The sequence below is a fragment of the Promicromonospora sp. NPDC050249 genome, assembly GCF_040656015.1.
GTDB lineage: Bacteria > Actinomycetota > Actinomycetes > Actinomycetales > Cellulomonadaceae > Promicromonospora.
In genome coordinates, this window is the sequence record NZ_JBFAKY010000020.1 from 1 (window position 1) to 55,023 (window position 55,023).

At 71.4% G+C, this 55,023-nt stretch carries 55 protein-coding genes (1 of these 55 only partly in view); 33 read left to right on the forward strand and 22 right to left on the reverse strand.

The genetic code is table 11. The annotated features are described in order from the left end of the window. Window positions 1-214: 214 nt before the first annotated feature. From AB0I32_RS16950 to AB0I32_RS16960, 3 genes are read right to left on the reverse strand one after another with little or no spacing between them, the layout of a single operon-like run. Window positions 215-1,150, reverse strand: coding sequence for an SURF1 family protein (locus AB0I32_RS16950; RefSeq protein ID WP_357508003.1), 936 nt, complete (start codon window positions 1,148-1,150; stop codon window positions 215-217). Continuing rightward, window positions 1,147-1,398 (reverse strand): hypothetical protein, encoded by a 252-nt coding sequence (locus AB0I32_RS16955; protein ID WP_357508005.1) that lies wholly within the window; start codon window positions 1,396-1,398, stop codon window positions 1,147-1,149. The genes AB0I32_RS16950 and AB0I32_RS16955 overlap by 4 nt, the downstream gene beginning before the upstream one ends. 11 nt (window positions 1,399-1,409) lie before the next feature. Continuing rightward, complete coding sequence (locus AB0I32_RS16960) at window positions 1,410-1,775, reverse strand: DUF3099 domain-containing protein (RefSeq protein ID WP_357508007.1); 366 nt, start codon at window positions 1,773-1,775, stop codon at window positions 1,410-1,412. Between the two features lie 249 nt (window positions 1,776-2,024). Between AB0I32_RS16960 and fabG the strand changes: the two genes are divergently transcribed. From fabG to AB0I32_RS16975, 3 genes are all read left to right on the forward strand, one after another. Next, window positions 2,025-2,771, forward strand: coding sequence for a 3-oxoacyl-ACP reductase FabG (fabG, locus tag AB0I32_RS16965; RefSeq protein ID WP_357508009.1), 747 nt, complete (start codon window positions 2,025-2,027; stop codon window positions 2,769-2,771). A gap of 160 nt (window positions 2,772-2,931) precedes the next feature. Further along, window positions 2,932-3,702, forward strand: coding sequence for an enoyl-ACP reductase FabI (gene fabI, locus AB0I32_RS16970; protein ID WP_357508011.1), 771 nt, complete (start codon window positions 2,932-2,934; stop codon window positions 3,700-3,702). Window positions 3,703-3,719: 17 nt separating this feature from the next. Beyond that, window positions 3,720-4,259: a histidine phosphatase family protein gene (locus AB0I32_RS16975; RefSeq protein ID WP_357508013.1), complete on the forward strand. Its 540-nt coding sequence runs from the start codon at window positions 3,720-3,722 to the stop codon at window positions 4,257-4,259. Between the two features lie 70 nt (window positions 4,260-4,329). Here the strand turns inward: AB0I32_RS16975 and serB are convergent, their stop codons facing one another. The 5 genes from serB to glgC all read right to left on the reverse strand — a co-directional run bounded on the left by serB (window position 4,330) and on the right by glgC (window position 10,484). After that, window positions 4,330-4,950 carry a phosphoserine phosphatase SerB gene (gene serB, locus AB0I32_RS16980; protein ID WP_357508015.1) on the reverse strand — a complete coding sequence of 207 codons (621 nt, stop codon included), beginning with the start codon at window positions 4,948-4,950 and terminating at the stop codon, window positions 4,330-4,332. Window positions 4,951-5,135: 185 nt separating this feature from the next. Then, on the reverse strand, window positions 5,136-7,154 hold the full coding sequence (locus AB0I32_RS16985; RefSeq protein ID WP_357508017.1) for a hypothetical protein: 2,019 nt from the start codon (window positions 7,152-7,154) through the stop codon (window positions 5,136-5,138). Further along, window positions 7,151-8,335 (reverse strand): 5'-methylthioadenosine/S-adenosylhomocysteine nucleosidase, encoded by a 1,185-nt coding sequence (locus AB0I32_RS16990; protein ID WP_357508019.1) that lies wholly within the window; start codon window positions 8,333-8,335, stop codon window positions 7,151-7,153. Before AB0I32_RS16990 ends, AB0I32_RS16985 begins: the two co-directional genes overlap by 4 nt. Continuing rightward, window positions 8,332-9,069: an NUDIX domain-containing protein gene (locus AB0I32_RS16995; protein ID WP_357508021.1), complete on the reverse strand. Its 738-nt coding sequence runs from the start codon at window positions 9,067-9,069 to the stop codon at window positions 8,332-8,334. The genes AB0I32_RS16990 and AB0I32_RS16995 overlap by 4 nt, the downstream gene beginning before the upstream one ends. Before the next feature lie 173 nt (window positions 9,070-9,242). Further along, window positions 9,243-10,484 (reverse strand): glucose-1-phosphate adenylyltransferase, encoded by a 1,242-nt coding sequence (glgC, locus tag AB0I32_RS17000; protein WP_357508023.1) that lies wholly within the window; start codon window positions 10,482-10,484, stop codon window positions 9,243-9,245. A 75-nt stretch (window positions 10,485-10,559) separates the two neighbouring features. Between glgC and glgA the strand changes: the two genes are divergently transcribed. The 5 genes from glgA (at window position 10,560) to AB0I32_RS17025 (ending at window position 15,354) form a co-directional block, all read left to right on the forward strand. After that, window positions 10,560-11,882: a glycogen synthase gene (gene glgA, locus AB0I32_RS17005; RefSeq protein WP_357508025.1), complete on the forward strand. Its 1,323-nt coding sequence runs from the start codon at window positions 10,560-10,562 to the stop codon at window positions 11,880-11,882. A 72-nt stretch (window positions 11,883-11,954) separates the two neighbouring features. Further along, a complete protein-coding gene (locus tag AB0I32_RS17010; protein ID WP_357508027.1) occupies window positions 11,955-12,770 on the forward strand; it encodes an ATP-binding cassette domain-containing protein in 816 nt (271 codons plus the stop codon). Beyond that, window positions 12,760-13,506, forward strand: coding sequence for a hypothetical protein (locus AB0I32_RS17015; protein ID WP_357508029.1), 747 nt, complete (start codon window positions 12,760-12,762; stop codon window positions 13,504-13,506). Before AB0I32_RS17010 ends, AB0I32_RS17015 begins: the two co-directional genes overlap by 11 nt. A 10-nt stretch (window positions 13,507-13,516) precedes the next feature. Next, window positions 13,517-14,701: a histidine kinase gene (locus tag AB0I32_RS17020; RefSeq protein WP_357508031.1), complete on the forward strand. Its 1,185-nt coding sequence runs from the start codon at window positions 13,517-13,519 to the stop codon at window positions 14,699-14,701. Beyond that, window positions 14,698-15,354, forward strand: a complete 657-nt coding sequence (locus AB0I32_RS17025; protein WP_357508033.1) for a response regulator transcription factor — start codon at window positions 14,698-14,700, stop codon at window positions 15,352-15,354. The genes AB0I32_RS17020 and AB0I32_RS17025 overlap by 4 nt, the downstream gene beginning before the upstream one ends. 11 nt (window positions 15,355-15,365) lie before the next feature. On the opposite strand, the gene AB0I32_RS17030 is transcribed toward AB0I32_RS17025, so the two are convergent. Then, window positions 15,366-16,127 (reverse strand): hypothetical protein, encoded by a 762-nt coding sequence (locus tag AB0I32_RS17030; protein ID WP_357508035.1) that lies wholly within the window; start codon window positions 16,125-16,127, stop codon window positions 15,366-15,368. Window positions 16,128-16,170: 43 nt separating this feature from the next. Here AB0I32_RS17030 and AB0I32_RS17035 point away from each other — a divergent pair, with 43 nt between their 5' ends. The 9 genes from AB0I32_RS17035 to AB0I32_RS17075 all read left to right on the forward strand — a co-directional run bounded on the left by AB0I32_RS17035 (window position 16,171) and on the right by AB0I32_RS17075 (window position 26,065). After that, window positions 16,171-16,956: an ABC transporter ATP-binding protein gene (locus AB0I32_RS17035; RefSeq protein WP_357508037.1), complete on the forward strand. Its 786-nt coding sequence runs from the start codon at window positions 16,171-16,173 to the stop codon at window positions 16,954-16,956. Between the two features lie 258 nt (window positions 16,957-17,214). Further along, window positions 17,215-17,643 carry an NfeD family protein gene (locus AB0I32_RS17040; protein ID WP_357508039.1) on the forward strand — a complete coding sequence of 143 codons (429 nt, stop codon included), beginning with the start codon at window positions 17,215-17,217 and terminating at the stop codon, window positions 17,641-17,643. Window positions 17,644-17,773: 130 nt separating this feature from the next. After that, window positions 17,774-18,937: an SPFH domain-containing protein gene (locus AB0I32_RS17045; protein WP_357508041.1), complete on the forward strand. Its 1,164-nt coding sequence runs from the start codon at window positions 17,774-17,776 to the stop codon at window positions 18,935-18,937. Window positions 18,938-19,084: 147 nt separating this feature from the next. Next, a complete protein-coding gene (locus AB0I32_RS17050; RefSeq protein ID WP_357508043.1) occupies window positions 19,085-19,849 on the forward strand; it encodes a TetR/AcrR family transcriptional regulator in 765 nt (254 codons plus the stop codon). Continuing rightward, on the forward strand, window positions 19,849-21,651 hold the full coding sequence (locus AB0I32_RS17055; RefSeq protein ID WP_357508045.1) for an ABC transporter ATP-binding protein: 1,803 nt from the start codon (window positions 19,849-19,851) through the stop codon (window positions 21,649-21,651). Before AB0I32_RS17050 ends, AB0I32_RS17055 begins: the two co-directional genes overlap by 1 nt. 125 nt (window positions 21,652-21,776) lie before the next feature. Continuing rightward, on the forward strand, window positions 21,777-23,687 hold the full coding sequence (locus AB0I32_RS17060; protein WP_357508211.1) for an ABC transporter ATP-binding protein: 1,911 nt from the start codon (window positions 21,777-21,779) through the stop codon (window positions 23,685-23,687). A 251-nt stretch (window positions 23,688-23,938) separates the two neighbouring features. Then, window positions 23,939-24,532 (forward strand): hypothetical protein, encoded by a 594-nt coding sequence (locus AB0I32_RS17065; RefSeq protein ID WP_357508047.1) that lies wholly within the window; start codon window positions 23,939-23,941, stop codon window positions 24,530-24,532. Further along, entirely contained in the window at window positions 24,532-24,762 is a 231-nt protein-coding gene (locus AB0I32_RS17070; RefSeq protein WP_357508049.1) for a helix-turn-helix domain-containing protein, read from the forward strand. Before AB0I32_RS17065 ends, AB0I32_RS17070 begins: the two co-directional genes overlap by 1 nt. Before the next feature lie 22 nt (window positions 24,763-24,784). Then, on the forward strand, window positions 24,785-26,065 hold the full coding sequence (locus tag AB0I32_RS17075) for an endo-1,4-beta-xylanase (protein ID WP_357508051.1): 1,281 nt from the start codon (window positions 24,785-24,787) through the stop codon (window positions 26,063-26,065). A gap of 58 nt (window positions 26,066-26,123) precedes the next feature. Here the strand turns inward: AB0I32_RS17075 and AB0I32_RS17080 are convergent, their stop codons facing one another. Beyond that, on the reverse strand, window positions 26,124-26,894 hold the full coding sequence (locus AB0I32_RS17080; RefSeq protein WP_357508053.1) for an SDR family NAD(P)-dependent oxidoreductase: 771 nt from the start codon (window positions 26,892-26,894) through the stop codon (window positions 26,124-26,126). 101 nt (window positions 26,895-26,995) lie between these two features. Here AB0I32_RS17080 and AB0I32_RS17085 point away from each other — a divergent pair, with 101 nt between their 5' ends. Continuing rightward, complete coding sequence (locus AB0I32_RS17085; protein WP_357508055.1) at window positions 26,996-27,829, forward strand: helix-turn-helix transcriptional regulator; 834 nt, start codon at window positions 26,996-26,998, stop codon at window positions 27,827-27,829. Between the two features lie 15 nt (window positions 27,830-27,844). Continuing rightward, entirely contained in the window at window positions 27,845-28,246 is a 402-nt protein-coding gene (locus AB0I32_RS17090) for a YchJ family protein (RefSeq protein ID WP_357508057.1), read from the forward strand. Between the two features lie 51 nt (window positions 28,247-28,297). Here AB0I32_RS17090 and AB0I32_RS17095 read toward each other — a convergent pair whose 3' ends face one another. Then, window positions 28,298-28,909, reverse strand: a complete 612-nt coding sequence (locus tag AB0I32_RS17095; protein WP_357508059.1) for a response regulator transcription factor — start codon at window positions 28,907-28,909, stop codon at window positions 28,298-28,300. Beyond that, window positions 28,906-30,117 (reverse strand): histidine kinase, encoded by a 1,212-nt coding sequence (locus AB0I32_RS17100; RefSeq protein ID WP_357508061.1) that lies wholly within the window; start codon window positions 30,115-30,117, stop codon window positions 28,906-28,908. Before AB0I32_RS17100 ends, AB0I32_RS17095 begins: the two co-directional genes overlap by 4 nt. Window positions 30,118-30,304: 187 nt before the next feature. On the opposite strand from AB0I32_RS17100, the gene AB0I32_RS17105 reads away from it, so the two are divergent. Further along, window positions 30,305-31,177 carry a hypothetical protein gene (locus tag AB0I32_RS17105; protein WP_357508063.1) on the forward strand — a complete coding sequence of 291 codons (873 nt, stop codon included), beginning with the start codon at window positions 30,305-30,307 and terminating at the stop codon, window positions 31,175-31,177. Between the two features lie 102 nt (window positions 31,178-31,279). On the opposite strand, the gene AB0I32_RS17110 is transcribed toward AB0I32_RS17105, so the two are convergent. Next, window positions 31,280-32,782, reverse strand: a complete 1,503-nt coding sequence (locus AB0I32_RS17110; protein WP_357508064.1) for an RICIN domain-containing protein — start codon at window positions 32,780-32,782, stop codon at window positions 31,280-31,282. Between the two features lie 219 nt (window positions 32,783-33,001). Here AB0I32_RS17110 and AB0I32_RS17115 point away from each other — a divergent pair, with 219 nt between their 5' ends. After that, complete coding sequence (locus AB0I32_RS17115; RefSeq protein WP_357508066.1) at window positions 33,002-35,905, forward strand: hypothetical protein; 2,904 nt, start codon at window positions 33,002-33,004, stop codon at window positions 35,903-35,905. Here AB0I32_RS17115 and AB0I32_RS17120 read toward each other — a convergent pair. Together AB0I32_RS17120 and AB0I32_RS17125 are read right to left on the reverse strand one after the other, a co-directional pair. Further along, a complete protein-coding gene (locus tag AB0I32_RS17120) occupies window positions 35,880-36,509 on the reverse strand; it encodes a sigma-70 family RNA polymerase sigma factor (protein ID WP_357508068.1) in 630 nt (209 codons plus the stop codon). The two genes, AB0I32_RS17115 and AB0I32_RS17120, sit on opposite strands and share 26 nt — an antisense overlap. Window positions 36,510-36,817: 308 nt before the next feature. Then, window positions 36,818-37,696 (reverse strand): helix-turn-helix transcriptional regulator, encoded by an 879-nt coding sequence (locus tag AB0I32_RS17125; RefSeq protein ID WP_357508070.1) that lies wholly within the window; start codon window positions 37,694-37,696, stop codon window positions 36,818-36,820. A gap of 102 nt (window positions 37,697-37,798) precedes the next feature. Here AB0I32_RS17125 and AB0I32_RS17130 point away from each other — a divergent pair, with 102 nt between their 5' ends. The 3 genes from AB0I32_RS17130 (at window position 37,799) to AB0I32_RS17140 (ending at window position 41,284) form a co-directional block, all read left to right on the forward strand. Next, entirely contained in the window at window positions 37,799-39,250 is a 1,452-nt protein-coding gene (locus AB0I32_RS17130) for an MFS transporter (protein WP_357508072.1), read from the forward strand. Between the two features lie 43 nt (window positions 39,251-39,293). Then, window positions 39,294-40,376 (forward strand): DNA polymerase IV, encoded by a 1,083-nt coding sequence (locus AB0I32_RS17135; protein ID WP_357508074.1) that lies wholly within the window; start codon window positions 39,294-39,296, stop codon window positions 40,374-40,376. Window positions 40,377-40,441: 65 nt separating this feature from the next. Beyond that, the gene (locus AB0I32_RS17140; RefSeq protein WP_357508076.1) at window positions 40,442-41,284 is read left to right on the forward strand and encodes an RNA methyltransferase; all 843 of its coding nucleotides are present in this window, start codon (window positions 40,442-40,444) and stop codon (window positions 41,282-41,284) included. A 3-nt stretch (window positions 41,285-41,287) separates the two neighbouring features. Here the strand turns inward: AB0I32_RS17140 and AB0I32_RS17145 are convergent, their stop codons facing one another. From AB0I32_RS17145 to AB0I32_RS17155, 3 genes are all read right to left on the reverse strand, one after another. Then, on the reverse strand, window positions 41,288-42,331 hold the full coding sequence (locus tag AB0I32_RS17145; protein ID WP_357508078.1) for an alpha/beta hydrolase: 1,044 nt from the start codon (window positions 42,329-42,331) through the stop codon (window positions 41,288-41,290). 69 nt (window positions 42,332-42,400) lie between these two features. Then, window positions 42,401-43,186 carry an SDR family oxidoreductase gene (locus tag AB0I32_RS17150; protein ID WP_357508080.1) on the reverse strand — a complete coding sequence of 262 codons (786 nt, stop codon included), beginning with the start codon at window positions 43,184-43,186 and terminating at the stop codon, window positions 42,401-42,403. A 36-nt stretch (window positions 43,187-43,222) separates the two neighbouring features. Next, window positions 43,223-43,585 carry a nuclear transport factor 2 family protein gene (locus AB0I32_RS17155; RefSeq protein ID WP_357508082.1) on the reverse strand — a complete coding sequence of 121 codons (363 nt, stop codon included), beginning with the start codon at window positions 43,583-43,585 and terminating at the stop codon, window positions 43,223-43,225. Between the two features lie 78 nt (window positions 43,586-43,663). Here AB0I32_RS17155 and AB0I32_RS17160 point away from each other — a divergent pair, with 78 nt between their 5' ends. Together AB0I32_RS17160 and AB0I32_RS17165 are read left to right on the forward strand one after the other, a co-directional pair. Then, window positions 43,664-44,458: a MerR family transcriptional regulator gene (locus AB0I32_RS17160; protein ID WP_357508084.1), complete on the forward strand. Its 795-nt coding sequence runs from the start codon at window positions 43,664-43,666 to the stop codon at window positions 44,456-44,458. A gap of 141 nt (window positions 44,459-44,599) precedes the next feature. Then, entirely contained in the window at window positions 44,600-44,863 is a 264-nt protein-coding gene (locus AB0I32_RS17165; RefSeq protein ID WP_357508086.1) for a hypothetical protein, read from the forward strand. A gap of 47 nt (window positions 44,864-44,910) precedes the next feature. Here AB0I32_RS17165 and AB0I32_RS17170 read toward each other — a convergent pair whose 3' ends face one another. Next, window positions 44,911-45,732 (reverse strand): MHYT domain-containing protein, encoded by an 822-nt coding sequence (locus AB0I32_RS17170; RefSeq protein ID WP_357508088.1) that lies wholly within the window; start codon window positions 45,730-45,732, stop codon window positions 44,911-44,913. Between the two features lie 307 nt (window positions 45,733-46,039). Between AB0I32_RS17170 and AB0I32_RS17175 the strand changes: the two genes are divergently transcribed. The 5 genes from AB0I32_RS17175 (at window position 46,040) to AB0I32_RS17195 (ending at window position 51,616) form a co-directional block, all read left to right on the forward strand. Further along, window positions 46,040-47,017 carry a siderophore-interacting protein gene (locus tag AB0I32_RS17175; protein ID WP_357508090.1) on the forward strand — a complete coding sequence of 326 codons (978 nt, stop codon included), beginning with the start codon at window positions 46,040-46,042 and terminating at the stop codon, window positions 47,015-47,017. Between the two features lie 101 nt (window positions 47,018-47,118). Then, a complete protein-coding gene (locus AB0I32_RS17180; RefSeq protein ID WP_357508092.1) occupies window positions 47,119-49,128 on the forward strand; it encodes a vWA domain-containing protein in 2,010 nt (669 codons plus the stop codon). An 85-nt stretch (window positions 49,129-49,213) separates the two neighbouring features. After that, window positions 49,214-50,677: an extracellular solute-binding protein gene (locus tag AB0I32_RS17185; protein WP_357508094.1), complete on the forward strand. Its 1,464-nt coding sequence runs from the start codon at window positions 49,214-49,216 to the stop codon at window positions 50,675-50,677. A 112-nt stretch (window positions 50,678-50,789) separates the two neighbouring features. Then, window positions 50,790-51,134: a metalloregulator ArsR/SmtB family transcription factor gene (locus AB0I32_RS17190; protein ID WP_357508096.1), complete on the forward strand. Its 345-nt coding sequence runs from the start codon at window positions 50,790-50,792 to the stop codon at window positions 51,132-51,134. Next, window positions 51,131-51,616, forward strand: coding sequence for an SRPBCC domain-containing protein (locus AB0I32_RS17195; RefSeq protein WP_357508098.1), 486 nt, complete (start codon window positions 51,131-51,133; stop codon window positions 51,614-51,616). Before AB0I32_RS17190 ends, AB0I32_RS17195 begins: the two co-directional genes overlap by 4 nt. Window positions 51,617-51,651: 35 nt before the next feature. Here the strand turns inward: AB0I32_RS17195 and AB0I32_RS17200 are convergent, their stop codons facing one another. After that, window positions 51,652-52,230 carry a YbaK/EbsC family protein gene (locus AB0I32_RS17200; protein ID WP_357508100.1) on the reverse strand — a complete coding sequence of 193 codons (579 nt, stop codon included), beginning with the start codon at window positions 52,228-52,230 and terminating at the stop codon, window positions 51,652-51,654. A gap of 10 nt (window positions 52,231-52,240) precedes the next feature. After that, complete coding sequence (locus AB0I32_RS17205) at window positions 52,241-52,777, reverse strand: YbhB/YbcL family Raf kinase inhibitor-like protein (RefSeq protein WP_357508102.1); 537 nt, start codon at window positions 52,775-52,777, stop codon at window positions 52,241-52,243. A 96-nt stretch (window positions 52,778-52,873) separates the two neighbouring features. Between AB0I32_RS17205 and AB0I32_RS17210 the strand changes: the two genes are divergently transcribed. Both AB0I32_RS17210 and AB0I32_RS17215 read left to right on the forward strand, forming a co-directional pair. Beyond that, window positions 52,874-53,650 carry a GNAT family N-acetyltransferase gene (locus AB0I32_RS17210; protein ID WP_357508104.1) on the forward strand — a complete coding sequence of 259 codons (777 nt, stop codon included), beginning with the start codon at window positions 52,874-52,876 and terminating at the stop codon, window positions 53,648-53,650. Further along, window positions 53,647-54,360 (forward strand): hypothetical protein, encoded by a 714-nt coding sequence (locus tag AB0I32_RS17215; RefSeq protein ID WP_357508106.1) that lies wholly within the window; start codon window positions 53,647-53,649, stop codon window positions 54,358-54,360. Before AB0I32_RS17210 ends, AB0I32_RS17215 begins: the two co-directional genes overlap by 4 nt. 201 nt (window positions 54,361-54,561) lie before the next feature. Here the strand turns inward: AB0I32_RS17215 and AB0I32_RS17220 are convergent, their stop codons facing one another. Further along, on the reverse strand, window positions 54,562-55,023 hold the 3' portion of the coding sequence (locus AB0I32_RS17220) for a QsdR family transcriptional regulator (protein ID WP_357508108.1). It continues 162 nt past the right edge of the window; the window shows 462 of its 624 coding nt (coding positions 163-624); its start codon lies beyond the right edge, outside the window; the stop codon is at window positions 54,562-54,564.

A 55,023-nucleotide genomic window follows, 5' to 3' on the forward strand; every position in this document is an offset into this window, starting at 1 on the left:
ATTCCCTCCCACCCCGCTCTTCCTATCTTTCCCTGCTGCCCTTCCCCCTCGCGTTTTTTCCCCCGGGGTCGACACAACCCCCGCGGGGTGTGTTGCTCTGCGTGGACAATGTCTACGCAGAGCAACACACCCCGCAGACGTGTAGTCACCCCAGCAGGTCTCGACAGGCTCGACCGACGGGGATCGTGTCTCGACAAGCCCGCGGTCGCGCGCTTCAGCGCAGCTGGGCCTCGATCAGCGCGTCTTCCTCGTCCTCAGCGGTCTGACGCCGCTCGCGGGCCGGCCTGCGCGCCCGCACACCCTCGCCGTCCGCCGCCTCGCCGGAGGCCAGCAGCAGGTCACCCGCCGACACGGACTCGCCGCGCAGGGCCCCCCGCTCGCGGCGCCACAGCAGCACGTACCCGCTGATCGCGCCGATCGCGAAGATGCACCACTGGAACGCGTACGACAGGTGCGACCCCGGGTCGGTGTCCGGTTTGGGCAGGGACGCCAGCCCGGTCCGCGGCGCCGGCTCCTCGGCCCGCAGCGCGCCGTACGCGCCGACGGTGCGCCCATCGGCCCAGGCTGCGCCGTCCGGCCCTGCGGCGAGCACCTGCTCGGTCGAGATCGCCTGCACCTGCCCGGGCGGCGCGTCCCGGTCCGAGGCGGGTTCGTCGGCCCGCAGCGACGCCACGACGGTCACGGTGCCCGACGGCGGCGCGGGTACGGCGTCCGGCCGCGACCCGTCGGCGCCGAGCGGCACGAACCCGCGGTCGATCACCATGACGACGTCCTGCCCGCCGACCCGCGCCTCGAACGGGACCAGCACGTGGTACCCGCCCTGTCCGCCCACCGGCCGGTTGCGCAGCAGCACCGTCGCGTCGGTGACGTACTCGCCGGTGAGCTCCACCCGCTGCCAGACCTCGTCCTCCGGCACGACGGCGCCCGGCCCGGCCAGGATCTCGTCCACGGGCACCACCGGCGCCGACCAGTTGGCGTTCACGAGGTCGATCTCGGCGTTGCGCGACTCGGCGCGGTCCCACTGCCAGCGGCCCGCGACCAGGCACAGTGCAGCGAGGACCACGGCGGCCACCGCCAGGATCACCCACTGGCGCGTCGTGCGCGGGCCGCGGGACTCCTCGCCCGCGGTGCTCGCGGCGCCGTCGCTCACGACACCCGGTCCAGCTCCGCCACCGCCACCGTCTGCTTCCAGAACGACCGCGACGCGAGGAACTGCTCGAGGTGCTCACGGTGCTCGTCGCACGCGAGCCAGACCTTGCGGCGTTCGGGCGTGTGCAGCTTGGGGTTGTTCCACAGGAGGCCCCACGCCGCCTGCTCGCGGCAGCCCTTGGCGCTGCAGATGAGCTCGCCCTCTGGCACGGGGTCGGGTGCGGGGCCGGAGAGGCCGAGGAGGTCCATCAGCAGTTCTCTCAGTCGTCGACGTGGTCGATGACGCGCCCGGCGCCGGGCGCGCTCGGGGTGGGAGCACCAGGGGCCCGCGGCGCGTCGGGGGCGACGTCGGACAGCTCGGTGAGCGCGGGCGCCGCAGCGGGCGTCACGGGCGAGGTGTCGTGCGTCACCTGGTCCCGCCCGGCGTTCGCGATGAGCACCGCTGAGTACGGCAGCACCACGGCGGCGGCGACGAGCGCCCAGCGCACCCAGCCGTCCACGAGCACCGCGCCGATGATGCACACCACGCGGATGGACATCTGGATCAGATAGCTGCGCGTGCGGCGCGCCTGGTCCACTGCCAGCGGCTCGGGGGCCGAGGTGATGGACGGAACCGGCTCGCTCATCTCGCCAGTCTACGTCCGGGACGTGCCCGTCAGACACGCCGTCCGACCTCCGCACGCGCGGCGTTGGTCACAGGTTGTTGTAGGTAACCGACAAGGACCGGTGGATCCCTGTGGCCGCGCCGCGCGCGGCGCCCGCCCGACGCGCGGGGTAGCGTCGCAACGGACCCGGATCGAGCCAGGTACCGGCCGCCGCCCCAGCCTCGCGCGGCCTCATGCGAACGTGCATCATCACAGCATCGAGGAGTTCAGGTGACCACCACGCCCGACACACAGAGCATCGCCGCAGGTCCTACCGGCCGGGTAGTCGTCGTGACGGGCGCCGCGCGCGGCATCGGCCGCGCGATCGCCGAGCGCTTCGTGGCCGACGGCGACCGCGTCGCCACCATCTACCGCGGCGGCGACCTGCCCAAGGGTGTCGAGGCCTATGTGGCCGACGTCACCGACTCCGCCGCCGTCGACGCCGCGTTCACCGCCATCGAGAAGGACATGGGGCCCGTCGAGGTGCTCGTGGCCAACGCCGGCGTCACCAAGGACCAGCTCCTGATGCGCATGAGCGACGACGAGTTCGAGTCCGTGATCGACGTGAACCTCACCGGGACCTTCCGCTGCGTGCGCCGCGCGTCGAAGGGCATGATCCGGGCCCGTAAGGGCCGCATCGTGCTGATCGGCTCGATCGTGGGCATGTCCGGCGGCCCCGGCCAGGTCAACTACTCGTCGTCCAAGGCCGCCCTGGTGGGCATGGCGCGGTCGATCACGCGCGAGCTCGGCGCGCGCGGCATCACGGCGAACGTCGTCGCGCCGGGCTACGTCGAGACGGACATGACCGCCGCGCTGTCCGAGGACGTGCGCAGCAGCTACCTCAAGACGATCCCGGCCGGCCGCTTCGCCTCGGCGGACGAGATCGCGTCCGTGGTGTCGTTCATCGCGTCCGACGCCGCGGGCTACGTCTCCGGCGCGGTCATCCCGGTCGACGGTGGTCTCGGGATGGGGCACTGAGCCGTACTCTGGCGCCGCGGCCTGCGGTTTTGCCCGAATATATCCAACACTTTTGCCATGAGGCACGGCGCGGAGTTTCGTTCCACGCCGCAACTCGCACTACGCTCGCACCCAGCGCAGGGGTCGCCTCGGCACGCCTGCGCCTGATCGGAAGGACAACATGGGTCTCCTCGAAGGTAAGAAGCTGCTCGTCACGGGCGTGCTGACGGACTCGTCGATCGCATTCCACGCAGCCCGGCTCGCTCAGGACGAGGGCGCCGAGGTGATTCTCTCGTCCTTCGGGCGGCAGATGAAGCTCACGCAGGCCTTCTCGAAGCGGCTGCCGGTCGAGGCACCGGTGGTCGAGCTGGACGCGACCAGCCAGGAGAACCTCGACGCACTGGCCGACGCCGTGCGCGCGGAGGGCTTCGACAGGCTCGACGGCGTGGTGCACTCGATCGGGTTCGCCCCGCAGTCCGTCATGGGCGGCAACTTCCTCACGGGCACCTGGGAGGACGTCGCCACCGCGCTGCACGTCTCCACGTTCTCGTACAAGTCGATCGCCGTGGCCGCGAGGGAGCTGATGACGGACGGCGGCGCCGTCGTCGGGCTGACGTTCGACGCGCAGTTCGCCTGGCCGGTCTACGACTGGATGGGCGTGGCCAAGGCCGGCCTGGAGTCCGCGAACCGCTACCTGGCGCGCGACCTTGGCCCCGAAGGAATCCGCTGCAACCTCGTCTCGGCAGGGCCGATCCGCACCACCGCCGCCAAGTCCATCCCGGGCTTCGCGACGATGGAGGACGCCTGGCCGACCCGAGCCCCGCTCGGCTGGGACCAGACCACCGCGGAGCCGGCGGCACGTGCCGTGTGCGCGCTGCTGTCGGACTGGTTCCCGGCGACGACCGGCGAGATCGTGCACGTCGACGGCGGCGTGCACGCCATGGGTCAATAGATGGGCAGGAGGCACTGATGGGCAGAGCGTCGGGCACGGAGCCCACTACGTCGCCGGTGCGGCGACTGGTGTTGCTCCGGCACGCGAAGGCGGAGCCGCCGTCGGAACTTCCCGACGAGCAGCGGCCGCTCGCGTTGCGTGGCCGGGACCAGGCGGCGAAGGTCGGTGCGGCGTTGGTCGCGTCCGGCCTCGTGCCCGACGCCGTCCTCGTCTCCGGGGCGGTACGCACCCGGCAGACGTGGGACCTCGCGCGCAAGCACCTGGGGGAGCCGCCGGTGGCATACACCGACGAGCTCCTGGGGGCGATGCCGCGCGGTGTCCTCGCGCTCGTGCGCGAGCTCGACCCGACCAGCCGGACGGTGCTCGTGATCGGTCACGAGCCCGCGATGGCGGGTACCGCCGAGCTGCTGGCCGGCCCGGGCTCGGAGGACGGCGCGCTCGCGCAGGTCCGTGTCGGCGTCCCGACGGCGACGTATGCCGTGCTGGAGGCCGACGCCGCGTGGGCGGACTGGGATCGCAAGCTGGCCCGCCTGACCGAGGTGACCCGCCCCGCCTGAGTGCCTCGCTGAGTGCGTGATGTCTGCCCTTCTCGTGTGTCAGAAGGGCAGACCTCACGCACTCAACGTGCTAGAGGAGGTCGAGGACGGCGTCCAGGCGGTTCTCGATCGAGTGGGGGGCCTGTTCCCGCACGACCGGCTTGGCGTTGAAGGCCACGCCGACGCCCGCGATCTCGATCATGCCGAGGTCGTTCGCGCCGTCGCCCACCGCCACGGTGTGCTCCAGCGGGATCCCCAGGTCGGCGGCCCACTCACGCAGGGTCGCGGCCTTCGCCTCGCGGTCGATGACGGGGCCGACGGTCCGGCCGGTCAGCACGCCGTCCGCTACCTCGAGGCGGTTGGCGCGGAGCAGCGTGATCCCGAGCTCCTGCGCGACCGGCTCGACGATCTCGGCGAAACCGCCAGACACCAGCCCGAACGCCCAGCCGCGCGCCTGGCACTCGGCCACCAGCTCGCGCGCGCCCGGCGTCAGCTCGACGGCGGCGCGCACCTTGTCCAGCGCCGCGACGGGCACGCCGGCCAGGGTCGCGACACGCTCCCGCAGGGACGCCGCGAAGTCCAGCTCGCCGCGCATCGCCCGCTCGGTCACGGCCGCGACCTCGTCGCGGGTGCCGGCATGCTCGGCGATGAGCTCGATGACCTCCTGGCGGAAGAAGGTCGAGTCCACGTCGGTCACGATGAGTCGCTTCACGGGGACCAGTGTGCCGGAGCACCTCACCGCTCCGCCGAGCGGTCCACGTGCTGCGGTCACACACGCCGAACGTAGGCCTGGTCGCTGTCCGGACGCCGAACGTAGGAGTGGACGCACTATGAGCGCTCAGAGTGCGACTACTCCTACGTTCGATGGCCGCCCGCGCAGGTCTCAGACCCGACGTGTCAGTAGTTACCCCGGGCGATCCAATTCTTGCCGTCTGCCGCGATCCCTTCGAGGATGCGAAGGGTCGGTGCGAACCCGGTGGTATCGAGGCTTATGTCCAACGAGTTCTCCGGTTCGCCCTCGGGATCGCGGTCAGGCCGTTCGGGGTTCCGTAGGTCGTGCTCGGCGAGCTCCCGATCTGGTCCCTTGGTGACGAGGATGTCTCTGGTCGGTCCGTTGGTGAGAGTCAACCGCAGGTTCTGCCTGCCGTCAGTGCTTTTGACGACGTTGACCGAGGAGACCGCATCGAAGCGGAAGGTGTTGCGTTCCTCGCCGGTGAACCCACCTGTTTCGAAGTTCAGCACCTTGCTGACCTCGCGGACGCCGTCTTCGGTGATCAGGAACAGCCGCAATGCGTATCTGTCGTACCGCCAAGGACCGTTGAGTTCCTGAGCTCTGCTCGCGCTAGTGGTAGGAACCCGGAGTACGGCGTATGAGATCACGTCGCGCCACGAAATGCGGAAGTGCTCAAGAGCATCGGCGATCAGGATCGTGGTATCGCTGCGCAGCCAGGTCTCCATCTCGTCCTCGCTCGGCCGGGTGTCGACAAGCCGTTGCTTCCAGCGGAGGAATTCGTTCTCTCGCCCCTCCTTGCGCCGTCGTGCGTCGTCGATGTCGTCGAGGTAGTGGCGCCTTCCACTGGCGACCCAGTGCCACTTTTTCGCGGTGTACACCCCGCTGGCCACGGCGAGGAACGTGACGATCGCTGCTCCGACTGGTTGGGCCTGGATCGCGTTCTGGACGACTGTGCCGAATGTGAGCAACAGGATCGTCAGCCCTAGCACGCAACGTAGCTTGGTCTTGTCGGTGACGTGATAGCGCACCCTGTGGTCGTCGAGGGTGCCCGCGCGCCACTGCTTCTCCACGTCGACGGCGTGGTAGCGGATCAGCCAGACGACGCTTGCGAACGAGACGTCGCGCTCTCGGTAGATCTCGACGATCTCGTCTCGCAGGTAAGCGCGGAGGCCGGCTGTCTCGGCTAGCCACCAGTCCTTGTGGCTGCCGTGCGGCCTGTACTTGCTGAAGTAGTACTCGAACGACTTGGTGACACTCGCGGCGAATCCCTGTTCCTGGGCGCTGGCACCGGCTGGACTGCCTTGCCGCCGACGTTCTTCCCTGCTGAGCCGCCTGACGCGATAGCGCCATTCGAAAGCATTGCGGCCAGTGACACAGGCCGCGGCCACCGCGAGGGCGTACGCCACTATCGCCACGGGAGCAGCGCTACTCAGAGTCAGCCACCCGAGGTATCCGACGGTGAGGACGCAAAGGAGGGTTCCTGTAGCGATCCGGGCACGTTCACCAGGAGCGATGTGCGGACGCTCGGCAGGGCGGACTCTGGGCCCGGCAGGGTCGGGTTCGAAGTAGGCCCAGACCCGGTGACGCCGGTTCGCGGAATAGCGGTCGAGACGGGCTTGCTCCCTGATCTTCGCCCAGACCTTGTCCTTCGTCGCCGCCGAGAGCAACTTGTCGAGGTGCCGAATCACCATTTCTCGGGTCTCCACGGGCAGCGCCAAGATCTGCTTCTCTGCCAGTTTTGTGCCCTCTGTCGATGGGCGGAGCCGGTGAACTATAAGTTCACGGATCGCACCGAGCGCCTGGCCGTACTGCTCGTCGTCCTCGTAGGTGACGAAACGTTCGGCCGCGGCGAGGAGACGGATGCGTTCGTCCTTCGTGAGGTCCCGGTCCGACCGCGCACTGAACATCGACAACGCCCAGTGAAAGCGCACGTCCGCGGTGTCCAGCCCATCGGCTATGGCCTCGCTGAACAGTTCCTCGGCCTTACGGGGAACTCCATCCTCCAGGTACCTTATGCCCGTCTTGTACTTCTTCTCCGGCGGATCGTTCGCACTGATCTGGTAGACGTTCGCGTTGTGGACGACGCTCGCCTGAATGCCGACGGTAGCCCCGTGCCCGGCGGTGTTGTCTGTCGTGATCGTCGGCGGTTCAGGAGGCGGGGGCGGTGCGGCGTGGGCGTTCATGCGAGACCGTTCACGGCCGTGATGACGACGGCGGTCTTCGCCGCAAGATCCGTCACGTCGCCCACGAGGCCCTTGAGGCGCTTGAGTGCAAGTACGGACTTCTTCCTGGTCGCCAGGTCGGGGTCGCGGAGCGCGGTCTCAGCAGCCGCGATCTCGGTCTGCGCGGCCGTGTAAGTGTCGTCGTCGAGGGCGCCGTCGGCGCGGTGGCGATCGAGCAGAACACGAAGCTCAGCCAGTGCCTTGGGTGGGTCTACTTCCTGAGCGTGCTGCGGTGTCGTCGACATCCAGACGGAACTGCCGGCGACGTTCGCCGCCTGGATCCCCACGTTGCCTGAGGCTGTGTTGTTCACGGTGGTGCTGGTCGGGGCAGGCGGGAGTGTGGCGCGAGAATCGTTCGGGGTCATGGACGTCTCCTCTGCTTCGTTGGCCAGTTCGACTGCGAGCTCGATCGCGAATGCCGCGGCGTGCGCCGCCGCCCGGGGTTGCCAGGTGCCATCGTTTGCCGAGGTCTTCTCACCGTCGGCCCGGTCGCTGATGCCGCGGATGATGGCGACCGGGGCACTGTTGAGGTGACCGGCATGGGCGATGCCAGCAGCCTCCATCTCGATCGCCGTTGTGTCGTTGTAGTGCTCGCGTATCCGACGAGCCTCGACGGATACCCGAGAGTTCAGGACCACCTCGCCTGCCGCGATGGAACCAAATCTGACACTCGGACGGCCGCCGTCCGACATCCGGGCGTCGAGCGGCAATCGGGCTGTCCAGGTCCCGGAACGCTCGAGCTGGTGAGCGAGCTGGCTGAGATGGTGGGACGTCTCCCAGGTCCTGGGGCGTGCCTTGTGACCGTCGTCCTCGCTGGTGCCTCCGTGGTAGGCGTAGACGCGGTCGGCCACCACGATCTGGCCGAGTGGTATGGAGTCCCACACTGCTCCCGCCACTCCGACGAACAGGGCCGCCACCGGCGAGAACTTCTGGATGGCCCGCTCGGCGAGCACAGCCGAATTCGAGTTGCCGACTCCGACGAGGCCGAGTGCGATCCGGCAGTCCGTGCCGTTGACGGTGCCTATCTCGAACCGCGTCCCGCTGCTGTGGCGATGTTGCTCGATGTCCTTCAGGTGCTTCCGGACTGCCTTGTACTCGAGATCCAGTGCTGTCAGAACGACGACCACGCGTGTGTCAGTCATCGACCCTCCTCGGAATCGTTCGATGGTTCAGGGCGGGTGAGCGGGGGGTGCAGTGTGGTGGCAGGTCCCGCGCGGAACAGGCGGGCGGGACGGCCGGTTGTCATGCGTCGGTCAGCGCCGGCGGACTCGATGAAGCCCGGAACGCGCTGGACCTTGCGGTAGAAGTTGCGTGGGTCGAGGTCGACTCCCCACACCGCCTCGTAGACCTCCTGGAGGTCGGTGATGGTGAAGGTCTTGGAGCAGAAGGCTGTCGCCAGCGGTGTGTGCTCAAGTTTTGTCCTCGCCCGCTCGACGGCGTCGCTGACGATCTTCCAGTGGTCGAACGCGAGCTGGACCTGGCCGGACAGGGCGTGCTCGACGGGCACCCATGCGGCTCCTGACGCGTCGGTGCCGGCGACAGGCTCGGGAAGCCCTGGTGCGATCGCCAGGTAGGCGATCGAGAGCACGCGGCCGCGCGGGTCGCGACCGGGTGTGCCGTAGGCCCCGAGCTGCTCGATGTGCAGACCGGCGCCATCCAGATCCGCCTCCTCCTGGAGCTCGCGCAGGGCGGCGGCGTAGATGTCCTCCTCGGAGTTGTTGAGGAACCCTCCCGGCAGGGCCTGGGCGCCCTTGAAGGGCTCGATCCCCCGCTCGATCAGCAGCACGTGGAAGACCGACGCACGCAAGGTCAGGATCACGAGGTCGACCGCCACCAGGATCTCCGGTGGCGTCCACGTGTCTTCGTCGTCGGTCACCTGTCATCACCCCCCTTAATGTCGAACTGACAATAAGGGCTGGGAGGCCGACCGGGCAAGAGCAAGCTGGAATATGGATGCGCCGAACGTAGGAGTAGTCGCACCCCGAGCGTTCAGGGTGCGACTACTCCTACGTTCAACGGCTCACGCCTCGGCGGCCTGGCGCAGCCCCGTCAGTTGACGACCGTGCCCTTCGGGACCACCGTCAGGCCCGACTCCGTGACCGTGAAGCCCCGCGCCCGGTCCTCGTCGTGGTCGACGCCGATCCGGGCCCGCTCGTTGACGATGACGTTCTTGTCGACGATCGCCCGGTGCACGTGCGCGTACCGGTGCACCTGGACGTCGTCCATCAGCACGGAGTTCGACACGTTCGAGTACGAGTGCAGGTGCACGCCCGGCGAGAGCACGGACCCCGCGGCCTGCGCGCCCGAGATCAGCACGCCCGGCGAGACTATGGATTCCGCCGCGTGGCCCATGCGCCCCGGACCGGCGTGCACGAACTTCGCCGGCGGCAGGCCGGTGTAGCCCGTGTACAGCGGCCAGTCGTAGTTGTAGAGGTTGAAGATCGGGTGCACGGCGATGAGGTCGACGTGGGCGTCGTAGTAGGAGTCGATGGTCCCGACGTCGCGCCAGTAGCCGCGGTCGCGGTCGGTGGAACCCGGCACGTCGTTGCGGATGAAGTCGTACACGCCGGCCTCGCCCTGCGCGACGAACGCGGGGATGATGTCGCCGCCCATGTCGTGCCGCGAGTCCGGGTTCGCTGCGTCCTTGGTGACGGCCTCGACCAGCGCGTCGGCGTCGAACACGTAGTTGCCCATCGAGGCGAGGATCTCGCCGGGGGAGTCGGGCAACCCCGTCGGGTCGGTCGGCTTCTCCAGGAACTCGCGGATCTTCGTCGGGTCGGCGGGGTCGACGTCGATGACGCCGAACTGGTCGGCCATGCCGATCGGCTGCCGGATCGCGGCGACCGACGCCCGCGCCCCCGACTCGATGTGTGCGTCCACCATCTGGGAGAAGTCCATGCGGTAGACGTGGTCCGCCCCGACCACGACCACGATGTCGGGCCGCTCGTCATCGATGATGTTGAGGCACTGGTAGATCGCGTCGGCACTGCCGAGATACCAGTGCTTGCCCACGCGCTGCTGCGCGGGGACCGGCGCCACGAAGTTCCCCAGCAGCGGCGACATGCGCCACGTCTTGGAGATGTGGCGGTCCAGGGAGTGGGACTTGTACTGCGTCAGCACGACGACGTGCAGGTAACGCGAGTTGACGATGTTGGAGAGAGCGAAGTCCACCAGACGGTAGATGCCGCCGAAGGGCACTGCGGGCTTGGCGCGGGCGGCGGTCAGCGGCATCAGCCGCTTTCCCTCGCCGCCGGCGAGGACGATCGCTAGGACGCGAGGAGCGGAAGCCATACGGGTGACATTAAGCCCTTTTGGGCTGGTCCGTCAGATGGCACGCTGAGACTTCGCGCACGCTAGGTTGGCCAGATGTCCGACGTCGCTGCCGCACCAGGCTTCGCCCCCCGTTCCGTTCCTGCCCCGGAGCCCGAGCATCGCCCCGGAGGGCGGCCCGACGGCAGCCTCCGCGTCGACCTGCTGACCCGCGAGTTCCCGCCGCACGTCTATGGCGGTGCGGGCGTCCACGTGGCCGAGCTCGCCGCGGTGCTCGCGCTGCACGCCGACGTGCGGGTGCGCTGCTTCGACGGCCCGCGCGACGCCGCGACCGAGGCCTCGGGCGTCACCGGGTACCTGACCCCGAAGGCGCTCGCGGGCGCTAACCCCGCGCTGGCCACGCTCGGCACGGACCTCGTCATGGCCGACGATGTCGCCGGCGCCGACCTGGTCCACTCGCACACCTGGTACGCCAACATGGCGGGCCACCTGGGCGGGCTGCTGCACGGCGTGCCGCACGTGGTCACCGCACACTCCCTGGAGCCGCTGCGCCCCTGGAAGGCCGAGCAGCTCGGCGGCGGCTACACCCTCTCGTCGTGGGCCGAGCGCACCGCGTACCTGGGTGCGGCGGGCGTCATCGCGGTCTCGGCGGGCATGCGGGCCGACATCCTGCGCGTCTACCCGGAGCTCGACCCCGAGCGCGTGCACGTGGTGCACAACGGCATCGACCTGTCGGGCTGGCGTCGCCCGGCGGCGGACGACGACGCCGCGCAGGCCGCCGCCGCGGCGACCGTGCGCCGCCACGGGATCGACCCCGACCGGCCGGCCGTCGTGTTCGTCGGCCGCATCACCCGGCAGAAGGGTCTGCCGTACCTGCTGCGCGCCGCCGCCGAGCTGCCCCCGGAGGTGCAGCTCGTGCTGTGCGCGGGCGCACCCGACACCCCGGAGATCATGGCCGAGGTCCTGCGCCTGGTCGAACGTCTGCGCGAGTCCCGCACGGGCGTCGTCTGGATCGAGGAGATGCTGCCGCGCCCCGACCTCATCGCGGTCCTGGCGGCCTGCACCGTCTTCGTCTGCCCGAGCGTCTACGAGCCGCTCGGCATCGTGAACCTCGAGGCCATGGCCGTTGGCCTGCCCGTGGTCGGCACGGCCACGGGCGGCATCCCCGAGGTGGTCGACGACGGCGTCACCGGCCTGCTGGTCCCCATCGACCAGTCCGACGACGGGACGGGCACGCCGCTCGACCCCGACCGCTTCGTCGCCGACCTCGCGGCGGCGCTGACGCGCGTCGCGACCGATCCCGCGGGTGCCGCCGCGATGGGCGCCGCGGGGCGCCGTCGGGCCGAGGAGCACTTCACCTGGTCGGCGATCGGCGAGCGCACGATGGACGTCTACCGGCAGGTGCTCGGGCGAGCCTGAGGGCCGGGCAGTCCTGAGAGTCGGCACTTTCGTCGGTACCGGCCCCGCCCTGCCGCGGGCGAGGCTGGCCGCATGATCCAGATCGAGCACCTGACCAAGAGATACGGCACCACCACCGCGCTGGACGACGTGACCTGCGAGGTGGCGACCGGCAGCGTGACCGGCCTGCTGGGCCCCAACGGCGCGGGCAAGTCGACGCTGATGCGCGTCGTCCTGGGGCTGGACCACGCGACGTCGGGCACGGCGCTCGTGGCCGGCCGCCGGTACACGACGCTGCGCCGGCCGCTGACCGTCGTCGGCGCGCACCTGGGCGGGCGTCCGGTGCATCCGCGGCGCTCCGCCCGGCAGCACCTGCTCGCGCTGGCCCGCAGCAACCGGATCCCGGCGTCCCGCGTGGAGGAGGCGCTCGACCTCACCGGGCTGAGCGGCGTGGCGCGCCGCCGGGCGGGCGGGTTCTCGCTCGGGATGGGGCAGCGCCTGGGGCTGGCCGCCGCGCTGCTCGGCGATCCGCGCGCCGTGCTGCTCGACGAGCCCGTCAACGGCCTGGACACCGACGGCGTGCGGTGGATCCGCCGTCTGTTGCGCCGGCTGGCCGACGACGGCCGCACCGTGCTGATCTCCAGCCACCTGATGTCCGAGGTGCAGCTCGTGGCCGACCGCGTCCTGGTGCTCGGCAGGGGCCGGCTGCTGGCCGACGTGCCCACCGCTGAGCTCGCCGCGCGGGCCACGCCGGAGCACCTGGCGGAGGGCATGTCGGCCCTGGAATCGGGATACCTGAACCTCGTCGAGGGCTCCGCCGAGTACCTGGCCGACGCCGGTCCCGCGGCCGGCACGTCCGCCTCCCGCGGGACCGTCGCCACGGGGACGGAGGTGCGCCGTGCTGGCTGACGCGCTCCGCGAGCTCTCCGCCGTCGTCCGCGCCGAGTGGGGCAAGGCGTGGTCGGCCCCTGAACCCGTGCTCTGGCTCGGGTCGGCCACCGCGATCGCCCTGGTCACGGCGCTGACGCTCGCCAACGACGTGGTGCACGCCGTCTCGACGGGGGAGCTGCCGCCGGGCGCCCGGGTGCCCGTGACCGACATCCTCGGGCCCGTGGTGAGCTTCGCGCAGATCGCCGTGACCGGGTTCGCCCTCCACCTGGTGACACCGGAGTACGCGGCGGGGTCCGTGGGGCCCACCTTCCTCGCCACGCCGCGCCGGTGGGTGGTGGTGGCCGCAAAGACCGTCGTCGCCGGCGCCGTCGCGGCGACGCTCGGCGCGGTGCTCGGACCGGCGTCGGCCCTGGTGGCCCGCACGGTGCTGGGCGAGAACGCGGGCGCGCCCGTCCCGCTCGCCGAGGCGTCGGCGGGAGCCGCAGGGGTGTTCGCGGCGGCCGCGGTGATCGCCGTCGGGCTCGGCTTCCTGTGCCGTAGCGCGGTGGGCGCGCTGTCGGCCGCGTTCGTCCTGCTCGTGGTCACGCTCGCCGCGCCGGTCACCGCCGGCCCGTGGCTGCCCGGACCGGCCGGCGTGGCGTTCGTCGACGGCGCCGCCGACCTCTCCCGGCCGCTCGCGGTCGCGGTGCTCGCCGCCTGGTCGGTCGCTGCCTTCGGCGCGGCCGTGTGGACGGTGGCGCGCCGGGATGCCTAGCCTCGGGCCGATGAGAACGCACCCGGTGCTGCGCTGGGCCGTCCCGGCGTTCCTCGTGGTCCAGGCCGGGGTGCTGGGGCTCGCCTGGTGGGCGGGCTCGGGGCTGCTGCTCGCCCTCGCCGAGCTGACGGCGCTCACCGGGTTCGGCTGCCTGCTGCTCCTGGGCCAGTACCTGCTGCTGCGCGGCCGGTACGCCCGGGAGCGGGAGGCGGCCCGCCGCGCCGCCGAGCGGCGTCGGGTCGCCGACGAGGTGCACGACCTGGTGGGTCACGAGCTCAGCCTCATCGCCATGCAGGCGGGGCTGCTCGAGCTGCGGGTCGACGGCGCGGACGCTGAGCTCGCCGGACAGCTGCGGGCACAGGCCGAGCGCGCCGTGGCGAGCCTGCACGACACCGTCGCCCTGCTGCACGGCACGGCGCGCGACGAGCCGGTCACGGACGACATCGAGGACCTCGTCGCGCGGGCCCGGCAGGCCGGTGCGCTGGTCACGCTGCACGGCGACGTCGACAGGGTGGCGGTGCCCGCCCGCCTGGCGGTGCACGCGATCGTCCGCGAAGGGCTCACCAACGCCGCACGGCACGCCTCGGGCAGCCCGGTCGCCGTCGTGCTGTCGGGTTCGGCAGGGGCGCCGGGCGACGTCGTCGAGGCACGCGTGGCGACCTCCGGCGCACCGGCGCCCGCGGAGGCCGGCCACGGCGGGCACGGGATCGACGCGCTGCGCCGCCGGGTCGCTGCGCTCGGCGGCAGCCTGGAGGTCCGGCACGACGACGCCACGCACGTCCTGGCCGCCTCCGTGCCCGCCCAGCCCACGGGCGATCCGCTCGGGAGCGCCGAACTCGTCGAGCCGGTGGGCACGCGTCCGCTGCGCGCCCTGGTCCGTCAGACGGCGGTGCCGGTAGCGGTGGCGTGCGCCGCCGTCGTCGGGTTCTGGACCTGGGCGTCCCACGACACCACCGCGGAACCCGAGGTCATCGCCCGGTTCGCCGTCGGCCTGCCGACCGCCGAGCTGGACGCCCTGGTGCCCGAGCGGCAGGCGCTCGTCCGCCTCGCGCGGTCGCCCGAACCACCTCCCGGCTCGACCTGCCGCGCCTACACCGACGGGAACTTTCCCCTCGCCGCCGCGTCCGTCGAGGTGTGCGCCGACGGCGACGCGGTCACCCGCGTCACGAACCTCGCCGCGGAGCCCCTGTGGTGAGGGTCCGGGTTCTCCTGGTCGACGACGACTCCCGCGTGCGTGACGTGCTCGCGGCCACCTTCGCCACCGACCCGGACATCGACGTCGTCGCGCAGGCCGCGGACGGCCGCGAGGCGCTCGCCGTGCTCCGGTCGCGGCTGTTCGACGTCGTGGTGCTGGATGTCCGGATGCCGGTGCTCGACGGGCTCGGCACGCTGGAGGCGATCCGCAGGGAGCGGATCGAGGTGCGGGTCGTCGTGCTGACGAGCTTCGGCGAGAGCGAGTACGTGCGCCGGGCGATCGGCCTGGGCGCGGACGGGTTCCTGCTCAAGTCAGGCGACCCGCACGACCTCCTGCGGGCGGTGCGGGGGACCGCGGCGGGGGAGACGTGGCTGTCGCCCGCCGTCGCCCACCAGGTCGCCCGGGACCTGCGCCGCGGACGCGCCGGGGAGGACGACGCCGAGCACGCCGCCGACCGGCTCGCGGCCCTGACGGCCAGGGAGCACGATGTGGCGGACCTGCTCGCCCAGGGCCGCACCAACGCGGAGATCGCCGCGGACCTGCACCTCAGCGAGAGCACGGTCAAGGCGTACGTCAGCTCGGCGATGGACCGGCTCGGCGTCCGCAACCGGGTGGAGCTCGCGTGGCGGGTCTGGTCCGCCCGGGGCGGGTGAGCTGTCGGCGCTCAGCGCACCTCGCCGTAGGTGGCCGCGCTCATCGCGTGGCGGGCCGTACGGTCGACCTCGCGCAGCGCCGTGGAGCGCTGGTCGACCTGGAAGACGTTCACCGCGCCGCCGTCGTCCACCGTGCCCAGGGCGACGATGGCGCGCAGGCGGCTGGCCAGGTCCAGCACGCGGGCACGCCGACCGTCCAGGTGCGGCACGGGCCAGGACGACGTGCTGGCGGACCGGATCCGCTCGATCGCGTCGGCGGCGTCGTCGCGCCAGCGGGCCACGTCGAGCTGGTCGAGGGCGTCGGTGGCCGTCATCAGGCTCGTGCGGAGCTCACGCTCGGCGTCGGCGACCGAGCCGACGGCGCCGAGCACCAGGGTGGTCCACGCGGGGACCTCCAGCACCTGCCACGTCACCATGTGCCCGGGCTCGATATGGCTGCCGAACGCCTGGACCTTGGGCACCGCCGCCCAGCTCCCGTCCGGCGTCGTGACCACCACGCACTCCCCGGCCTCCGTGGCCTCGAGGTTGGCGACCGCGGGCACGCCCGCCGGGTCGCCGGGCGCGGGCAGCAGCGCGCAGACCTCGCGCGGCCCCGTCGTCCAGGCGGTGAAGAGCGTGTCGAGGTTGGTGCCGTCGGCAAAGCCGGGTAGCCCCTCCACGGTGTGCGGCTCGTCGTCGCCCACCACGGACTTCACGGCGTCCGAGGTGTCGCCTATGCCCTGCAGCCACAGGGCGAGCAGCACGCTCCGGGGGAGGTCCTGATCGGTGTCCACCGCAGAACTGTAAATGACTACTCCTCGGGTATCGTCGGTGCCCATGAGCTCGGTTCTCCAACTCACGGGCGTCACCGTCCGTCGCGGCACCTCGACCATCCTCGATTCCGTGGACTGGCAGGTGAACGAAGGAGAACGGTGGATCGTGCTCGGCCCGAACGGTGCGGGCAAGACAACTCTCCTCCAGATCGTCGCGGCGCGCCTCCACCCGACGTCGGGTACGGCAAAGATCCTCGACTCGACCCTCGGCAGGGTCGACGTGTTCGAGCTCCGCCCGCGCATCGGTATCTCGAGCGCTGCGCTCGCCGAGCGTCTCCCGACGGCTGAGACGGTGCGCGACGTCGTGCTGACCGCCGCCTACGGCGTGACCGGCCGCTGGACCGAGACCTACGACGAGCTCGACGAGCAGCGCGCGAAGGACCTGCTGGCGCTGTTCGACGTCGACCACCTCGCCGACCGCACCTACGGCACCCTGTCGGAGGGCGAGCGCAAGCGCGTGCAGATCGCCCGCGCCCTCATGACCGACCCGGAGCTGCTGCTGCTCGACGAGCCCGGCGCCGGTCTCGACCTGGGCGGCCGCGAGGAGCTGGTGGCCGCGCTCTCCGAGCTCGCGCACGACCGGCTCTCCCCGGTCCTGGTGCACGTGACGCACCACGTCGAGGAGATCCCGCCGGGCTTCACGCACCTGCTGCTGATGAAGAAGGCGGGCATCCAGGCCGCCGGGCCGATCGAGGAGGTCCTGACCGCGGACAACCTCTCGGCGGCGTTCGGGCTCCCGCTCATCGTGGCGCACGGCGGCGGGCGCTGGCTCGCTCGCGCTGCTCGCTGAACCGCAGGCTGATCGGGCCGCCGATCCGGCGTCGAACCGCGCGCGATCAATGCGCGCCGGCGTCGTCGACGCTGAAATAATCTGCGCAACAAAGAAACCAAGTTGAAACACCGATTTCGCTACCGCTGTGTCAGTGGACCTTGGTAAAGTCCGGGCAAAGGTCCGAGGTGGCGGTAGATTCACCGCGAGGACCCGTCGGCGGAGAGGTTCCGTCGACGACCGGTCACCAGCCGGAGTGGAAGCTCGGAGGGAGCACCCATGGCCTGGTTGTGGTGGGTAGGCGCAGCGCTGATATTCGCGTTGATCGAACTCTTGTCACTGGATTTCGTCTTCATCATGTTCGCGGGCGGCGCGCTGGCCGCAGGCGTGGCGAACGCGGCCGGCAGTCCGCTGTGGGTGCAGGCGATCGTCTTCGTCGTGGCCTCCGTCGTGCTGCTCGTGACGCTGCGACCCACGCTCATTCGTCACCTGCGCAACAGCACGCCGAAGGCGCCCACCAACGCCGAGGCGAACGTGGGGCGCACCGCGTCGGTCGTCCAGGAGGTCAGCACCGCGTCGGGGCTGATCAAGCTCAGCGGCGAGGTGTGGAGCGCACGAGCCGTACCCGGCTCGCCTCTGCTGGCTGCCGGCACTAGCGTTCGTGTGGTCCAGATCGACGGCGCGACCGCCGTCGTCGAGCCGGCCTGACGGCCTGGCGCCTGGGCGCGGCCTTTGCTGTTGCAGTCCCAGCGTGAAGCAGTCCCAGTCGGAAGCTGCCGTTCCAGTCAGAAGCTTGAAACAGTCCGTGCGGGCCTAGGTGCCCGCGTAAGGAGACGTCGTGGAGTCATTCGGGCAAGTCCTGCTCTATCTGATCATTGCCCTGGTCGTGATCGTCGGTATCGTCGCGGTGATCCGTGCGGTGCGGATCGTTCCTCAGTCGGTGGCGCTCGTGGTCGAGCGCCTCGGTCGGTACTCGAAGACGCTCGACCCCGGCCTGCACGTGCTGGTGCCGTTCGTCGACCGGGTCCGCGCCGGCGTCGACCTGCGTGAGCAGGTCGTGTCGTTCCCGCCCCAGCCGGTGATCACCAGTGACAACCTGGTCGTCGAGATCGACACCGTCATCTACTTCCAGGTGACGGACGCCAAGTCCGCGGTCTACGAGATCGCGAACTACATCACGGCGATCGAGCAGCTCACCGTCACGACCCTGCGTAACGTCATCGGTTCGATGGACCTGGAGCAGACGCTCACCAGCCGTGACCAGATCAACGGCCAGCTCCGTGGCGTGCTCGACGAGGCGACCGGGCGCTGGGGCATCCGCGTCAACCGTGTCGAGCTCAAGTCGATCGAGCCGCCGCCCTCGATCCAGGGCGCGATGGAGCAGCAGATGCGCGCCGAGCGTGACCGCCGTGCCGCGATCCTGACCGCGGAGGGCATCAAGCAGTCGGCCATCCTGACCGCCGAGGGTGAGAAGCAGTCCGCGATCCTGACCGCTGAGGGTGCCGCGCAGTCGCAGATCCTGCGGGCCGAGGGTGAGTCGCGCGCGATCATCCAGGTCTTCGACGCCATCCACCGCGGTAACGCGGACCCCAAGCTGCTGGCCTACCAGTACCTGCAGATGCTGCCGCAGATCGCGCAGGGCACGTCGAACACGACGTGGGTCATCCCCACCGAGTTCACCGCGGCGCTGGGCAGCATCGCCCAGGGCTTCGGCGGGACGCCGGGCATGCCGGGCATCCCGACGCCTCCTGGCGGCGACAGCCCGTCCGACGGCCCGCGCCCGGCGGCGCCGGTCCTCGACAAGCCGCTGCTGCAGGACCCGAGCGAGGCTCTCGCCGAGGCGCAGCGTCAGGCGGAGGCCGCCGTGGCCGACGCGACGAGCGCGGGCACCCGGTCGGGCGAGCCGTTCGACCCGACCCACGAGCGCGGGCAGCGACCGGCCGGTGGCCCGACGCCGCCTCCGCCGGCGCCCCCGGCCCCGCCGGCACCGCCGGCCGGCTGAGCCTGAGCGTACGAGCGACGACGTAGAGCGCCTGTCCGACTCTCCCTGATGTCACGGGGAGAGCCGGACAGGCGCTCTACTTCGTCGCCCGTACGCTCCCCGGATAACGAGTTGCGGAGTGAGTGCTCACTCATTTAGCGTCGAGGCATGGACAACGCACGACGTCGGGCAGCCCCCATGGCGCCGGAGGACCGCAAGGCGGCCATCATCGACTCGGTGCTCCCGCTCGTCGCGGAGCGCGGCAACGACGTCACGTCCCGCGAGCTGGCGCAGGCCGCCGGCGTCGCGGAGGGCACCCTGTTCCGGGCCTTCGGCGACAAGACGGCGCTGGTCGGAGCCGTGGCGGTCGAAGGACTGCACCGTGCGGCCGGGCCGGAGGAGACGTTCGCCGAGCTCACGGCGATCGACTCGACGCTTCCGCTGGAGCGGCGGCTGGAGCTCGTGATCGAAGCGGGCAGGGGCCGCACCGCAGAGGCCATGCGGTGGATGTCCGTGCTGCGCCAGCTGCGGGTCGCCATGCCCCCGGGCGACGACGACGCGACCCGCCGTCGGATGACCGCGTTCCGCGACGAGCTGATGACCCAGCGCGTGAGTCAGCACGCGGCTACCGTCGGCGGCATCACCGCGGTCCTGGCGCCGGACCTGCACCGCCTGCGCGTCCCCGTCGAGGTGGCGATCGCGCTCATCGAGTCAGCCATCGCCGGTACGCACACGCGGCTCGACGACCTGCTGCCGGAGATCCCCGCCGACGTCCTTGCGGACGCCCTCGTGAACGGCCTTGCCGGTCCACCGAACGCGCCGGCGAAAAAGCCTGGCCTTGAGCTCCCGGACGCAGCAGCCTCCAGTACTGCGGCACCGGGCGCCCCAACCCCTGGTTCTCCAGCCCCCAGCCTCGAAGGGAACTGTTTTTAATGCTTGTCACGCTTGCCCGAAAGTACTTGGGCCCGTACCGCTGGGCGGTGGTAGCGGTGCTCGTCCTGCAGCTGGTGCAGACGCTCGCGGCGCTCTATCTGCCCAGCCTGAACGCAGACATCATCGACGACGGCGTGGTGGTCGGCGACATCGGCCACATCTGGCGCACCGGCGGCTGGATGCTCGTCGTGTCGCTGGGCCAGGTCGTGGCCTCCGTCGTCGCCGTCTACTTCGGCGCGCAGGTCGCCACGGCGTTCGGCCGGGACCTGCGACGCGACCTGTTCCACACCGTGCAGACGTTCTCCGCGCGGGAGATGGCGCAGTTCGGCGCGCCGACCCTCATCACGCGGGGCACCAACGACGTGCAGCAGGTCCAGATGACCGTGCTCATGACGTTCACCATCATGGTGATGGCGCCGATCATGCTGGTCGGCGGAGTCATCCTGGCGCTGTCCGAGGACGTCACGATGTCCGGCCTCCTGCTGGTCATCGTCCCGGTGCTGGCCGCGACGGCCGGCGTCATCGTGTGGCGCATGGTGCCGCACTTCCGGCGCATGCAGAAGCGGATCGACGCCATCAACAGCGTGCTGCGCGAGCAGATCACGGGCCTGCGGGTCGTGCGCGCGTTCGTGCGTGAGGGCCGCGAGAAGGAACGCTTCGGCGTGGTGAACGAGGAGCTGTACGACACCTCGCTCCGCGCCGGCCAGCTGATGGCCCTCACGTTCCCCGTGGTCATGCTCATCATGAACATGTCCTCGGTGGCTGTGCTGTGGTTCGGCGCGCGTGAGATCGAAGCGGGAGAGTTGGAGATCGGCTCCCTGACGGCGTTCCTGAGCTACCTCATGTACATCCTCATGGCCGTGATGATGTCCACGATGATCTTCATGATGATCCCGCGTGCGGCTGTCGCCGCGGAGCGGATCGGGGAGGTGCTCGAGACGAAGTCGTCGGTCGTCGACCCGGAGAACCCGGTGCGGCTGGTCTCGACAGACTCGACAGACTCGACCGGCGAGGAGGGCTCGATCGGCGAGGACGAAGCACCGCGCGGTCGCGTCACCTTCGAGGACGTCGAGTTCCGCTACCCGGGTGCGGAGGCGCCCGTGCTGCACGACCTGACGTTCGCCGCCGAGCCGGGCCAGATCACCGCGATCATCGGCTCGACGGGCGCGGGCAAGTCGACGCTGCTGAACCTGGTGCCGCGCCTGTTCGACGCGACGGGCGGGACGGTACGCGTCGACGGGATCGACGTCCGCGACGTCACGCAGCGCGACCTGGGCTCGCTCATGGGGCTGGTGCCGCAGAAGGCGTTCCTGTTCACCGGGACCGTCGCGGACAACCTCCGGTACGGCAAGCCCGACGCCACCGAGGAGGAGATGTGGGCCGCGCTCGAGGTGGCGCAGGCGCGTGACTTCGTCGAGGCGCTGGGCAACGACGAGAACGGCAGCGGCCTCGAGGCGGTGGTGGCGCAGGGCGGTGCCACGTTCTCCGGCGGGCAGCGGCAGCGGCTGGCGATCGCGCGGGCGGTGATCCGGCGCCCACGGATCTACCTGTTCGACGACAGCTTCTCCGCGCTCGACTACGCGACCGACGCGCGGCTGCGGGCGGCCCTGCGGCCGCAGACCCGCGATGCGACGACGATCATCGTGGCCCAGCGGGTGGCGACCATCCGGGACGCCGAGCAGATCCTGGTGCTCGACCACGGCCGCATCGTCGGCAGGGGCACGCATGCGGAGCTGCTGGCCGACAACCCGACGTACCAGGAGATCGTGACGTCCCAGATGAGCCTGGAGGAGGCAGCGTGAGCAGCGTGAGCGGGGAAGACAAGCCTCAGGGCGAGGCGGCGGGAACGGCGGCCAAGGCCGCGCCGTCGGCGCCACCCGGACCGCCCAACCCGCGCCCGGGACCCGGGCCGATGGGCAACATGGGCATGCCCGTGCAGAAGCCCATGGACTTCAAGGGCTCGCTGCGCCGGTTCGCCGGCTGGCTGCGGCCCGAACGGCTGAACGTCGTGGTCCTCATGGTGTTCGGGATCGGCTCGGTGGCGCTCACCGTGCTGGGGCCCAAGCTGCTCGGCGACGCGACGAACGTGATCTTCGCGGGCTTCGTGGGGGCGCAGCTGCCCGCGGGCGGGACCACCGAGCAGGCGATCACGGCGCTCCGGGCCCAGGGCCAGGACCAGATGGCCGATCTCCTGTCGGGCGTGCCGGGAGTCGTGCCCGGGCAGGGCATCGACTTCACGCTGCTGGCGCAGACGCTCGGCTGGGTGGTCGCGGCGTACGTCGGGGCGTTCCTGTTCGGCTGGCTGCAGGCGCGCATCACCACCGGCGTCGTGCAGCGCACCATGCGGGACCTGCGCGACCAGGTGGAGGCGAAGCTGCACCGCATCCCGCTGTCCTACGTGGACGCCAAGCAGCGCGGCGAGATCCTGTCGCGCGTCACGAACGACATCGACAACGTGGCCCAGACGACTACGCAGACCCTCGCGCAGCTCGTCACGGCGGCGCTCACCGTGGTCGGCGTGCTCTTCATGATGTTCTGGATCTCGCCGATCCTTGCGCTCGTCGCGCTGGTGACGGTGCCGCTGTCCGTGGTCATGACCATGCAGATCGCCAAGCGCAGCCAGCCGCAGTTCGTCGAGCAGTGGGCGGCCACGGGGCGCCTCAACGCGCACATCGAGGAGTCGTTCACGGGTCACGCGCTCGTGAAGGTCTACGGGCACCAGGAGTCGACCGCCGAGGCCTTCGCCGAGGAGAACGCCTCGCTGTACTCGTCGAGCTTCAAGGCGCAGTTCATCTCTGGCACCATCCAGCCCGCCATGGGGTTCCTCGCGAACCTGAACTACGTGATCGTCGCGGTCATCGGTGGGCTCCGCGTGGCGTCGGGCACGCTGTCGCTGGGTGACGTGCAGGCGTTCATCCAGTACTCGCGCCAGTTCACGCAGCCGCTCACACAGGTCGCGTCGATGATGAACCTGCTGCAGTCCGGCGTCGCCTCCGCGGAGCGGGTGTTCGACCTCCTGGACGCACCCGAGCAGACCGCCGACCCCGCCGAGTCGCAGAAGGTGGAGCCGGTGCGCGGACGGGTCGCGTTCGAGGACGTCTCGTTCTCGTACACGCCCGACCAGCAGCTCATCACCGGCCTCGACCTGGTCGCGGAACCCGGTCAGACCATCGCCATCGTGGGCCCGACGGGCGCGGGCAAGACGACGCTGGTCAACCTCCTCATGCGGTTCTACGAGGTGGACGGCGGGCGCATCACCCTGGACGGTGTCGACACGCGGGACATGTCGCGCGACGACCTGCGCTCGTCCGTCGGGATGGTGCTGCAGGACACCTGGCTCTTCAAGGGCACCATCGAGGAGAACCTGCGGTACGGGGTGCCGGACGGCGCCACGGTCGGCGAGGAGGAGTTCCTCGCCGCCACCCGGGCGACCCACGTGGACCCGTTCGTGCGTACCCTGCCCGACGGTTACGACACGGTCGTGGACGAGGAGGGCTCGTCGGTCTCGGCCGGCGAGAAGCAGCTCCTGACGCTCGCGCGGGCGTTCCTCGCCGACCCGGCGATCCTGGTGCTCGACGAGGCGACGTCGTCCGTGGACACCCGCACCGAGGTGCTGGTGCAGGAGGCCATGAACCGGCTGCGCAAGGACCGGACGTCGTTCGTCATCGCGCACCGGCTGTCCACCATCCGCGACGCCGACGTGATCCTCGTGATGGAGCACGGCGACATCGTGGAGCAGGGCTCGCACGAGGACCTGCTCGCGGCGAACGGCGCGTACGCGCGGCTGTACGCGAGCCAGTTCGCGGCACCGGCGGTGGAGGAACCGGCGGCGACGTAACCGGCCGCCCGGGGTGGGCGCGGCGCGCTCCGAGGTGAACGTCAGTCGGCGGGGTGTGTTGCTCTGGGTAGACAAGATCTACGCAGAGCAACACACCTCGCAGTCGTAGGTTCTCCCCGCCGCGGGCGGTGGCGCCGGGGGCTGCTGGGCGGGTCGAGCCTTGTTTCGTTGACCGCTTCGGCATATCGTGTTTCGATAGTATCGATAAACGATATGCCAACCCCGGCGGACCCAGCGAAAAGGTGACGACCATGGCACACAGAGTGTTCAGCAGTCAGCAGCCCGACTTCCTCCTCCTGATGCTCGCGGGCGCCCTCGCCGTCGCCGCAGGGCTGGCGGGGATCGTCGAGGGCCTGATACGGGTCGTGCCCAACCGCGACGTCCCGGTGACCGTGGATCTCGCCGACGTGCCCCACGAGCTGCTGCTCGACGGGTCCGTGGCGGCCGAGGCGACCGAGGCGGTGGTCCGGGTCTCCGTTCTCGGACCGGTGCCGTACGCGCTGGTCCTGGCGGCGGCGCTGCTGCCGGCGATCACGCTGCTCGTGGTCGCCGGTTGCTTCGCCCTGCTCGGCCGGTCGTTCTACCGTGGCGACTTCTTCACGCGCGGGAACCTGGTGGCGCTCAATGCCGCCGCCGCGACGCTCGGCGCTGGTTCGGTGGTGATCCCCACGCTGGAGGGGACGGCGGCGAGCAGCGCGCTGGTGAACGCCGGTGCGGAGGCGAGCCAGGCGGTGGTGCTGGGGCTCGACATGACCATGCTGCTGGCCGGCTTGCTCCTCGGCGCCGTCGGCTATGCGTTCCAGCGTGGCGCCCGCCTGAAGCACGACACCGAGGGCCTCGTCTGATGCCCGTCGACGACGACGAGGCCCGCGTCCACTGCCGGCTCGACGAGATGCTCGACGAGCGCGGCATGACTCTCGCGAAGCTCGCCGAGCTGGTCGGCGTCACGGTGGTGAACCTGTCGGTGCTCAAGAACGACCGCGCCCGGGCGATCCGGTTCTCCACGCTGACGGCGGTCTGCGACGTGCTGCAGTGCGAGGTGGGTGATCTGCTCGTGGTGACCCCACGAGAGTGAGGGCCGCCGCTAGGGTCGGCGCGTGACCTCTCTCTTCACGGCGCCCGACGAAGGACGCACGCCCGACCCGAGCCTGGCGCACCGTCGCGCCGATGCCACCGTCACCCTGCGGGGACCGGACGGCTTGCCGCTCGCCGGCCACGACGTCGTCGTCCGGCAGACGCGGCACGCGTTCCTGTTCGGCTGCATCGGCTTCGACCTGATGGACCTCGCGAACGGCACCTCGCGGGACCCGGAGTACGACGGCCGCCTCGCCGAGGCGTGGTTCGACGTCTTCAACCAGACCACGCTCCCGTTCTACTGGGGCACGTTCGAGCCCGAGCGCGGGGCGCCGCGGACCGAGCCGCTGCTCGGCGCGGCGCGCTGGTTCGCCGAGCGCGGCGTGGTGGTCAAGGGGCACCCGCTCGTGTGGCACACGGTCCAGCCCGGCTGGCTCCGCGGCCTGCCCGGCGCCGAGGTGGAGCGCCTCCAGCGGGAGCGCATCCGGCGCGACGTCGCGGCGTTCCGCGGCGTGATCGACACCTGGGACGCGATCAACGAGGTGGTGATCATGCCCGTGTTCACCGCCGAGGAGAACGCCATCACGCCCCTGGCCCGGGTCAAGGGGCGCGTGGAGATGATCCGGATGGCGTTCGAGGAGGCGCGTGCAGAGAACCCGGGAGCGACTCTGCTGCTCAACGACTTCGACATGTCCACCGCGTACGAGTGCCTCATCGAGGCGGTCCTGGAGGCCGGGATCCGGATCGACCGGCTCGGCCTGCAGAGCCACATGCACCAGGGCTACTGGGGCGAGGAGAAGACCCTCGCGATCCTGGACCGGTTCTCCCGGTACAACATCCCGATCCACTTCACGGAGACGACGCTCATGTCGGGCGACGTGATGCCCGCGCACATCGAGGACCTCAACGACTGGCAGGTCGAGTCGTGGCCGTCGACGCCGGAGGGCGAGGCGCGCCAGGCCGACGAGGTGGAGCGCCACTACCGGACGCTGCTGTCGCACCCGAGCGTGGAGGCGATGACGTACTGGGGCCTGTCCGACCGGGGGATGTGGCTGAACGCGCCGGGTGGACTGCTGCGGGAGGACGGCTCGCGCAAGCCGGCGTTCGACCGGCTGCGGGAGCTCGTCAAGGGTGAGTGGTGGCTGCCGCCGACGACCCTGCGCACCGACGCTGAGGGCAGGGTGCGGTTCGGCGGCTTCCTCGGGGACTACCGCATCGAGGCGGCCGACGGCGGTGGGGCGGCCGAGGTGACGCTGGACGCGCCGGGGGCCGTGGACGTGGCCGCCGGTCTCTCGCTGAGGTAGGTCTCGACAGGCTCGACCAGCGCGATCCGTCGGTCGAGCCTGTCGAGACCCGGTGGGCTCAGCTCGCGGGGGCCGCCGCGATCGGCTCGGACGCGTTCAGGGCGTCGACCACCTGGTCGTAGTCGCCCCGGACCTCGCCGTAGCGGAGGAACTTGACCCGCTCGACCTGGATCTCGTGCGCGTCGGGCTGAGTCTCCAGGAGGCTCATGGTCTCGTCGGCGTACTCGTCCAGCGGCATGGCGTGCGGGTCCTCGTCGTGGCCCGGCATGAGCGTGGTCTGCACGGACGGCGGCACCAGCTCCGTGACGGACACGCTGGTGCCCGCGAACTGCAGGCGGATCGACTCCGACAGCATGTGGATCGCGGCCTTGCTCGCGTTGTACGTCGGGGTGACCCGCAGCGGGGCGTGGGCGAGACCCGAGGACACGGTGAGGATCGTCGCGTCCGGCCGGGACTGCAGGTGCTCGGTGAACGCGGCGATCAGCCGGATCGGGCCCAGCACGTTGGTGGTCACGACGGCCTCGGCGTCCGCGAGGAAGCCCGTGCTGCGCCAGTTCTCGGCCCGCATGATCCCGGCCATCGGCACCAGCACGTTGACGTCGGGGAACCGCTCGATCACCTCCGCGGAGGCCGTCCGGATCGACTCGGCGTCATCCGTGTCGATGCGGACGCCGGCGAGACCGTGGTCGGCGGCGAGGGCGTCCAGCGCCTCGGCGCTCCGCCCACCGACGATCACGGTGTTGCCCCTGGCCTGGAGCCGCAGCGCGAGGGCGAGACCGATACCGCGGGTCCCGCCGGGAATGAAGATGGTGTTTCCTTCTGTGTTCATGGCTCCACCGTGCGCCGCCCGGGCCGACGGCGGGAGAGACCCGGTGAACCAGGGAGCCGCGATCCCTGGCTCCCGAGCACGGCGCGGCGCACGATGGGCAGATGAACCGTGCAGCCCTCGCCGACTTCCTCCGCCGACGCCGGGAAGCCCTGCGCCCGTCCGACGTCGGTCTGGTGCCGGGCCCGCGCCGTCGGGCACCGGGACTGCGCCGCGAGGAGGTGGCGGCCCTGACCGGGATGTCCGTGGACTACTACGCGCGGCTGGAACAGCAGCGCGGGCCGCAGCCGTCCGAGCAGATGCTCGCGGCGCTCTCCCGCGCCCTGCGCCTGACCGTCGAGGAGCGGGACTACATGTTCCGGCTCGCCGGCCACGGGGTGCCGCGGCGCGTGCCGCTCGAGTCCCACGTGGCGCCCGCGCTGCTGCGCGTGCTGGACCGGCTCGAGGACACCCCGGCACTGATCCTGTCGGGGCTGGGGGAGCCGCTGGTGCAGAACCGGCTCGCCGAGGCGATCTTCGGCACGCCGCCGGAGACGGGCCTGGCCCGCAGCTCCGTCTACCGCTGGTTCATGGAGCCCGACTCCAGGAACGTGTACCCGCCGGAGGACCACGAGCGGCAGGGCCGCAACCAGGTCGCCTCCCTGCGGGCCGCCCACGGCGCGGCCGGGCCGGGCTCACCTGCCGACGAGATGCTGCGCGTCCTGTTGCGGGAGAGCCCAGAGTTCGTCCGGATATGGGAGCTGCACGAGGTGTCGCGGCGCTTCGAGGACCACAAGACGCTGGTGCATCCCGAGCTCGGCCGCATCGACGTCGCCTGTCAGGCGCTGTTCACCGAGGACCAGTCGCAGGCGCTCCTGGTGCTGACGCCCGAGCCGGGCAGCGAGGCCGAGGAGAAGATCCGCCTGCTGGCGGTGCTGGGGCACGAGACGTTCGCGTAGTGCGAAGATCACCTGGTGCACGACGACGACCGCTGCCCCTGCCTCTCCGGCGACACCTACGGCGCCTGCTGCGGGCGCTACCACTCCGGCGCCGCCACCGCCCCGACCGCCGAGGCCCTGATGCGCTCGCGGTACTCGGCGTTCGCGGTCGGGGACGAGGCCTACCTGCTGGCCACGTGGGCGCCCGCGACCCGGCCGGACACCGCCGGGCTGGGCGACGAGCAGTGGCGCCGCCTGGACGTCCACCGCACCGAGCGCGGCGGCCCGTTCGACACCGCCGGCGTCGTCGAGTTCACCGCCTTCTACCGGTACCCGGCCACGGGCGCTCGCGGCAGCCTGCACGAGACCAGCCGCTTCGTCCGCGAGGGCGGCCGCTGGTACTACGTCGACGGCGACCGGGAGGCCAGCGACCGCTAGATCGGCGGCTCGCTGCGCCCTGAGCGCTGGGGCCCCAGGTCACCGCGAGCCCTAGATCCAGCCCTCTTCCCAGGCGCGGTGGGCCGCGGCGTGGCGGGTGGCGACCCCGAGCTTGGCCATCGCCGACGACAGGTAGTTGCGTACCGTCCCGGGCGCGAGGTGGACGGCAGCCGCGATCTCGGAGACCTGCGCGCCGGTGCGTGCCTCGCGCAGCACCTCCAGCTCGCGGTCCGTCAGCGGGCACTCGTTCTCCGTGAGTGCCGACGCGGCGATCTCCGGATCGACGTACCGGCGCCCGACGGCGACGTCGCGCACGATCTGCGCCAGCCGCGCCGCCGGGGTCGACTTGGGCACGAACCCGCTCACGCCCGCGGCGAGGGCCCGGCGCAGGACCGCGGGCCGGGCGTGCCGCGTCACGATGATGACGCGGGGCGGCGTGCCGTCGGCCCGGGCCAGGATCTGCGCTGCGGCGTGCAGCCCGTCGGTGGGCGGCATCTCGAGGTCGAGCACGGCGACGTCGGGCCGGTGCTGCTCGGCGAGCTGCACGGCGTGCGTGGTGGTGGCGGCCTGAGCCACGACCTGGAGGTCGTCCTCGAGGTCGAGGAGGGAGCAGAGGGCTCCGCGCAGCAGCTCCTCGTCGTCGGCCAGCAGCAGGCGGATCATCCGGTCACCGTAGCCGTGACCACGAACCGGTCGCCCTCGCCGGTCCAGGAGAGGTGTCCGCCGACGGCATCGAGCCGTTCCGCGAGGGACATCAGGCCCGTGCCGTCACCGCCTCCGGCGGACCCGCCGCCCAGCCCGGCGGACCCGCCGTCCAGGTCGCCCAGGTCGGCCGGGCGCACGCCGTCGTTGTCGATGACGAGGCGGGCGCCCGCGCCGTCGGGCACCAGGACCATCGAAGCGCGCGTGGCCCGGCTGTGCCGCAGCAGGTTGGTGGTGGCCTCGCGCACGACCAGGCCGAGGAGGCTGCGGGGCCCTTGCGTCAGACTCGCGGCGAGGTCGGCGTCGACGTCGGCCAGGACCTCCACGCCCGCCGCAGCAAGGACCTTGGACGCATTGGCGATCTCGGCGTCGAGGGTGGTGCGCCGGTAGCCCTGGACCAGGGCGCGGGTCTCCCGCAGGGCGTCCCCGGCGAGCTGCTGCACCTCGCGCATCTGCTCGGCGGCCCGGGCGGGGTCCGCCTCCGCGAGCCGCGCCGCGAGCTCGCTCTTCAGGGCGATCACCTGGAGATGGTGCCCCTGGATGTCGTGCAGGTCGGCGGCGAACCGGAGGCGCTCGTCGGCCACGGCGAGCTGCCCGGCGAGCTTCCGGGCGTCGTCGAGGTGCGCGGCTACCTGCCAGCCGCGCAGCATGCCCAGCATCGCCGGGCCGAACGCCACGACCATCAGGGCGGGCATCCACGCGGCGTGGCCCAGGTGCGGTTCGTCCATGCCCAGCGCCGTGAGCAGACCCACCGCCGGCAGCAGGACGAGCGCGACGCCGAGCACCGGCCAGGCTCGGCGGGACGGCAGGAACATGACGAGCACCGAGATCGTGGCGGCGGGCGCGATCGACCAGATCCCGAACTCGCCGAGCGCGAGCGGCACCGCGGCGGCGACCGCTGCGGCACCCCCCGCGGTCACGAGCCAGCCGGTGGACGGCGCCTCGTTCCGGATCCGCCGGGCCAGGAGGACGCCGCACGCCACGATGGTCGCCGCCGTCGACAGGCCCGTGAGCGCGCGCAGCCCGGCCGGGACGTCCGGGTCCAGCAGCCAGTCGCCGACGGCGAAGCCCAGCACGCAGGCCACGGTCCCCGCGAGGCCCCACCAGATGTTGCGGCGGAAGCTCGCGAGGCCGCTGCCGTCGTCCACGACGGTCGGGGTGCTGCTCATGGCGCCATCCTGCCAGCGCCGACGCCGCAACGGGGCGGGCTGCCAGGCCCTGATGACATCTGTCATACGAGGTTGTGACAGGTGCTCGTGCCCGGGTGCGGTCCGGCACTACTGGCCCCGGTCGCCGTCGGACAGCGTGGATACCAGCGCGGCGAGGAACGCCGCCCGGAGCCAAGGAGACGGAGACATGGCGGAGACGACTACCCACATGGGAACCCACGGGGCAGCCCACCACATCGCGCCGACGACACGGTGGCGGAAGGTGCTGCGGTTCCACGCGCACCTGGTCGAGATGGTCGTCGTGATGGTGCTCGGGATGATGCTGCTGGCGCCGGCCTGGGACTGGGCGGGCGCGGCCGTGGGGATCGAGGCGCTGCTGGCCCGGCCGGACGTCGGCGCGGTGGTGATGGTCCTGGACATGGTGGCGGCGATGACCGTGTGGATGCGGGTGCGGCGGCACGGCTGGCCCGCGATCTGGGAGATGAACGCGGCGATGGCGGCGCCGTTCGCGGTGCTGCTGGTGCTGTTCTGGGCGGGCGCCGTCAGCGCGGGCGACATGATGCTCTGGGGCCACGTGCTGATGGTTCCGGCGATGGCGGGCGCGATGCTGCTGCGGCCGGCGGAGTACACGGAGCACGTCCACGGGTTCGACCTGGTCTGGCTGCGGGAGCGGTGGCCGGTGCTGGTCGGGCTGCTGCTCCTCGTCGGCACGCTCGCGGGCGCCGGTGCCGGCGACGGCGTGCCGACGTGGCTGGTCTTCGCGATGGCCCTGGTGTACCCGGTCGTGGGAGTGCTCCGGAACAGCATCCGGGGACGGTCGATGGTGCTGCTGCAGGCCGCCGGTCTCGCGGTGTTCGGGGGCATCAGCCTGCTGGCCGGCGTCCTCGTGGGGCAGGACACCGGGGCCTACGTGCTCGCGGCCGGCCTCGTGGGGCACGGCGTCTGGGACGCGTTCCACCACCGGGCGAACGCGGTGGTGTGGCGCTGGTACGCCGAGACCTGCGTGGTCTACGACGTGCTGCTGGCGGCGGCGGTGCTCGCGTCGACGCTCGGCTCCTGATCCGCACCTGTGGTCGGTGAGGTAGAGCGCCTGTCCCGCTTCCGCACCGGGGAACCTGTGCGGAAGCGGGACAGGCGCTCTACCTCGCCGACCACAGGCCGACTACAGGGTCCAGCGCTGGTTCGCGCCGCCGTTGCAGGGGTACTGCTTCAGCCTGATGCTGTTCGCCGTCGACGAGGCGGGCACGTCCAGGCACTTGCCCGAGTGGCGCGCCACGATCTCGGTGTAGCCGCCGCCCACGCTGCGCAGCTGCCACTGCTGGTTGGTGGCGCTGCCGCAGGCGTACTGGATGATCGCGGCGCCGTCGGTCGTCGCGGCGTTGTTGACGTCCAGGCACTTGCCCGAGTGCTGCGCCACGAGGTTGTGGTACCCGTTGCCGAGGTCGCGCAGGGCCCACTGCTGGTTCGACGCCCCTCCGCAGGTGTACTGGGCGATCTCGGCGGCGTCGGCGGTCGACGCGCTCACGACGTCCACGCACTTGCCGGAGGCCTGGTTGACGATGTCGGTGACCGTCGCCGCGGCGCCCCCGTTGCCCGCGTTGGGGTCGACGTTGTCGCCCCACGCCCAGCGCAGCCGGTTCGCGCCGGACACGCTGCGGATGGCGAGCGAGAGGTTGGTGCCGCTGCCGCTCTTGATGTACATCGAGTACCCGTCGTACCCGATGTTGCCGGTCTTGCCGCCGATCCCCGGCCAGTACGTGCCGCCCATCCCGGTGTCGCGCATGACCTGCGTGACGGCGCGGATGTGGCGCACGAAGTTGTTGGTGCTGTTGGCGTCGCCGTAGTTCAGGCCCTCGTTCATCGCGGCGCCGAACTCCGTGACGACGGTCCGGGAGGCGCAGTTGCCGAGGCGGGTGGTGACGTGGCTGCGCCAGCCGTCGTAGGTGTTGTCGCCGTAGAAGAACGCGTAGTGGTGGAAGGACAGCAGCGTCGCGTTGAAGCGGCTGTCGTTGCAGATGTCCCGCAGGTCCTGGCTGTAGCCGGTGCCGCCGATCAGGGTGCGGCCCGCCGGGGCGGAGTAGTGGTAGCTGAGCCAGTTCGCCGCGACGTCGCGCCACTCCGCCGAGCTGTAGCCGTGCGGCTCGTTCATGGGCTCGAAGTACACCCGGGTGTTGGAGCCGTACTGGCTGGTCACGGTGGACCACATGGTGTTGAAGGCGGCCATGTTGGTGATCCGCCCGCCGGAGGCGGCGCCGTCCTCCCAGTAGGCAAGGATGACCTTGAACCCCCGGGCGGTCGCGGCGTCGATCGCGCCCCGGTAGTTGTTCCACCAGGCGGTGCCCACCGTGTGCGTGTTGATCGGCAGGCGCACCGTGTTGATGCCGAGGGTCGACTCCATGTCGTCGTACACGGCGTTGGCCTTGGCCTGCACCGTGGCGTAGCTGTCGGAGCTGCTGAGGCCGTCGAGCACGAGCGGCCCGGTGCTGAAGTTGTCGCCCAGCACCGCCCAGTTCATGCCGCGGAACTGGCTGGTGGCGGCGGTGGCGGGTGCGGCGGTGGAGAGCGCGGTGACCGGCAGCAGGACGAGGGCGGCCAGCAGGCTCACCAGCATGCGGAAGGGTCGTCGAGCGGGCGGAGTGGTGCCATAACGATGACGTGCGTTCATGGTGTCGACCTATCTCGTGCTTCGTTGCACGTAGCAGGGCTGCGGATGAAATCTGCAGTGAATTATTAACGTTAACATCGGGAGAATTGCGGCGAAAGCCCTCTGCCTGATCCGGGTCTTCGGACCTGTCGGACCAGCGCACGATGTGCGCGCCCAGCGCGTGGCGGCGCGCGCGTCGCCGCAGGGTGCCTCTACTTCTGGGCGCTAGTTTTGGGCGCTATGGAGAGCGCGCCGTCCGGCACCCCCACCAGCCCGCCACCCCACATCCTCGAGCTACGGATCCACGGCATCGCGAACGCGCTGCCCTACGGGTCGCTCGACCTGCCGCAGAGCGAGGTGGTGCAGTCCGACGGCGACGCCCTGGGCAGCTTCTGGACCCCGACGCCGGACGCCGAGGCGCGGGACAAGGCGCTCCCGCCGGGCCACGTCCGCGCCATCCGGCCCGACGTGCGCCGCGAGGCCTACTCCTGGAGCGCGATGGCTCGGCTCGGCGGCCTCCCGTTCGGCGGCGTGCTCGGCGTCCTCGGGACCGTGGCGGTGCGGCTCCTGTGGGCGGCGATGATCCCGTTCGGCCTGGCGAACGCCGCGTACTGGGCGCGCCGCATCCCGGCCCCTGAGGCCGGTGCGCACGAGGCAGGCACGACCGAGCCCGCCGCATCCGGGAGCGGACGGCGCGAGCCCGGCCCTCGCCGTCCGACGTCCGGCACCCTGCGTCCCGAGGCGACCGCCGCACTGACCCGGGTGTTCGCGCTCGGTCTGACGCTCCTGTTCGTGTCCGCGGTGGCGACGGTCGCGCTGTCCGTGATCGGCACGCGGTGCATCGGCCTGGCGACGGCGGCGCCCGACTCCGTGGTCCCTGTCTGCGCGCGCATCCCGAGCGCGCTGTACGGCCTGGCGCGGCTGGACGTCGGCGACCGGCTGGCCCTCCTGTCGCTCGTGCCGGTGCTCCTGGTCACGGTGCTGGTCCTCGTGGCGCACAGCGGCCAGGTCCGGTTCGAGTCGAAGTTCTCGGTGATGCGCGCCGGGCGCACGGTTCCGCCGTCGGGCCCGCCGCTGCACCGCGCGGGCTTCTGGTCCCAGCGCACCGGCTCGGGTCTGCTGTGGGCGCACCTCGGTGCGGCCCTCGCCCTGACCGGGCAGTACCTCACCTGGACGCGGTACGCAGACGCCGGGTTCCCGATGCCCGGTCTGCCCGTGGCCGGCCTGGTGGTGATCCTCGGCGCGTGCGTGTTCGTCGCCCTGCGCACGGACGACGACGGCGTCCAGGCCGTGGCGCCCCGCGCGAAGGGCCCGGCGGGGATCGTGGTGTTCGCGGCCGGGCTGCTCGTCTGGCTGCTGGCCGCCTGGGCGTGCTCCGCCGGCCCGAAGCCCCCGAAGATGCCCGCCCTCATCGGCCTGGACCTGGTGCCCGCCCTGCTCGGTGTCGGGCTGTGCGGCATCGCCGCGACCGGCCTGGCCTGGCGCACCACCCGCAGCGTCCGAGGGGTCGCCGCGTGGAGCCTCGTGCCGGTGGTCGCCACGGCGTGCGTCGCGTTCGTGCTGGTGACCGAGCCGGACGGCCCGCTGCGCCACCTGCTCGTCGCGGTGGCGGTGCTCGCGATCCTGAGCCCGGTCGCGGTGGTGCTGGCGGCCGTCCTGCTGCGGCGGCGTCGGTACGAGGGCTGGAACGGCGCGGGGCCCGGCGTGTTCCTGCTGGTCTCCGCCGCGGCGGCGGCCGTGTACTCGAGCCTGCTGGTGCTCGGTGTGCAGTGGTTCCTGCGCAGCGGCGAGGCCGCGCCGCCGAAGCAGCTCGGCAACGGCCTGGTCGGCCTGCCCCGCGACGTGCCAGAGATCGACCTCGTCCGTGTGCCGCCGATCTACACGGAGTTCGGCACGGCGTCGGTGGTGATCGCGCTGGTGTTCGTGGTGCTGGTGGGTGTGGCGCTGGCCGGCCCGTACGTGATGGACGCCGTCCGCTCCAGGGACCTGTGGATCCCGAGGGCGCCCCGCACCGCGGGCCTGCCCTACGGTCCCGCGGTCCCGGCCTGGCGCGCTGTCGCCGACGCCCCGGACTCCGACGGCGGGCCGAACCCCGTGCTGGAGCGGGTGCTGCGCGGCCGGAAGGTCGCCGCGATGTCGCACCGGGCGGAGCTCGCCGGGGGCGCGCTCGCCGCGGCGTGCTACGTCGCGGCCCTGCTCGCGCACGTCCCGCTGATCACCCAGCACAGCGACACCGGCACCTACCAGACGCCGCTGTGGCTGTCCGGCCTGGCGGTGCCGGCCCTTGGCGTGCTCGCGGCGACCCTGGTGGCCAGCGCGCTGGCGGGCACCACCGGTGGCGGACCGTCGCGTCCGTGGGGCCTGGTGTGGGACCTGCTGTGCTTCCTGCCGCGCAGCGCCCACCCGTTCGGCCCGCCGAGCTACGCCGAGCGCGCGGTGCCCGAGGTGCGCTCGCGGGTGGACGCCTGGCTCACGGGCGCCGACATCGCCGACGAGTCCGAGCGCGAGCGGGTGGCCCCGACCCGGCGCGTGGTGCTGTCCGCGCACTCGATCGGCGCCGTGCTGGCCGCGGCAGTGATCCTGATCCGTGCGGGCAACCCGGTGCCCGACACCGTCGACGGCAGGCTCGGCCTCCTGTCGTACGGCACGCAGCTGCGCCCGTTCCTTGGCCGGTTCTTCCCGGACCTCCTGGGCCCGACGACGACGGGCACGCCGCCGTGCACCGGTCCGGCCTGGTCGGCGGACCCGTGGGGCGGGCAGGTGCGCGCCGCGCGGGCGGCAGTGGGTTCCGGACCCGGGGCGGTTCCGGCGGCGCCGTTGACGCCGGAGCGCCCCGAGCCCGGCTCGGGGGAACAGGTCACGCTGATGTCACTGCTGACCTGCGGTGCGAAGCCCGCGTGGGTGAACCTGTGGCGGCGCACCGACTTCATGGGCTTCCCCGTGGTGGGTTACGGGTCGAACGAGGTGGACCGCGGGGCGGAGGAGATGGACCGGTCGGCCTATCTCTTCGCCGTGGCCGCCCACTCGGGCTACCAGTCGTCGTGGGCGTACCACGTGGCGCTGGACGAAGTTGTCTCTCGGCTGACGCCGGCTGGGCCCTCGGGTGCCCAGCCGGCGGTCACGCGGCGAGGGGAGCCGGGCTGACGACGTCGCGCAGCCTGGCCAGTGCGCTCTCGAGGATCTGAGCCACGCGCTCCTTGGTCACGCCGAGGCGGCGGCCGATCTCGTCGAGGGTGCGCGTGGTGCCGTCCAGGAGGCCGAACCGCATCTCCAGGACCCGGGCCTCCACGGCGTCGAGGTGCCGCAGGGCCTGCCGGACACGGCGGCGCAGCATCGTCTGCTCGGGGGTGGGGCCGTTCTCGCCCGGCGACTCGGCGTGCTCGGCGGCGGCGACCGCACGGACGATCGAGCGGCGTACCCAGCGGGTCGCGTAGGCGGCGAACGTGCCGTGCGCGGGGTCGTACGAGTCGGCGGCGCGAACCAGGCCGACGTTGCCCTCCTGCACGAGGTCCATGAACGGCAGGCGGCCCGAATAGGTGCCAGCGACGGCCGGGACGAGGCGGAGGTGGGCGAGGACGAGACGCTCCTTCGCGTATTGCCCGTCCTTGACCCGTGCTTCGAGCTGTATGCGGAAGCTGGGGGAGACCGCTGTGGAGTGGAGGGTGCGTGCGGCGTCTGCTCCGGCGACTGCTCGCTCGAGGAGAGACTCGAGCTGCGCGTCGTCCAGCGACGGCGTCCGCTCGATCATCGCAGCGTAGGACTGGGGCAACGCGGGGTGCGGACTGTGTTCCTTGCTGCGGCGTGCACGGGATGACCGGGCAGTTCGGGTAGTTCTCATCGCAACTCTCCTCACGAGCGGGACGAACTTTCCTTGCCCGGAGCATATGGAGTCTTGGGGCTTGGGGGAAGCGGGGAGGATTTCGCTGTGAGAGATAACGGGACGATAACGGCATGCCAGTGGGACTCCGCGCGGAACCCGCGTTCCAGGTGGCGCACCAACCTGCGGTTCCGCAGCGGAGACCGGGTCCAGACCTGGTTCGCGGGAGCTGCTGCGGCTCAGTGAGGGACGCGCGAGTCCCCGCAGATCGGCGAGTGGACATCGCGGCCGAGCAGCTCGACCACCTCGGCGGCCGGGCCCGGGTCGGGGGTGTACATCAGGACCCGGTGCCCCGAGTCGTCCGGGGGAGTGAGCACCTCGAAGTTGAGCTCGAACTCGCCGACCTCCGGATGCCGGAAGTGCTTCACGCCGAACACGCACCTCTCCACGGGGTGCTCGGCCCACAGCTCGCAGAACTCCGGGCTCTTGACGGTCAGCTCCCCGACGAGGGCGGCCAGCGCCGGGTCCTCCGGGCTCCTGGCGCCGAGCACGCGGAGCGAGGCCACTGCCCGCACCGCCTCCTCCTCCCACCTGGAGTACAGCTCCCTGGTGTGCGCGTCGAGGAAGAGCATCCGCGTCATGTTGGGCCGGTCGGGGACTCGTCCCGGGCTGTCGACGTCGAGGTGACCGGCCACGAGCCGATGCCCGAGCGTGTTCCAGCCGAGGACCTCGCTGCGGCGTCCGATGATGATCGCCGGCGTCCCGGTCAGGGAGCGGATCAGCCGGAGCGTCCCGGTCCGGGCGTGCTCCGGCCGGGCGGCGGCCCGGCGCTCGGAGCCCTGTGCCGGTCGGGCCACGGTGAACAGGTGCGCCCGCTCGTCCGGCGTGAGGTTCAGCGCTCGCGCGATCGAGGCGATCACCGCATCCGACGCGTTGGTGCTGAGCCCCTGCTCGAGGCGCGAGTAGTAGGTCGGGCTCACCCCGGCGAGCATCGCCAGCTCCTCGCGGCGCAGCCCCGGCACCCTTCGGACGCCGAAGCCCCGCAGGCCGACGTCCTCCGGCTGCAGCGCGGCGCGTCGGACACGAAGAAATCTCCCCAGCTCGTTCGCTCCGCTCATCTGCCCATTCTCTGCTGTCGGCATCCCGTCGTGCCTGTCCCTGGCAGTGACAGGCACGACGGGGTGTGGCTGCGGGCGGCGCCGCGCCGGATCGTCTTCCCTGTGACTACCGACCAGACAGCAGACCGCGACACCGCCCGTGGGGCCGAGCCGGCCCACGAGGTCCTGATGACGGGCAAGCAGCGCGTCGCCCTCATCGTCCTGCTCACCGCGAGCTTCACGCTCGCCGTCGACTTCTCCATCCTCAACGTGGCGCTCCCCAGCGTCGGGGCGGACGTCGGGTTCGGCATCGAGAACCTGCAGTGGATCGCCACCACGTTCGCGCTCTGCTCCGCGGGCCTCACCCTGCTCATGGGCCGTGTCGCCGACATCGCGGGGCGCCGCCGCATGTTCCTGATCGGGATGGTGCTCCTCGGCGTCGGGTCCGTCGTCGGCGGGCTCGCCACCACGCCCGCGGTCCTGCTCGTCGCCCGAGTCGCGCAGGGCGTTGCCACGGCGATCGTGGTGCCGGCGGCGCTCGCGCTCCTGATCGGCGCGTTCCCCGAAGGGCGCGCCCGCGACAGGGCGCTCGGCCTGAACGGGTCGCTGATGGCCGCCGGCTTCACCACAGGTGCGATCCTCGGTGGCCTCCTGACCGACCTCCTGTCCTGGCGGTGGGCCTTCTTCATCAACGTGCCGATCGCGGTCGCGGTCCTCGTCGTGGCGCCGATCGTGCTCCAGGACAGCCGCTCCGCGCAGCGCTCCCGGCTCGACGTGCCCGGCGCGGCCCTCGTCACCCTCGGTCTGCTCGCGCTCGTGTACGGGCTCACCCATGCCACGGAGACGGCATGGACCGACCCGGTCACACTGGGAGCGCTCGCGGCCGCGGTCGTCCTCCTGACGGTGTTCGTGCTCGTCGAACGACGGTCCGAGTTCCCTCTGGTGCCGCTCGGGATGCTCGCGCGGTCGAACGTGGCGTGGGGGAACATCGCGGGGGCGCTCGCGTTCGTCACCGAGACCTCGCTGGTCTTCCTGCTCACCCTGTACCTGCAGGAGGTCCTCGGATACACCCCGCTCGGTGCGGGGCTGTCGTTCGCCGTGCTCGGCGTCGGCACGGTGCTCGGCGGCCTCATCGGGCCCCGGATCATCGGCAGGTTCGGGAACAAGGCGGCCATCGTCGGTGGGTTTCTCGTCCAGGCCGTGGCCACTCTCTCGCTGGTGCTCGTCTCGGACGCCCCCGGGTCGATCTGGCTGGTCCTCGTCGCGACCTTCGTCGGGGGCGTGGCGAACCTGGTGGTCATCGTCGGGTTCATGGTCACCGCGACGTCCGGCGTGCCCGCCTCGGAGCAGGGCCTCGCGACCGGGCTGACGACGATGAGCCAGCAGGTCGGCATCACGATGGGCACCCCGATCATGAGCGCCGTGCTCACCGCGGTGGTGCTCGCGAACGCGGCCCCGGACGCGTCCGCAGTGCTCGCGGGCGTGACGACGGCCATCTGGGTCAACGGCGGGATCTGTGTCGCCGGCGCACTGGCCGTGGCTGCGTTCCTCCGGGGGAGGCCGATCGCCGCCTGACGGACCACATGACAGCACGGGCCCCTCCCGCCAGACTCGTGCCATGGGCCAGCACGCCTTCCGCTGGGTGTTGCACGTCGACCTCGACCAGTTCCTGGTCGCGGTCGAGCTGCTGCGGCGCCCGGAGCTCGCCGGGAAGCCGGTGATCGTGGGCGGGCGCGGTGACCCGGCCGAGCGGGCCGTTGTCTCGACGGCGTCGTACGAGGCGCGGCAGTTCGGCGTCGGTTCCGGCATGCCGCTGGGTATCGCCGCCCGCAAGATCCCGGACGCGATCATCCTGCCCGTCGACCACGAGGCTTACCTCGAGGCGTCCGGTCACGTGATGGACACGCTGCGCGGGCTCGGTCTGGTGGTGGAGGTGCTCGGCTGGGACGAGGCGTTCCTGGGCTGCGACGCCGACGACCCGGAGGCGGTAGCCCGTCGGGTGCAGGAGGCGGTCCTCGCCGCCACCGAGCTGCAGTGCTCGGTCGGCATCGGCGACAACAAGATCCGCGCGAAGATCGCCACCGGGTTCGGAAAACCCGCGGGTATCTTCCGCCTCACCGAGCAGAACTGGTTCGAGGTGATGGGCCAGCGGCCCACCATCGACCTGTGGGGCGTCGGCTCCAAGGTGTCCAAGCGCCTCGCCGCGCACGGCGTCACGACCGTGGCGGACCTCGCTGCGGCCGACGGCGACGTGCTGGTCGGCGAGTTCGGGCCCCGCATGGGCGCCTGGTACGGCGACCTGGGTCGCGGGCACGGCTCCGCCGTCGTCGACGACGCGCCCTGGGTGGCGCGCGGGCACAGCCGCGAGACCACGTACCAGCAGAACCTCACCACGCCCGAGCAGGTGGAGGCCGCTCTCCGGGAGCTCGTCACGCAGGTGCACGCCGACACGGTGGCCGAGGACAGGCCCGTCTTCCGGATGGGCCTCAAGGTGCGCTACGCGCCCTTCTTCACGCAGAGCTACTCGAAGAAGCTCCCGGCCCCGACGCGGTCGCTCGACGACCTGACCACCGCCGTCCTCGCCCTCGCCGGTGGCATGGAGCCGGGTCGCGAGGTGCGCCTGCTCGGCGTGCGCGCCGAGATGGTGATGCCGGACGGCGGCGACCCGGTCGAGCGCACGCCCGTCCGCGGGCGGATCTGACGGACGGATCCGACGACGGATCCGACCGGGCCGACAAGGGCTCACGGGTCAGGGAGAATGCACGGGTGACCACCCTCGACGTCGTCCGTATCGACGACCCCGCCGACGAGCGCCTCGCCGACTACAACAGCCTCACGGACGTCGTCCTGCGCTCCAAGCACGAGCCGGCCAAGGGGCTGTACATCGCCGAGAGCTCGACGGTGATCCGGCGGGCGCTCGCTGCCGGGCACCGGCCGCGGTCGTTCCTCATGGCGCCGAAGTGGCTGGACTCGATGAGCGACCTGATCGGCGAGACCGGTGCGCCCGTGTACGTCGCCGAGGAACCGCTCCTGAAGGAGATCACGGGCTTCCACCTGCACCGTGGTGCGCTTGCGGCGATGCACCGGCCGCCGCTGCCCGGCGTGCACGAGTTGCTCGCAGGGGCGCGCGGGGGAGCGGGGGCGCGGCGTGTCGTGATCCTCGAGGACATCGTCGACCACACGAACGTCGGGGCTGGGATGCGCGCGTGCGCGGCCCTCGGGGTCGACGTCGTGCTGTTCACGCCGAGCTGCGCGGACCCGCTGTACCGGCGAGCCGTCCGGGTGTCCATGGGGACGGTCTTCCAGGTCCCGTGGACGCGGATCGATCCATGGCCCGCCGGTATCCAGGCCTTGCACGAGCACGGCTTCCAGGTGGCGGCGCTCGCGCTGGAGGACGATTCGGTCAGCCTGGACGACCTCGTGGCCGACCCGCCCGAGAAGCTCGCGCTGGTGCTCGGCACCGAGGGTGACGGCCTGAAAGCCCGCACGATCGCCGAGTGCGACATGACCGTCCGCATTCCGATGACCGGCGGAGTCGACTCCCTGAACGTCGCCTCGGCCGTGGCGGTCGCTGCCTGGGCAACACGGGTGCCGGCCGACAATCAGTGACGGCTACCTCCTGCGCGACGACGTAGTGGCGTGACCGACCACGAGCTGACGGCGTAGCCATGCGACGCGGGCGGCGATGGCGTCCTGCGAGATCACGGCATGAGGGAGCACGACGTCGAAACCGTGGAACCCACCGGGCCAGACGTGCAGCTCGAGGCGGCCGCCTGCCTGCCAGATGCGGCTTGCGTAGGCGACGTCCTCGTCCCGGAACGTCTCGGCCGACCCGACGTCGATGAACGTGGGCGGCAGGCCGGAGAGGTCTGCCGCACGGGAAGGCGCAGCGTACGGGGACACGTCCGGCCCTCCGCGGACTCCGTCGCCGAGGAGCGCGTTCCATCCGGTCTCGTTCGAGGAGCTGTCCCAGATACCGACGCCGCGCATCTGCTGAGCAGAGGGCGAGTCGTTGCGGTCATCGAGCATCGGGGAGAGGAGCAGCTGGGCCAGGACTGCCGGCCCGTTGCGGTCGCGCGCCATCAGGGTGACGCCTGCCGCGAGGCCGCCGCCGGCGCTCGCACCGCCGATGACGATGCGTTCGGGGTCGATGTTGAGCTCGTCGGCGTGATCCGACACCCACACCAGGCCCGCGTAACTGTCCTCGACGGGACCCGGGTGGGGTGTCTCGGGTGCGAGCCGGTACTCGACCGAGACCACGGCCATGCCCATCGGCTCGGCCAGGTTCAACATCTCGACGAGGCCGAACCGGTTGTCTCCGACGATCATGCCGCCACCGTGGATGTGGTAGATCGCCGGGGTCGGCGTCACCGCGTGCCTCGGGAGACAGATCAGCAGCGAGATGTCCGGTGCCCCGTCCGGCCCTGACACCGTCCGCTCCTGCACGCTGTAGCTGCCACTGCGCGCGAGGACCTCGTCGGTCGGGGTCTCCACCCCGGGGACGGGCTTGCGCATCTCGACGATGTTGTCCGGACGGTACGCGTCGGGGGAGCGCAAGCTCGTCAGGATCTCGATGACGGGTGCGAGCTCGGGGTCGAAGGGCGGGGGCGGTCCGACCGGTCGGGTGGATGACCGGTCCGTGATCTGCGTGGTCATGTGTACTCCTGGTGGTAGCGGGCTGGGTGTCTGCCTGCCCGGCTCGCGGGTCATCGACACGTGTCTGGCTCAGACGGTCGGGACGGTGCCGCCGTCGATCACGTACTCGGCGCCTACGATCGCCGAGGCGCGGTCCGAGACGAGGAACCCGACCAGGTCCGCGATCTCCTCGGTGTTCGCGAATCGTCCCAGGGGTACTCCTCCGAGGGAGTCGTAGATCGTCTGCTTGGCTGCTTCACGTGTGAGCCCGTTGCCCTCGGCGATCCGGTCCACGAACCGTTCGTAGGCTTCGGTCTCGATCCCGCCGGGGCTGATCGCGTTGACCCGTACGCCGCGCGGCGCGAGCTCGTTGGCAAGCCCCTTGCTGTACGTGCGCAGCGCGGCCTTCGCTGCTGCATAGGCCAAGGACGCGTCGTACAGGGGCAGCTCACGCTGGATCGAGGTGAAGTGCAGCACCACACCCGACCCAGCCCCGATCATCGCCGGGAGAAGAGCTCGATCCAGCCGGACCGCTCCAAGGAAGTTGAGGTTCAGCTCGGTGAGCCACTGGTCATCGGAGATGACCGCGAATCCACCGGACGGCGTCGACGCCCCTCCGACGACGTGCACCAGGATGTCGAGTGCGCCGGCCTCTGCGATGCGAGCGGCCACGGCGTCGGTGCCTTCTGCCGTCAGGATGTCTGCTTCGATGAACCGGTCAGGGTGCTCGTACCCGTCGGGCATGGCGCGCGCCGTCACGTACACGTCGGCACCCAGCTCTCGCAGTCTGTCGACGACGGCCTTGCCCGAGCCCTTCGAACCGCCCGTGACCAGTGCCCGGCGACCGTCGAGACGATCGCGATCTGAGATAGACATTTCTCTCCTTCGAAGATCGAGGTGGTGCGGGCTCGGTCAGGCTGAGTGGTTGGCGATGACGAGTTCGGCGACGAGGCCGTCGCGCAGCGCGAACCGGTAGTCGAGCTCGGCGACGCCACCCGGGAAGGTGCCCTCCAGTCGCAGGGTCACCACCCAGTGGGTCTCATCGACGCGGCGAGCGCCGATCTGCTCTGTCGTGTACTCGAACTCGGACCCGGCGTCCCGCAGGAACGGGTGGGTTTCCTCTCGGCCGCGGAAGGTCTCGTCCTGGTCGACGACCACGGCATCCTCGGTGAGGAACGACGAGGCGGTGTCGGCGTCGCGGACGATGTGGGCGGCCAGGAATTCGCGCACGGTGGTCGGGAGCAGGTCGGACGTGAGGTCGGTGTGCTGTGTCATGAGCCCACCGTGTGGCCTCGCGGCGCGGGAGGGTCAAGCGGTGGACTCTCCCCCAGGGGGAGCGTTCAGAATGAGGGGGTGCTGACCATCGGGGAGTTTTCGCGGTTGACCCACTTGAGCGTGCGGACGCTGCGTCGGTATCACGAGGCGGCCTTGCTGGATCCCGCTGTCGTGGACGAGACCACTGGTTACCGGTACTACGGCGTCGAGCAGATACCGACCGCGCAGGTCATCCACCGGCTGCGCGAGCTCGACGTTCCCCTGGGCGATGTGCAGCGGATCTTGCGGGCCCCCGACCCGGGTGTCCGCGCGGCGCTGATCGCGGACCACCTGCAACGCCTTGAGGACGAGCTCGACCGCACGCGGGCCGCGGTCGTGTCGCTGCGCCGCCTGCTCCGGCCCGATCCCGCGCCGATCGATGTCGAGCTGCGTGCGGAGCCCGCCCGGACGGTCGCGGCGGTGGAGGGCGTTGTCGGGCATCGTGACGTCGAGGCCTGGTTCGCGGGCGCGATGGCCGAGCTGGAGGCGGCCGTCGGTGCCGCCGTGACCGGGCCGCCGGGCGGCGCCTACGACAACGCGCTGTTCGAGCAGGAGCGCGGGCACGTGCTTGTCTACCTGCCTACCTCTGCGCCACCTCGCACCGGACGTGTGCACCCCGCGATCCTGCCGGCCGCGGAGCTGGCCGTCACCACCCACGTCGGTGAGCACGACGGCGTCGAGGTCGCGTACGGGGAGCTCGGGACCTGGGTGGTGGAGAACGCGATGTCGGTGGCCGGGCCGGTGCGGGAGGTCTACGTTGTCGGTCCTCGTGACACAAGCGATCCCGCTGCGTGGCGCACCGAGATCGGCTGGCCGGTCTTTCGCGTCACCTGAGACTGTCGGTCGGTGCGGCGGCGGACCTGCCAACGGCACGCTCAGCGCAGGTCGCACCCAAGGAGCCCTCAACATCTCGCTCATCGATGCTGCGGCCGCCATGCCCTCGACGCGGGGTACAGCGTCGTCGTCGAAGGGATCATGCACGAGGCACGGTACGGCGAGATGCTTCGTGGCCTGGTCGCCGACCACGCGGGGGAGAGCGTGGTCGTCTACCTCGACGTGCCGTTCGAGGAGACCGTGCGCCGACACGCCGGACGGCCTCAGGCCACGCACTTCACGCCCGAGGAGATGGCCGGGTGGTGGGCGCCGGACGACCGGCTCGGACTCGACGACGAGATCGTCCTCGGAGCGGACACCCCTGCCGAGGAAGCGGTCGACCGACTCCTCGGTGCGCTGGTGTAGTCCCACCACTCACCGGATATGTCGTCCGGACCAGCGCCCCCATCAGGTCAGAGCAGCTGGGACCTGCGCCGCGGCTCGGCCGCCTCGCGCTGGATCTCCTCCTGCCGCCCCTGCCAGCCCTTGAACTTCTCCTGCGCCTCGAGCTCGGCGGCACTCGGCGCCAGGCCGACCACCAGGAGCAGCAGGATGGTGCTGATCGTGACGCCGATGATCAGCGGGCCGAGCAGCGCGGCGACGGAGACACCGCCGTCCGGCACGATGACGGTGCCGGTGACCACCTCCGCCCGCATGGCGGCCATACCCGTGTAGTGCATGCCGGAGACGGCGACACCCATGATGATCGTGGCGCCGACGCCCGCGGCGAAGTTGTGCACCTTCGCCGAGAGCCAGAGGCCCGCGGTGGCGGCGACGATGCCGACGAGGACCGACATGAAGACGGTGGGGATGTCGTAGGTGACCTCGACGCCCACGTGCAGGGCACGCATCCCGAGGTAGTGCATCGCCGAGATGCCCAGCCCGGTGACGATGCCGCCGGCGACGAGCGTGAACGGCCCGACGCCCGCCGTCCGGATGATGAAGAGGCCGAGCCCCACCACCGCGATGGCGAGCAGGCCGCTGGCGATCGTCAGGGGGACGTCGAAGCGGGTCTCGGTTCCCCGGATGTGGAAACCGAGCATGGCGACGAAGTGCATCACCCAGATGCCGGTGCCCCCGATGGAGATGGCGCCGAGGGCGAGCCAGCCGATGCTCGCGAGTCCGTGGGAGACACGCGCGCGCGCCGTGCAGGTCAGGCCCACTGCGCACCCGGCGCACGAGAGCAGGAACGAGAGGATGGGCGTGACCCAACCCAGCGCGAAGTGGTCGATCATGGTGAGGCTCTCCAGCGAGTACGAGGGAAGCGTGCGGCCTGCCGTGGCGATGGGCGGCCGACGGCGCGATGGCCAGATCGTCGGCCAGGCCGATCGGTACCAAGTAAAGAGGCCAGGGGGGCAAGATGCACCCTTTGTACAGGGTTAATTTCCCACTGACAGGGGTGATCTTCCCGGGACCTGGCCATCCTGTTTCACACTCATGAACCATTCGTGGTAAACGGCGTCGGCATGGCGTTCTCGAGGCGCTGTCCGCCGCCCGGAAGGGGTGGCACAGGGCACACAAAGTTAGGTTAGGCTCACCGTCGTGACCACCCAGACCGAGGGGCTCGAAGCCAAGCCCTCGCGAATGTTCGACGTCGAGGTAGCGCGCGTGACGCGCCTGTGCCCGTCCTTCGTCCGCTTCACGTTCCGCGGGCCGGACCTGGACAAGTTCGCGGACAACGGCCGCGACCAGCGCATCAAGCTCCTTCTTCCGTCCCCCCGTGGCGGCTGGGACGCCCTGCGCCGCGACGACCCCGACTGGTACGCCGCCTGGCGCTCGCTCCCGGACGAGCACCGCAACCCGATGCGCACCTACACGGTCCGTACGGTGCGCCAGGACCTGCGCGAGGTCGACGTCGACGTCGTCATGCACGGTGACACCGGGCCGGCGTCGCGCTGGGCGCTCAACGCGGCCGCGGGCGACCCGCTGGTCATCATGGGCCCCAACGCCGAGTACGACGGCATCCACGGTGGCGTCGAGTTCGCCCCGCCGTCGTCCAGCCACGCGCTGCTGCTGGCCGGTGACGAGACCGCTGTGCCCGCGATCGCCGCGATCTGCGAGTCGCTGCCCGCCGACGCCGTCGGCGAGGTCTTCCTCGAGGTGCCGCACCCCGAGGACGGCTGGACGCTCGGTGCCCCCGAGGGCGTGCGCGTGCACTGGCTGGCGCGCGACGGGCGCGAGCACGGCGAGGTGCTGATCCCCGCGGTGCAGGACGCCGCCGACCGGCTGCTCGCGATGGGTGTCCGCCCGTCGTCGGACACCGCGCCCGCGCTGACCGCCGCCGGGGTGGACCTGTCCGCCGAGGTGGAGGACGTCGACATCGACACCGGGATCCTCTGGGAGGTGCCGGTCGACGAGGCGGGCCGCCCCCTGGCGCAGGACACCGTGCTGTACGCGTGGCTCGCGGGTGAGGCCGGCGTCATCAAGACGCTGCGCCGCTACCTCGTGAGCGAGTGCCAGGTGGACCGCAAGTCCGTGGCCTTCATGGGTTACTGGCGCAAGGGCCGCGCGGAGAACTGAGCCGTTCGTCTCCTCCCGGGCGCAGGTCCCGATAGTGCGTTGAACCCGCAAAAGCCGAGGTCAATGTGGTAAATATCGGACCCTGACGTTCGGGAGGACGTATGGGTGCGACGGGGCAGCCTGCAAAGAAGACCGAACGCCGGGAGGGTTCCCGGCCGTGGTGGGGGGACCACCGGACGACGGTGTTCGCCGTGTTCGGGACGGTGGCCGGCATCTGCACCGCCGCGATGGGCGTCGTCGACCGTGGCACGCAGATCGTCCTGCTGGTCGTCTCCGTCGGGCTCTTCCTGGCGGGGCTGGCCGGCCTCGTCCGGGTGCGTACGTACGCGCGCTGGTTCGCCACGGCGTGGAGCTGGGCGAAGGCTCACCGCATCCTCGTCGCGGTGGCGGCGGTGGTCGTGGTGGCCGGCTCGACGGGCACGGCGGTGGCGCTGCAGTCCGCCCGGTCCTGCGAGGACCCGACCGAGGTGGCGGTGATGGTCCCGGAGGAGGGCGCCACCGGCTTCGCGGCGGTGGCGGACGCGTTCGAGCGGGAATCGGTCACGCCGTTCTCCTGCCCCCGGTACCACGTGACGACGTTCGGCATGGGCTGGCCCGCGCTCCGCGTCGCCTTCGAGTCGGGCTGGGGCGCCGCGGCGGGCCAGGACGGCGCGGCGTCGCTGGACCTCGGGCCCCGGCCGGACGTATGGCTGGCGGAGTCCGCGGCGCAGGCGGAGATCGTGGCCCCGCAGCGGGCCGGCAACGGTTTCACGGCCTCCGCGCCGGTGCTGGTGGCAGGGTCGCCGCTGGTTCTCGCGGTGCCGGATCCCTACGTGCAAGCCCTGCGCGCGACGACGCAAGCCGACGACACGACCCAGGAGCTGATGGCGGCCGCCGAGACGGCGGGGCTCGACGTCGTGCGGGCCAACCCGGACGCGTCCTTCGCCGCCGCGCTGCACACCGAGCGGCTCTACGCCGGGTTCGGGAGCGGTGGGGCCGAGACCGACGCACAGGAGGCGCTGGAGCTCGACCTGGGGCACGCCCTCGAACGGGTGGGGCTGCCACCCGGGACCGACGGCGCGCTGCTGTGCCGCCTCGACGAGCTGTCCCGGGCGGAGCCGCCCCGGGTGGCGGTGCTGACCAGCGAGCGCGCGATGATCGACCGCGGTGCGGCGTGCCCCGCGTCGGCCGCCGGCGACGGCGACGCCGCCCTGGTCCCGTTCTATCCGGAGTCCGCCGAAGGCCTCGACTACCAGGCCATGCGGCTGACCTGGGCCGACGCCGAGCCGTCCGAGCGCAGGGCCGCTGCGGCGACGGCCTTCGTCGAGTGGCTGGGGACGAGCGACGGGCAGGAGGCGCTCGGCCAGCGGGCGCGCGTGCGCGACATCGGCGGAAGTCCGCCGTCGGGTGCCGACGGTCCGCTGCCAGGTCTGCAGAGCGAGCCGGTGGTCGAGACCGGTACGGGACCCGTCACGGCCGACCGGGTGCTGTTGATGGAGGACCAGTACCGCGCGGCTCGCCGGCCGGCGCGGGTCCTGGTGCTGGTGGACTCGTCGGCCTCCATGGGCAGGCCGGCGGACGGCGACCGGCTGCGCATCAACGTCGCCGAGCGTGGCGTGCTGGGCGCGCTCGACCACCTCGGCGGGTCCGACGAGGTGGGTATCTGGTCGTTCTCCGGGGACGCCGGGTCGAGCCCACGGCCCGTCCTGGAGGTCACCGGGAGCGAGGTGGCGGAGCGGGAGGCACCGAAGCTGCTGAGCGACGCGCTGCGGCCCGACGGCCACACGCCTCTCTACGACGCGATAGACGCCACGACGTCGGAGCTGGTCCGGCTGGACCCGGGCGGCGTCTCCCGCCGGCACCTCACCGCGCTGGTCGTCCTGACCGACGGGGAGAACCTGCCGGGCGGCGGGCCGGGTGCTCAGCTGTCGGCGTCGGACCTGATGCGTTCCGCCCGCGCGGAGGCCGCTGCGGGCGTGAGGGTCTACGTCGTGGCGGTGGGGGAGGCGTCGTGCCAGGTGAGCGACCTGCGGCGGATCGCGGCGGAGTGGGACGGCGAGTGCTGGGACAGCTCGTTCGGTGAGCTGGAGGCCACGCTGGCCGGCCTGTTCGGACAGCTGGGAGGTCGGTGACGTGACCGGTGGGGCGACGGGTAGTGCGGCAGGCAGCGGGACTGGCAACAGGTCGGGTAACGGGTCGGGTAACGGGACGCACGGCGTGATCACGCGCAGGGGCTTCATCGTGGGCGGTGCGGCGGGCCTCCTGGCCGGAGCCGGGCTCCCGCTGGGCCTGGAGCAGCTGTTCGGCGGAGCCGCCGACCTGGAGAAGTTCTCCCCGGGCGATCAGCTCACCATCCTCAGCGGCCGTGACGAGACCGACGGCGGGCAGCGCCGTCTGCTCGTGGAGCTCTGGAACCGCATGCACGAGGAGCGCCCCGCGCGGATCGTGGAGGTGTCGAGCAACGCCGACCGGGCCTACAGCACCATGCTGTCGGCGGCGCAGGCCCGCGAGCCCGGCTACGACGTCTACAACCTCGACATCCCGTGGGTGCCCCAGTTCGCGCAGAGCGGCTACCTCCGGGAGCTCGACGACGCGACGGGCGACGGGTTCCTCGGCGAGCCGTGGGAGGCCGGCGTCTGGGACGGCGCGGCGTACGCGCTGCCGTTCAACTCCGACGTCGGCCTGCTGTACTGCAACCTGGACCTGATCGCCGAGTACTACGAGCAGGAGGTGCCCACGACCGACCCGATCCCCTTGGGCGCGGGCTGGGCGGGCCTGGACGCGTTCGCGCACGAGGTCTTCGCCAAGGTGAGCGGGGACCGTGCCGGGCTGAGCCGGGCGCCCGTCGACACCGCGATCGCCCTGCAGCTCGCCGACTACGAGGGCTTCACGGTCAACCTGTGGGAGATCCTGCTCGGCGCTGGCGCCGTCTCGGTGGACGCGACCGGACGACCGGTCTTCGAGGACGTCGACAAGATCGACAAGGCCGTCGACGGCCTGGCGCAGCGGCTGCACGCGTCCACGGGCGGCCCGAGCGGCACGGCGGCGTCGCTGGCGTTCGACGAGCAGGGCTCGCTGGCGGCCTTCGCCGCGGGGCGTGCGGTCTTCCTGCGGCACTGGCCGCGGGCGCTGCGCCTGCTGCGGGGCGGGGACGCGGCGCCCTTCCGGGTGGGGTTCATGCCCGTGCCCGGTGGCGGAGTGCTCGGCGGGCAGAGCCTCGCCGTCGCGGCAGCCTCCCGGTATCCGGTGGCGGCCCGGCGCCTGGTCGAGTTCCTCACGAACGAACGCAGCCATCAGCTCATCTTCGAGCGCGGCGGTTTCGCCGCGAGCCGCGAGGCACCGTACCGCGATCCCGAGGCACCCTGGGCGCGCGCACCGGAGACGGACGGGCTCGCCGCCTCGCTCGAGGACTACGCGACAGGAAAGGGCCCCGAGGGCACCAACGCGCCGGAGCGCAAGGCCAACGACGCGCTGCGGCTGGCGATGGACAAGGCCTCACCCCGCCCGCGCTTGCAGCACTACGTGGAGCTCAGCGAGGAGTTCCGACGGTACGTCCGGGCGGCCCTGTCGCCGGCGAGCTCGGCGTCCGGCGGATCCTCGGGCGGTGATGTCCCGTTCGACGGCGCCGAGTTCGTCGAGCGCATGAACGCTGCGATGGACGGCAAGATCACGCCGGGCTGACGCCCGGCTCACCACCAGGTGGCCCCAGGGGTTGACGGGCCGCTGCAGCCACGCTGTACTTAACCTGTTGAGTAATTAACAAGCTGAACAATTAACCGGAAGGCTAAATGCCATGTCCGACGTCGACACGCTCAGCGTCACCTTCGCGGCGCTGGCCGACCCGACACGGCGTGCCGTGCTGGCGCGGCTGCGCCAGGGGGAGGCGACCGTGACGCAGCTCGCCGAGCCGTTCGCGATGAGCCTGCCCGCCGTGTCCCGGCACCTGAAGGTGCTGGAGCGGGCAGGGCTCGTGAGCAAGGGGCGGGACGCGCAGTGGCGCCCGTGCCGGCTCGACGCGGCACCCCTGCGCGAGGTCGACGAGTGGGTGAAGGGGTACCGGGCCTTCTTCGAGGAGCGGTACGACCGGCTGGCGGCGCAGCTCGCCGAGGACACCACGGAGCACACGGAGGAACCATGACGACAGAGCCCACCACCGACCGCGGGTTCACGATGACCCGCGTCCTGTCCGCGCCGCGCGCCGCCGTCTGGGCGGCCTGGACCGAACCCGAGAAGCTGCGCTGGTTCGCCGGTGTCGAGCCCGGGGTCGACTTCGAGCCGAGCGTCGACCTGCGGGTCGGCGGCGCCTGGCGCGTGCACCTGTACCAGCCCGACGGCGTCGACTATGTCACCGGCGGCATCTACCAGGAGATCGTGCCGGGTGAGCGCCTCGTGTTCGCGTGGGGCGCCGTCGGCGGCTGGCCCGAGCTCGACCCGTCCCAGGTCGACGAGGTGCCCGTGGTCACGATCGAGCTGGCCGACCGCGCGGACGGCACCGTCATGACCACGAGCTTCGGCTTCGCCGACACCATGCCGGACACCGACGTCGCCAAGTGGTTCGACCTCGGGATCCGGCCAGGCTGGAACGACACGATCGACCGCCTGGCGCCGGCACTCGGGTAGCCCTGGGCCCGAGGTACCGGCGACCGGGCGGTTCGTCAGCGCTCGACGCCGAGGTCCTCGATCACCTCGACGCCCGGCATCGCGCACAGCAGCGGCCCCGGCATGAGCAGCTTGGAGCGGCGGACGCCGGAGCCCATGAGCGCCATGGTGCCCTCCTCGGTGAACCGGGAGTCCACCAGCACGCGGTAGCCCGCGGGCAGCCCGACGGGCGTGATGCCGCCGTACTCCATGCCCGAGTCGGCCACAGCGCGGTCCATCGGGAGGAACGACGCCTTGCGCACGTCGAGCAGCTTGCGCACCCGCTTGTTGACGTCGGCGAAGGTGCTGGCGGGGACGACGCAGGCCGCGACGCGCTCGTCCTCGCTCCGCTTGCCGGCCACGAGCACGCAGTTGGCGGACGCCTCGGGCGGCAGGCCGTGCAGCTCGTTGAGCGTTGCCGTCTCGGCGTGCTCAGGATCGATCTCTGTGACGGCGACCAGGCTCGCGACCAGGGGGTCGGCGTCGGCCCAGGCGGTCAGGGCGGCGAGCACCGGCTCGGCGAGCAGCTCGGGGTGCTCCAGTGCGGGCGCCCAGACGAGGTCGCCGAGCGTGGGCAGGGTGGCGTTCTCGCTCATCGGTGGTCCCTCACCGGCTGTACGTCGCCGTGAGCGTGGCGCGCCCCAGCAGGTGGAAGTAGACGTTGAACGCCACCTGCGCGTTGGTGTTGTCCGGGCCCAGCCCCAGCTCGCCCGGCGCCACGTCCAGCGCGTGCACGGCGAAGATGTACCGGTGCGGGTGGTCGCCGGGCGGCGGGCCGGCGCCCTCGAAGCCCGGGGTGTGCCCGTCGCTGTACGTGTGGAACGCCCCTGCGGGCAGGCCCGAGCCGTCAGGGGTGCCGGCTCCCGTGTCGAGGGACGTCACGGAGGCCGGGAGGTCCACGACGGTCCAGTGGTGGTAGCCCATCGGCGTCGGCGCGTCGGGGTCGTAGCAGGTCACGACGAACGACTTGGTGCCCTCGGGAAAGCCGCTCCACTCGAGCGCGGGGGAGATGTTCTGGTCGTGCGCTGCGTGCGCGTCCGGCATGCGCTCGCCGTCGGTCAGGTTGCTGCTCGTCAGCGAGAAGGCCGCGGGAGCCGGCAGCAGCGTGTAGGGGTCCGGCGGGTAGGGGCGAGTGAAGTCCATGCCCCCACTCTGCCGAATCGCCGAGCCGGTTGCCAGCGACTGCGGCCGAGCCGGTAATGCTGGCCTGGGCCCGGACCGGTACAGCATGATCGGCGCATGATCATCAGATCCTCCACCGCGCTGGTCCGGCCGGGCATGCTCGACGAGTTCCGCCCCTTCATCGAGGCCGGGACCGCCGGGTTCGCCACGCTCGACGGTTTCCTGGGCGACGAGATCGTCGTCGGACCGGACACCCTGACCTACGTGAGCCGGTGGCGGGACGCCGCGGCGCTCGTCGGGTACGCCGGCCCGGGCTGGCGTACCGAGCCGGTCGTGCTGGAGGACGAGGACCGTTTCCTGGTCGCGCCGCTGCGCGTGCGGCACGTCGAGCTCCGGCAGGCGGTGCCGGACGACGCTGCCGGCATCGCCGACGTCTGGCACGCCGCCTGGGGCGACGGGCACCACGGCCTCGTCCCGCCGGCGCTCGAGGCGGTCCGTACGCGCGAGTCGTTCGGGCCCCGGGCGGCGAGCCGGGTGCCGAACACGACGGTGGCCGTGGCCGACGGGCAGCCTGCGCACGGCGAACCGGCCGACGGTGGTGTCGTCGGTTTCGTCACCGTCCACGACGACGAGGTCGAGCAGGTGTTCGTCTCGGCGACGCGCCGCGGCTCCGGCCTCGCCGCGCACCTCCTGTCCGACGGCGAGGACCGGGTCGCCGCAGCGGGGCACGCGGAGGCCTGGCTCGCGGTCGTGGCGGGCAACGGGCGGGCACGACGGTTCTACGAACGCCAGGGCTGGTCGGACGCCGGACCGCTCGACTACCAGGCGGAGACCGCGGCGGGCCCGGTGCCGGTTCCGGTGCGCCGCTACGTGAAGCGGCTGGTGGGCGAGTGACGAACCGTAAGCCGATCGACCTCGAGCACGCCGTGAACCGCTTCCGGATCGGTGCGGTCGTGGTGGCTGCCGTCGGCCTGGTGTTCCTGGCCCTGCGTCTTCTCTTCGGGTCTCGAAACTCCGCGGGCATCCTCGAGTCCGGCGACCTCACGCTGCTGTGGGGCGTCCTGGTGCTGCTGGTGGTGGTGATCGGCGGCGGAGCCGCCGTCGCAAGGTCGAAGAGTCGGGCGAACCGCGAGTTCACCCAGGACTTTGAGCGGTTCCTCGCACTGGAGCACCCGCACGACGCGATCGTCGTGGGACTCCAGCCGCGCGACCTGCTCGCTCGGGCGACAGCTGCCGGGGCCTCGACGGACCTCATCGGCCACGGCGGCTTGGTCGGCCTCGTCGTGCGGCAGGAACGCGTCGAGGTCTGGATTCCTGGCGACCTGGAGCCGCGGTGGCAGGTGCTGCGCGTTCCGGGCCGGGTCCGGGTGGCGCCCAGCTCCTTGCCGAAGCAGAAGTGGCCGGCGCAGGGTCCCGACGCGGTGGTGCACGCGATCGAGGTCTCGGACGGCGAGCAGTCGGCGTCCGTCGTCGTCCAGCCCGGGAGGACCGACCGGAAGAACCCCGGCCGTGCCACGGTCGAGGCCTTCGCCCAGGCCCTCCGCGCCCTCGGCGAGGACCCGGCCGACCACATCGTGTTGCGGGAGGGAGCGGTCCGTCGCTGACCCGAGATCCTCGACGGCTGACAGCGTCGGCCGATAGGTCCGGGCCGAGCACATGACCGAACTCGCTGACTTCGGTCCCATGCTCTGAGATCGGTCAATCAACCGACCGATCTCAGAGCAACGGACCGATCTCGGCGAGCGGTCCGTGCGACGGACCGATCTCACCGGGCCGGTGCGGCCCGGGCAGCCGGCCGGACCCGGTCAGTCCACCCGGAGGAGGTGGCGGAACGCCGTCCTTGCTCGTTCAGGGCTCGGGGCGTCGCCCGTGATGAGGTCCGCGTACGTGAGCGACTCCGAGACCCGTACCAGCAGGTAGGCCAGCTCCTCGGGGGTGATGGTGCCGCCGAACGGCTTCTCGCCGAGGTCGCGCACCACGAGCCACTCGACGGTCGCGACGAACCGCTGCTGGATGGGGCTGTCGGCAGTGGTGAGCAGCCGCAACGAGCGGGCCGGCTCCCTGCGCAGGAACGCGCGGAAGTAGTCGGCGACGATGAGGTCGTGCGCGAAGGTGGTCAGCATCCCCGCGAGGCGTTCGGCACCCGTCAGGTGCTCGTTCGCGCGCTCGGCCTGCACGAGCGTCGGCACGGCGAGCGACCACAGCACCTCGCTGAGCAGTGCGTCCCGGTTGCCCACCCAGCGGAACACCGACGTGCGGTCGACGCC

Excerpts from the sequence above, each read along its gene's own strand:
- AB0I32_RS16955 (WP_357508005.1), bottom strand. The coding sequence starts at position 1,398 with ATGGACCTCCTCGGCCTCTCCGGCCCCGCACCCGACCCCGTGCCAGAG.
- AB0I32_RS16960 (WP_357508007.1), bottom strand. The coding sequence starts at position 1,775 with ATGAGCGAGCCGGTTCCGTCCATCACCTCGGCCCCCGAGCCGCTGGCA.
- fabI (WP_357508011.1), top strand. The coding sequence starts at position 2,932 with ATGGGTCTCCTCGAAGGTAAGAAGCTGCTCGTCACGGGCGTGCTGACG.
- AB0I32_RS16975 (WP_357508013.1), top strand. The coding sequence starts at position 3,720 with ATGGGCAGAGCGTCGGGCACGGAGCCCACTACGTCGCCGGTGCGGCGA.
- AB0I32_RS16985 (WP_357508017.1), bottom strand. The coding sequence starts at position 7,154 with ATGAACGCCCACGCCGCACCGCCCCCGCCTCCTGAACCGCCGACGATC.
- AB0I32_RS16990 (WP_357508019.1), bottom strand. The coding sequence starts at position 8,335 with ATGACTGACACACGCGTGGTCGTCGTTCTGACAGCACTGGATCTCGAG.
- glgC (WP_357508023.1), bottom strand. The coding sequence starts at position 10,484 with ATGGCTTCCGCTCCTCGCGTCCTAGCGATCGTCCTCGCCGGCGGCGAG.
- glgA (WP_357508025.1), top strand. The coding sequence starts at position 10,560 with ATGTCCGACGTCGCTGCCGCACCAGGCTTCGCCCCCCGTTCCGTTCCT.
- AB0I32_RS17010 (WP_357508027.1), top strand. The coding sequence starts at position 11,955 with ATGATCCAGATCGAGCACCTGACCAAGAGATACGGCACCACCACCGCG.
- AB0I32_RS17020 (WP_357508031.1), top strand. The coding sequence starts at position 13,517 with ATGAGAACGCACCCGGTGCTGCGCTGGGCCGTCCCGGCGTTCCTCGTG.
- AB0I32_RS17035 (WP_357508037.1), top strand. The coding sequence starts at position 16,171 with ATGAGCTCGGTTCTCCAACTCACGGGCGTCACCGTCCGTCGCGGCACC.
- AB0I32_RS17040 (WP_357508039.1), top strand. The coding sequence starts at position 17,215 with ATGGCCTGGTTGTGGTGGGTAGGCGCAGCGCTGATATTCGCGTTGATC.
- AB0I32_RS17050 (WP_357508043.1), top strand. The coding sequence starts at position 19,085 with ATGGACAACGCACGACGTCGGGCAGCCCCCATGGCGCCGGAGGACCGC.
- AB0I32_RS17055 (WP_357508045.1), top strand. The coding sequence starts at position 19,849 with ATGCTTGTCACGCTTGCCCGAAAGTACTTGGGCCCGTACCGCTGGGCG.
- AB0I32_RS17060 (WP_357508211.1), top strand. The coding sequence starts at position 21,777 with ATGCCCGTGCAGAAGCCCATGGACTTCAAGGGCTCGCTGCGCCGGTTC.
- AB0I32_RS17065 (WP_357508047.1), top strand. The coding sequence starts at position 23,939 with ATGGCACACAGAGTGTTCAGCAGTCAGCAGCCCGACTTCCTCCTCCTG.
- AB0I32_RS17070 (WP_357508049.1), top strand. The coding sequence starts at position 24,532 with ATGCCCGTCGACGACGACGAGGCCCGCGTCCACTGCCGGCTCGACGAG.
- AB0I32_RS17080 (WP_357508053.1), bottom strand. The coding sequence starts at position 26,894 with ATGAACACAGAAGGAAACACCATCTTCATTCCCGGCGGGACCCGCGGT.
- AB0I32_RS17085 (WP_357508055.1), top strand. The coding sequence starts at position 26,996 with ATGAACCGTGCAGCCCTCGCCGACTTCCTCCGCCGACGCCGGGAAGCC.
- AB0I32_RS17095 (WP_357508059.1), bottom strand. The coding sequence starts at position 28,909 with ATGATCCGCCTGCTGCTGGCCGACGACGAGGAGCTGCTGCGCGGAGCC.
- AB0I32_RS17100 (WP_357508061.1), bottom strand. The coding sequence starts at position 30,117 with ATGAGCAGCACCCCGACCGTCGTGGACGACGGCAGCGGCCTCGCGAGC.
- AB0I32_RS17105 (WP_357508063.1), top strand. The coding sequence starts at position 30,305 with ATGGCGGAGACGACTACCCACATGGGAACCCACGGGGCAGCCCACCAC.
- AB0I32_RS17110 (WP_357508064.1), bottom strand. The coding sequence starts at position 32,782 with ATGAACGCACGTCATCGTTATGGCACCACTCCGCCCGCTCGACGACCC.
- AB0I32_RS17115 (WP_357508066.1), top strand. The coding sequence starts at position 33,002 with ATGGAGAGCGCGCCGTCCGGCACCCCCACCAGCCCGCCACCCCACATC.
- AB0I32_RS17120 (WP_357508068.1), bottom strand. The coding sequence starts at position 36,509 with ATGATCGAGCGGACGCCGTCGCTGGACGACGCGCAGCTCGAGTCTCTC.
- AB0I32_RS17125 (WP_357508070.1), bottom strand. The coding sequence starts at position 37,696 with ATGAGCGGAGCGAACGAGCTGGGGAGATTTCTTCGTGTCCGACGCGCC.
- AB0I32_RS17135 (WP_357508074.1), top strand. The coding sequence starts at position 39,294 with ATGGGCCAGCACGCCTTCCGCTGGGTGTTGCACGTCGACCTCGACCAG.
- AB0I32_RS17145 (WP_357508078.1), bottom strand. The coding sequence starts at position 42,331 with ATGACCACGCAGATCACGGACCGGTCATCCACCCGACCGGTCGGACCG.
- AB0I32_RS17150 (WP_357508080.1), bottom strand. The coding sequence starts at position 43,186 with ATGTCTATCTCAGATCGCGATCGTCTCGACGGTCGCCGGGCACTGGTC.
- AB0I32_RS17155 (WP_357508082.1), bottom strand. The coding sequence starts at position 43,585 with ATGACACAGCACACCGACCTCACGTCCGACCTGCTCCCGACCACCGTG.
- AB0I32_RS17165 (WP_357508086.1), top strand. The coding sequence starts at position 44,600 with ATGCACGAGGCACGGTACGGCGAGATGCTTCGTGGCCTGGTCGCCGAC.
- AB0I32_RS17170 (WP_357508088.1), bottom strand. The coding sequence starts at position 45,732 with ATGATCGACCACTTCGCGCTGGGTTGGGTCACGCCCATCCTCTCGTTC.
- AB0I32_RS17180 (WP_357508092.1), top strand. The coding sequence starts at position 47,119 with ATGGGTGCGACGGGGCAGCCTGCAAAGAAGACCGAACGCCGGGAGGGT.
- AB0I32_RS17190 (WP_357508096.1), top strand. The coding sequence starts at position 50,790 with ATGTCCGACGTCGACACGCTCAGCGTCACCTTCGCGGCGCTGGCCGAC.
- AB0I32_RS17195 (WP_357508098.1), top strand. The coding sequence starts at position 51,131 with ATGACGACAGAGCCCACCACCGACCGCGGGTTCACGATGACCCGCGTC.
- AB0I32_RS17200 (WP_357508100.1), bottom strand. The coding sequence starts at position 52,230 with ATGAGCGAGAACGCCACCCTGCCCACGCTCGGCGACCTCGTCTGGGCG.
- AB0I32_RS17205 (WP_357508102.1), bottom strand. The coding sequence starts at position 52,777 with ATGGACTTCACTCGCCCCTACCCGCCGGACCCCTACACGCTGCTGCCG.
- AB0I32_RS17210 (WP_357508104.1), top strand. The coding sequence starts at position 52,874 with ATGATCATCAGATCCTCCACCGCGCTGGTCCGGCCGGGCATGCTCGAC.